This window comes from Bacteroides cellulosilyticus (assembly GCF_020091405.1).
Lineage (GTDB): Bacteria > Bacteroidota > Bacteroidia > Bacteroidales > Bacteroidaceae > Bacteroides.
Genome location: NZ_CP081903.1, coordinates 6,230,493 through 6,288,163 on the forward strand (window position 1 = coordinate 6,230,493; position 57,671 = coordinate 6,288,163).

Annotated in this window: 45 protein-coding genes (2 of these 45 cut by a window edge); 24 read left to right on the plus strand and 21 right to left on the minus strand. The window is 40.8% G+C overall.

Annotation, left to right across the window (positions count from 1 at the left end):
* The 3 genes in view from K6V21_RS23990 to K6V21_RS24000 are tightly spaced (at most 59 nt apart) and all read right to left on the minus strand, a layout consistent with a single transcriptional unit that may run on beyond the window.
* On the minus strand, positions 1–318 hold the start of the coding sequence (locus K6V21_RS23990) for a chloramphenicol acetyltransferase (protein ID WP_224320127.1). It extends 342 nt beyond the left edge of the window; 318 of the gene's 660 nt are visible here — the first part of the coding sequence; its start codon is at positions 316–318; its stop codon lies beyond the left edge, outside the window.
* 59 nt (positions 319–377) lie between these two features.
* Positions 378–2,435 carry a protein-disulfide reductase DsbD family protein gene (locus tag K6V21_RS23995; protein ID WP_224320128.1) on the minus strand — a complete coding sequence of 686 codons (2,058 nt, stop codon included), beginning with the start codon at positions 2,433–2,435 and terminating at the stop codon, positions 378–380.
* 44 nt (positions 2,436–2,479) lie between these two features.
* On the minus strand, positions 2,480–2,788 hold the full coding sequence (locus tag K6V21_RS24000) for a Dabb family protein (RefSeq protein WP_118294354.1): 309 nt from the start codon (positions 2,786–2,788) through the stop codon (positions 2,480–2,482).
* A 100-nt stretch (positions 2,789–2,888) separates the two neighbouring features.
* Here K6V21_RS24000 and udk point away from each other — a divergent pair, with 100 nt between their 5' ends.
* Positions 2,889–3,494, plus strand: a complete 606-nt coding sequence (gene udk, locus K6V21_RS24005; protein WP_007214587.1) for a uridine kinase — start codon at positions 2,889–2,891, stop codon at positions 3,492–3,494.
* Positions 3,495–3,535: 41 nt separating this feature from the next.
* A complete protein-coding gene (locus tag K6V21_RS24010) occupies positions 3,536–4,918 on the plus strand; it encodes a transglycosylase SLT domain-containing protein (protein ID WP_224320129.1) in 1,383 nt (460 codons plus the stop codon).
* Between the two features lie 124 nt (positions 4,919–5,042).
* Here K6V21_RS24010 and metH read toward each other — a convergent pair whose 3' ends face one another.
* The 9 genes from metH to K6V21_RS24055 form a co-directional block, all read right to left on the minus strand.
* On the minus strand, positions 5,043–7,793 hold the full coding sequence (metH, locus tag K6V21_RS24015; protein ID WP_224320130.1) for a methionine synthase: 2,751 nt from the start codon (positions 7,791–7,793) through the stop codon (positions 5,043–5,045).
* Positions 7,794–7,885: 92 nt separating this feature from the next.
* A complete protein-coding gene (gene smpB / locus K6V21_RS24020) occupies positions 7,886–8,338 on the minus strand; it encodes an SsrA-binding protein (protein WP_007214591.1) in 453 nt (150 codons plus the stop codon).
* Positions 8,339–8,349: 11 nt separating this feature from the next.
* Positions 8,350–8,895, minus strand: coding sequence for a Yip1 family protein (locus K6V21_RS24025; RefSeq protein WP_217715919.1), 546 nt, complete (start codon positions 8,893–8,895; stop codon positions 8,350–8,352).
* A gap of 31 nt (positions 8,896–8,926) precedes the next feature.
* Positions 8,927–9,727 (minus strand): hypothetical protein, encoded by an 801-nt coding sequence (locus tag K6V21_RS24030; protein WP_224320131.1) that lies wholly within the window; start codon positions 9,725–9,727, stop codon positions 8,927–8,929.
* A gap of 787 nt (positions 9,728–10,514) precedes the next feature.
* Positions 10,515–11,012 (minus strand): DMP19 family protein, encoded by a 498-nt coding sequence (locus tag K6V21_RS24035; protein WP_007214594.1) that lies wholly within the window; start codon positions 11,010–11,012, stop codon positions 10,515–10,517.
* A gap of 949 nt (positions 11,013–11,961) precedes the next feature.
* Positions 11,962–13,122 (minus strand): metallophosphoesterase, encoded by a 1,161-nt coding sequence (locus K6V21_RS24040; RefSeq protein ID WP_224320132.1) that lies wholly within the window; start codon positions 13,120–13,122, stop codon positions 11,962–11,964.
* Positions 13,123–13,138: 16 nt separating this feature from the next.
* Positions 13,139–14,590, minus strand: a complete 1,452-nt coding sequence (locus tag K6V21_RS24045; protein ID WP_217714735.1) for a RagB/SusD family nutrient uptake outer membrane protein — start codon at positions 14,588–14,590, stop codon at positions 13,139–13,141.
* Between the two features lie 20 nt (positions 14,591–14,610).
* Positions 14,611–17,967: a TonB-dependent receptor gene (locus K6V21_RS24050; protein ID WP_224320133.1), complete on the minus strand. Its 3,357-nt coding sequence runs from the start codon at positions 17,965–17,967 to the stop codon at positions 14,611–14,613.
* A 16-nt stretch (positions 17,968–17,983) separates the two neighbouring features.
* A complete protein-coding gene (locus K6V21_RS24055; RefSeq protein WP_224320134.1) occupies positions 17,984–19,156 on the minus strand; it encodes a FecR family protein in 1,173 nt (390 codons plus the stop codon).
* Between the two features lie 133 nt (positions 19,157–19,289).
* Here K6V21_RS24055 and K6V21_RS24060 point away from each other — a divergent pair, with 133 nt between their 5' ends.
* Positions 19,290–20,384, plus strand: coding sequence for a metallophosphoesterase (locus tag K6V21_RS24060; RefSeq protein ID WP_224320135.1), 1,095 nt, complete (start codon positions 19,290–19,292; stop codon positions 20,382–20,384).
* 218 nt (positions 20,385–20,602) lie between these two features.
* On the opposite strand, the gene K6V21_RS24065 is transcribed toward K6V21_RS24060, so the two are convergent.
* Positions 20,603–21,157 carry an RNA polymerase sigma-70 factor gene (locus tag K6V21_RS24065; protein ID WP_217714731.1) on the minus strand — a complete coding sequence of 185 codons (555 nt, stop codon included), beginning with the start codon at positions 21,155–21,157 and terminating at the stop codon, positions 20,603–20,605.
* Between the two features lie 157 nt (positions 21,158–21,314).
* Here K6V21_RS24065 and K6V21_RS24070 point away from each other — a divergent pair, with 157 nt between their 5' ends.
* The 7 genes from K6V21_RS24070 to K6V21_RS24100 all read left to right on the plus strand — a co-directional run bounded on the left by K6V21_RS24070 (position 21,315) and on the right by K6V21_RS24100 (position 30,949).
* Complete coding sequence (locus tag K6V21_RS24070) at positions 21,315–23,060, plus strand: polysaccharide lyase family 1 protein (RefSeq protein ID WP_224320136.1); 1,746 nt, start codon at positions 21,315–21,317, stop codon at positions 23,058–23,060.
* Positions 23,061–23,235: 175 nt separating this feature from the next.
* Positions 23,236–23,937: an iron-sulfur cluster assembly scaffold protein gene (locus K6V21_RS24075; RefSeq protein WP_007664170.1), complete on the plus strand. Its 702-nt coding sequence runs from the start codon at positions 23,236–23,238 to the stop codon at positions 23,935–23,937.
* A gap of 19 nt (positions 23,938–23,956) precedes the next feature.
* Entirely contained in the window at positions 23,957–24,967 is a 1,011-nt protein-coding gene (locus tag K6V21_RS24080; RefSeq protein WP_022392200.1) for a GGGtGRT protein, read from the plus strand.
* A 583-nt stretch (positions 24,968–25,550) separates the two neighbouring features.
* Positions 25,551–25,805 carry a type II toxin-antitoxin system Phd/YefM family antitoxin gene (locus K6V21_RS24085; RefSeq protein ID WP_224320137.1) on the plus strand — a complete coding sequence of 85 codons (255 nt, stop codon included), beginning with the start codon at positions 25,551–25,553 and terminating at the stop codon, positions 25,803–25,805.
* Positions 25,802–26,071, plus strand: a complete 270-nt coding sequence (locus K6V21_RS24090; protein ID WP_224320138.1) for a Txe/YoeB family addiction module toxin — start codon at positions 25,802–25,804, stop codon at positions 26,069–26,071. Before K6V21_RS24085 ends, K6V21_RS24090 begins: the two co-directional genes overlap by 4 nt.
* A 571-nt stretch (positions 26,072–26,642) precedes the next feature.
* Positions 26,643–28,241 (plus strand): leucine-rich repeat domain-containing protein, encoded by a 1,599-nt coding sequence (locus K6V21_RS24095; RefSeq protein WP_224320139.1) that lies wholly within the window; start codon positions 26,643–26,645, stop codon positions 28,239–28,241.
* Positions 28,242–28,990: 749 nt separating this feature from the next.
* Entirely contained in the window at positions 28,991–30,949 is a 1,959-nt protein-coding gene (locus tag K6V21_RS24100) for an LruC domain-containing protein (RefSeq protein WP_224320140.1), read from the plus strand.
* Between the two features lie 155 nt (positions 30,950–31,104).
* On the opposite strand, the gene creD is transcribed toward K6V21_RS24100, so the two are convergent.
* Genes creD through K6V21_RS24115 form a run of 3 tightly spaced genes read right to left on the minus strand, consistent with a single transcriptional unit; the run spans position 31,105 to position 33,434 of the window.
* Positions 31,105–32,490 (minus strand): cell envelope integrity protein CreD, encoded by a 1,386-nt coding sequence (gene creD, locus K6V21_RS24105; RefSeq protein ID WP_224320141.1) that lies wholly within the window; start codon positions 32,488–32,490, stop codon positions 31,105–31,107.
* A 59-nt stretch (positions 32,491–32,549) separates the two neighbouring features.
* Positions 32,550–32,846 (minus strand): winged helix-turn-helix domain-containing protein, encoded by a 297-nt coding sequence (locus tag K6V21_RS24110; protein ID WP_224320142.1) that lies wholly within the window; start codon positions 32,844–32,846, stop codon positions 32,550–32,552.
* A 3-nt stretch (positions 32,847–32,849) separates the two neighbouring features.
* Positions 32,850–33,434: a hypothetical protein gene (locus K6V21_RS24115; protein ID WP_217714727.1), complete on the minus strand. Its 585-nt coding sequence runs from the start codon at positions 33,432–33,434 to the stop codon at positions 32,850–32,852.
* A gap of 139 nt (positions 33,435–33,573) precedes the next feature.
* On the opposite strand from K6V21_RS24115, the gene K6V21_RS24120 reads away from it, so the two are divergent.
* On the plus strand, positions 33,574–33,909 hold the full coding sequence (locus K6V21_RS24120) for a DUF3795 domain-containing protein (protein ID WP_224320143.1): 336 nt from the start codon (positions 33,574–33,576) through the stop codon (positions 33,907–33,909).
* Between the two features lie 114 nt (positions 33,910–34,023).
* On the opposite strand, the gene K6V21_RS24125 is transcribed toward K6V21_RS24120, so the two are convergent.
* A complete protein-coding gene (locus K6V21_RS24125) occupies positions 34,024–35,097 on the minus strand; it encodes a sugar kinase (protein WP_224320144.1) in 1,074 nt (357 codons plus the stop codon).
* Between the two features lie 168 nt (positions 35,098–35,265).
* On the opposite strand from K6V21_RS24125, the gene nhaC reads away from it, so the two are divergent.
* From nhaC to K6V21_RS24140, 3 genes are all read left to right on the plus strand, one after another.
* Positions 35,266–36,693: a Na+/H+ antiporter NhaC gene (gene nhaC / locus K6V21_RS24130; RefSeq protein ID WP_224322091.1), complete on the plus strand. Its 1,428-nt coding sequence runs from the start codon at positions 35,266–35,268 to the stop codon at positions 36,691–36,693.
* A 54-nt stretch (positions 36,694–36,747) separates the two neighbouring features.
* On the plus strand, positions 36,748–37,338 hold the full coding sequence (locus K6V21_RS24135) for a DUF4251 domain-containing protein (RefSeq protein ID WP_007214615.1): 591 nt from the start codon (positions 36,748–36,750) through the stop codon (positions 37,336–37,338).
* A gap of 91 nt (positions 37,339–37,429) precedes the next feature.
* On the plus strand, positions 37,430–38,089 hold the full coding sequence (locus K6V21_RS24140; RefSeq protein ID WP_217714725.1) for a LuxR C-terminal-related transcriptional regulator: 660 nt from the start codon (positions 37,430–37,432) through the stop codon (positions 38,087–38,089).
* Positions 38,090–38,098: 9 nt separating this feature from the next.
* On the opposite strand, the gene mnmA is transcribed toward K6V21_RS24140, so the two are convergent.
* Together mnmA and K6V21_RS24150 are read right to left on the minus strand one after the other, a co-directional pair.
* On the minus strand, positions 38,099–39,160 hold the full coding sequence (mnmA, locus tag K6V21_RS24145) for a tRNA 2-thiouridine(34) synthase MnmA (RefSeq protein WP_224320145.1): 1,062 nt from the start codon (positions 39,158–39,160) through the stop codon (positions 38,099–38,101).
* A gap of 370 nt (positions 39,161–39,530) precedes the next feature.
* Positions 39,531–40,817, minus strand: coding sequence for an O-acetylhomoserine aminocarboxypropyltransferase/cysteine synthase family protein (locus tag K6V21_RS24150; RefSeq protein ID WP_224320146.1), 1,287 nt, complete (start codon positions 40,815–40,817; stop codon positions 39,531–39,533).
* Positions 40,818–40,973: 156 nt separating this feature from the next.
* Here K6V21_RS24150 and K6V21_RS24155 point away from each other — a divergent pair, with 156 nt between their 5' ends.
* Complete coding sequence (locus K6V21_RS24155; protein ID WP_224320147.1) at positions 40,974–42,320, plus strand: S41 family peptidase; 1,347 nt, start codon at positions 40,974–40,976, stop codon at positions 42,318–42,320.
* Positions 42,321–42,326: 6 nt separating this feature from the next.
* Positions 42,327–43,163, plus strand: coding sequence for a DUF4595 domain-containing protein (locus tag K6V21_RS24160; protein ID WP_217714721.1), 837 nt, complete (start codon positions 42,327–42,329; stop codon positions 43,161–43,163).
* A 9-nt stretch (positions 43,164–43,172) separates the two neighbouring features.
* Here K6V21_RS24160 and K6V21_RS24165 read toward each other — a convergent pair whose 3' ends face one another.
* Positions 43,173–43,991 carry an alpha/beta hydrolase gene (locus tag K6V21_RS24165; protein WP_217714720.1) on the minus strand — a complete coding sequence of 273 codons (819 nt, stop codon included), beginning with the start codon at positions 43,989–43,991 and terminating at the stop codon, positions 43,173–43,175.
* A 98-nt stretch (positions 43,992–44,089) separates the two neighbouring features.
* On the opposite strand from K6V21_RS24165, the gene K6V21_RS24170 reads away from it, so the two are divergent.
* Both K6V21_RS24170 and K6V21_RS24175 read left to right on the plus strand, forming a co-directional pair.
* On the plus strand, positions 44,090–45,382 hold the full coding sequence (locus K6V21_RS24170; protein ID WP_224320148.1) for a hemolysin family protein: 1,293 nt from the start codon (positions 44,090–44,092) through the stop codon (positions 45,380–45,382).
* 40 nt (positions 45,383–45,422) lie between these two features.
* Positions 45,423–45,902, plus strand: coding sequence for a copper resistance protein NlpE N-terminal domain-containing protein (locus K6V21_RS24175; RefSeq protein WP_007214623.1), 480 nt, complete (start codon positions 45,423–45,425; stop codon positions 45,900–45,902).
* A gap of 182 nt (positions 45,903–46,084) precedes the next feature.
* On the opposite strand, the gene galB is transcribed toward K6V21_RS24175, so the two are convergent.
* Positions 46,085–48,706 (minus strand): beta-galactosidase GalB, encoded by a 2,622-nt coding sequence (galB, locus tag K6V21_RS24180; protein WP_224320149.1) that lies wholly within the window; start codon positions 48,704–48,706, stop codon positions 46,085–46,087.
* Positions 48,707–48,901: 195 nt separating this feature from the next.
* On the opposite strand from galB, the gene K6V21_RS24185 reads away from it, so the two are divergent.
* The 6 genes from K6V21_RS24185 to K6V21_RS24210 form a co-directional block, all read left to right on the plus strand.
* Positions 48,902–50,134: a site-specific integrase gene (locus K6V21_RS24185; protein ID WP_217714716.1), complete on the plus strand. Its 1,233-nt coding sequence runs from the start codon at positions 48,902–48,904 to the stop codon at positions 50,132–50,134.
* Between the two features lie 217 nt (positions 50,135–50,351).
* On the plus strand, positions 50,352–53,522 hold the full coding sequence (locus tag K6V21_RS24190) for a SusC/RagA family TonB-linked outer membrane protein (RefSeq protein ID WP_224320150.1): 3,171 nt from the start codon (positions 50,352–50,354) through the stop codon (positions 53,520–53,522).
* Positions 53,523–53,538: 16 nt separating this feature from the next.
* Positions 53,539–55,086, plus strand: a complete 1,548-nt coding sequence (locus tag K6V21_RS24195; RefSeq protein ID WP_217714714.1) for a RagB/SusD family nutrient uptake outer membrane protein — start codon at positions 53,539–53,541, stop codon at positions 55,084–55,086.
* 27 nt (positions 55,087–55,113) lie between these two features.
* Complete coding sequence (locus tag K6V21_RS24200; protein WP_217714713.1) at positions 55,114–55,800, plus strand: fasciclin domain-containing protein; 687 nt, start codon at positions 55,114–55,116, stop codon at positions 55,798–55,800.
* 18 nt (positions 55,801–55,818) lie between these two features.
* The gene (locus K6V21_RS24205; protein ID WP_217714712.1) at positions 55,819–56,910 is read left to right on the plus strand and encodes a hypothetical protein; all 1,092 of its coding nucleotides are present in this window, start codon (positions 55,819–55,821) and stop codon (positions 56,908–56,910) included.
* A gap of 117 nt (positions 56,911–57,027) precedes the next feature.
* Positions 57,028–57,671, plus strand: the 5' portion of a protein-coding gene (locus K6V21_RS24210; protein ID WP_217714711.1) for a TonB-dependent receptor plug domain-containing protein. 22 nt of this gene lie beyond the right edge of the window; only the first 644 of its 666 coding nucleotides appear in the window; the start codon lies at positions 57,028–57,030; its stop codon lies beyond the right edge, outside the window.

The following is a 57,671-nucleotide window of genomic DNA, read 5'->3' on the forward strand; positions in this document are numbered from 1 at the left end:
ATCTTCGTGGTAAGGAATCCGAACCGTATAAAAGGTCTTTCCAGGAACAGCTATCGGAGAAATGATATCCACTTCATCATGAAAAATAACTTGTCCGTTCTTGTCGGTACGATAACGGAGTTCCGGAACTTCATTCGCCGAACGCACTACGGCATACAGATAATAGAGAAAAAAGGAATGGCCCGAGGCTCTCGCTGCGGCACTGGCTTCGGTACAATCAATCTCTGTGGTAATGGAGTACCAGGAATTTACAAAGCCCCGGAAGAAATTGTAATTGTCCCGGCGCTCCCATGTCTCGATGTCTACAATATGTCTCATAAAGTTATTGATTAATAAAAAATGCCCGGTCGCATGATATCAGCCGGGCATTCGTTCGTTTATTTTCCTTTCTTATAGTTTTCCAATCCTGTTTGCAGGAACTCGATATACTTAGGAATGTCCTCGTCATACGAATAAGATTTATTCAAAGGGCGACCTTCATTATCTATCAGCACATAGAAGGGCTGTGCATTAGCACCGAATTTAACGCGTTGGAGATAACTCCACTTATCGCCTACTGTACGCAATGTACGTTCCCGGCCGTTTTCTGTCACTTTAACAGGTGAGGTCAACGGGGTTTTATTATCTACATAAAGTGTAATAAGTACGTAGTCGTTGTTGATAATGTCACTTACCTTAGAGTCTGTCCATACGGCAAGCTCCATCTTACGGCAGTTTACACAACCATAACCGGTGAAGTCGAGCATTACAGGTTTGCCATGCTGACGGGCATATTCCATACCCAGGTCGTAATCATCGAACTTGGCATGCACTTCATTATTATAGAGGTTGAAGTCCTGAGTCTGCATAGGCGGTGCAAAAGCACTGACCGCCTTCAACGGAGCCCCCCACAAACCGGGAACCATATATACGGCAAATGCCAGTGAGAAAAGTGCCATAAAGAAGCGGCCCACTCCCACTTTCGTATTGTCATCATCGTGCGGGAATTTGATCTTGCCCAACAGGTAGAAGCCCAGTAAAGCAAACAGAACAATCCACAATGCCAGGAACGTTTCGCGGTCGAGAATGCGCCAGCCATAAGCCAAGTCGGCTACAGAGAGGAACTTTAGAGCGAAAGCCAGTTCCAGGAAACCGAGAGTAACCTTTATGACATTCATCCAACCGCCTGATTTCGGCATAGACTTCAACCAGGACGGGAACAGGGCGAACAGTGTGAACGGCAATGCCAAAGCAATAGCAAAACCAAGCATACCGATAGCCGGAGCTATCACGCTACCTGTTGTAGATACCTGTACCAGCAAAAAACCGATAATAGGACCTGTACAAGAGAAAGACACCAGTGAAAGCGTGAATGCCATCAGGAAGATACTGAGCAAACCGCCTGTTGCTTCTGCCTTACTATCTACTGCGTTGCTCCATTTAGAAGGTAACGTCAGTTCGAAAGCTCCGAAGAAAGAAGCTGCAAACACAACCAGCATCAGACAGAAAAGGATATTGAACACGGCATTCGTGGAAAGTGCATTCAGTGCACTGGCACCGAAGATCAACGTAATGGCCAAACCTAAAGTTACGTAAATCACCACGATAGAAGCGCCATACGTCCAGGCATCTCGAATACCTTTCTTTTTATCTTTGGAACGTTTCAGGAAGAAACTTACAGTCATAGGGATAATAGGCCACACACAAGGCGTGAACAATGCCAGCAGTCCACCGAGGAATCCGGTGATAAAGATATAAATCCATGACATGTCGTCCTGTGAAGTGGCTTCACCATAAGATTGCAGATCATTGATGACAGGTTTCCACAAGTCAATATTGCCTGCCACATTTATATCCGTCGGACCATCTGCACCACCTATTATACCAGTGGAAGCTGTATCAGCTGGTGTTTCAGTTTGAGAAGCAAGCTGAGTTTCCGGTTTCGTTTCCTCTGTCGGAGCTGTTACCTTTTCAGCAGGAGTTGCGGCTGCTGCACCTTTAGCGGCTTCTGCTTTACCTGAGAAATTAAACTCTACCTGCGTAGGAGGCAAACAGTTTTCATCATTACAAGCACCGAATTCCAGAAAACCTTCTATCTTATAATCTCCTCCTGTGAGCTTCAGTTTCTGAACAAATTGTGCCGTGGACTCAAAATAGCGTACGTTCATCTCGAACAACTTATCATAAGAAGCTATTTCTTTTCCTTTCGGCTGCAACTTTCCTACAACTGTAGCACCGGATATCTTCTCTACATTGAAGGTAGCCGAGATAGGACCACCGTCACCCAGGTCGGTAGAATATACGTGCCAACCCTTATCGATAGTAGCGGTAAATACAATTTCCGCCTCTCCCGCTGCAAGCGTCTTCAGTTCCGACTTAAACTTGACGGGCTCCTGTATCTGCGCTTGTGCCACGACAGCAATCAGCAACAGACAAATGGATAATATTTTCTTCATACAATGATTTTAATTACGAGTTACGAATTACAAATTACGAATTGTCAACTGTCAATTGTTTCGTAGTCAACACAAGCGCGATTCTCCTTTACATCAGCAATCAGCTTGCCTGCTGCCACATGCTCGGGATGAGTAGCATAAAATTTCACGTCGTCCAGCGTATCAAATTCGCTGTAGAGGGCAATGCTCCAAGTTTCGCCGGGATTCATATTGAGTCCAACTTCTATCTTACGTATAACAGATATTTTAGCTGGTAAAGCCTCGATAGCGGCCTTGAATTCTTTCATTGCTGTCAGCTTTTTGTCAGCCGGAGCTTCGTCTTTTAATTTAAATAATACAATGTGTTTGACCATAACTTTGCAATTTTAATGATTTATCTATATATTTGTCAACCGAAGCGATTAATATTAACCGCAAAAATACTCGTTTTGTTTTAAATATACACTTAAACGGATGTTAATAATAGGAATTGCAGGCGGAACTGGCTCGGGAAAAACCACCGTCGTACGTAAAATCATTGAAAGCCTGCCGGCAGGTGAAGTGGTACTGTTACCGCAAGACTCTTACTATAAGGACAGTAGCCATGTACCTGTAGAAGAACGACAGAACATCAACTTTGACCACCCGGATGCCTTCGAGTGGAGTCTTTTATCTAAACATGTAGCCATGCTGCGTGAAGGAAAAAGCATTGAACAACCCACCTACTCGTACCTTACTTGTACACGAGAGCCCGAAACGATTCATATCGAGCCACGGGAAGTAGTGATTATTGAAGGGATTCTTGCCCTGTGCGACAAGAAACTGCGCAGCATGATGGACCTCAAAATCTTTGTGGATGCTGATCCGGACGAACGTCTGATTCGTGTCATACAACGGGATGTAGTGGAGCGTGGACGTACGGCAGAAGCGGTTATGGAGCGGTATACCCGTATCTTGAAGCCTATGCACCTGCAATTCATCGAACCGTGCAAACGATATGCGGACCTGATTATACCCGAAGGAGGAAATAATCAGGTGGCAATCGATATTCTGACGATGTATATAAAGAAGCATCTCTGATAAATGAACAACTGAGGCGTCTCAGTTATTTATATAGTTGAATGAATAGAAGTATCTTAATATTCTTGCTATGTCTGTGCTGCCTGTCGGGGTGCGGAAATAAACGGCATGGTTCCATGCCCGATGAAGCTGTGGGCGATTTGCAACAGATAAAAGATAGCGGTGAACTCGTTGTACTGACGCTATACAGTTCTACTTCTTACTTCAACTATCGTGGCCAGGAAATGGGGTTCCAGTACGAGTTGAGTGAACAGTTTGCCAAAAGTCTCGGGGTGAAACTGCGCGTAGTGGTGGCAAGGAATGTACAGGGACTTATAAAAAAGTTACTGGCAGGCGAAGGAGACATCATTGCCTACAATGTCCCCATCACGAAGGAATTAAAAGATAGTCTGATCTATTGCGGTGAAGAGGTCATCACACACCAGGTTATTGTGCAACGCGCAGGTGGGAAGAGAAAACCGCTGACGGATGTAACAGAACTGATAGGTAAGGATGTATATGTAAAGCCCGGGAAATATTACGACCGTTTGGTAAATCTGGATAAAGAACTCGGTGGCGGCATCCATATCCACAAAGTGACTAATGACAGCATTTCAGTAGAAGATCTCATCACACAAGTATCCCAGGGCAAGATTCCTTATACGGTAGCCGATAATGACGTAGCCAGACTTAACACTACGTATTACCCCAACCTGAATATTAAATTATCCATCAGTTTCGACCAAAGGGCTTCCTGGGCAGTGCGCAAGGATAGTCCGGAACTGGCAGCAGCCGCTAATAAATGGCATGAAGAGAATATGACTTCTCCCGCCTACACTGCCAGTATGAAGAGATATTTTGAGATCAGCAAGGCAACTCCACACACTTCTATCCTTTCTCTTCGTGAGGGAAAGATTTCACATTTCGACGAATTATTCAAAAAGTATGCTTCGGAAATAGACTGGGACTGGCGATTACTTGCTTCTCTGGCGTATACGGAGTCGAACTTTGATACGACTGCCGTTTCATGGGCTGGTGCCAAAGGGCTAATGCAACTGATGCCTGCTACAGCACGTGCAATGGGAATGCCCGAAGGAAAAGAACAGAATCCGGAAGAGAGTGTGAAAGCTGCCATAAAATATATCAATGCTACCAGTAAAAGTTTCTCTTCAGTACCGAAAGAGGAGCGGCTCAACTTCGTACTTGCTTCCTACAATTCGGGTATCGGCCACGTACAGGATGCAATGGCACTGGCTGAGAAATATGGAAAGAACAAGTATGTCTGGAAAGACAATGTAGAAAACTTCATCTTATTGAAAAGCAATGAAGAATACTTCACCGACCCTGTCTGCAAAAACGGATACTTCCGTGGAATAGAGACATATAACTTTGTGAGGGATATTATGGGGAGGTATGAGACGTATAAGAAGAAGATAAAGAAGTGAATGAGCTACGGGCTACACGAGTTACGAGCTACAAGTTCCTTTCGGTATAATAGTTTAGAGCAAATTTGCCCCTTTCCTACATACATAGCGCAGCAACTCGTAGCTTGTAGCATGTAGCTCGTAACTAAAAAAGGTTCAGCTTATTCTTCTGCGCCTCCTCCAACGAAACAGTCTTCGGTGCTTGCGTAACGCTCTTTTCACGCAACCGTTGATATTCTGAACTTAATTTTTCTTTTAATTCTTCTTTGGCTTTCGGATTCATCAAGCGGGCGGCTATTGTTGCATTCTGCGAAGCATCTTTCAGATGAACTACAGGAGCATGATAGACAGGAGCTATTTTCAATGCTGTATGCAGTTGAGAGGTAGTAGCGCCACCTATCAATAAAGGAATATCGGCACCTACCTTTTCCAGTTCCATAGCCACGTGTACCATTTCTTCCAATGACGGGGTTATCAGACCACTGAGTCCAATCATATCCACCTTTTCTTCCAAGGCACGCTGAACAATCGTTTCGGCAGGTACCATCACACCAAGGTCTATAATCTCATAACCATTGCAGGCCATGACCACAGAAACGATATTTTTGCCTATATCATGCACATCACCTTTCACCGTGGCAAGCAGGACTTTTCCGGCGGAGGTGGAGCCTTCTTGTTTTTCCGCTTCAATTACAGGCTGAAGAATGGCAACGGCTTTCTTCATGGTACGGGCTGTTTTCACCACCTGGGGCAAAAACATTTTTCCGGCGCCAAAGAGCTCACCTACATAGTTCATACCTGACATTAAAGGACCTTCGATGATATCCACAGCTTTCGAATAAAGCTTCAGGGCTTCTGCCAAGTCTTCCTCCAGATAGTCACCAATTCCTTTTGTCAAAGCATGTTTCAAACGTTCTTCCACACTTGTTCCATTACGCCATGAAAGAGGAGCAACTTGTTTATCAGTGGCATTACCTTTCTGTTGTTCGGCAGCTGCTTTCAGTTGTTCAGCAGTTTCTATCAGGCGTTCGGCAGCATCGGGACGACGGTTTAAAACCACATCCTCTATACGTTCCAGTATATCGGCAGGGATGTCGGTATAAAGTACAGCCGTAGCCGGATTTACGATTCCCATATCCATTCCTTCACGGATGGCATGATAAAGGAACACCGCATGCATGGCTTCACGGATATAATTGTTGCCGCGGAAAGAGAATGAAAGATTGCTAACGCCACCACTGACATGCGCACCCGGCAGATTCTTACGTATCCAACCGGTAGCCCGGATGAAGTCTACAGCATAATTATTATGTTCGTCCATACCCGTAGCTACGGCAAGGACGTTAGGGTCAAAGATAATATCATGAGGATTAAAGCCCACTTTTTCAACCAAAAGCTGATAAGCACGGGCACACACTTCAATCTTACGCTCGTATGTATCCGCCTGTCCTTTTTCATCAAAAGCCATTACTACGGTAGCCGCACCATATTGCCTGATCGTGCGGGCATGTTCCAGAAACTTTTCTTCTCCCTCTTTCAGAGAGATTGAATTCACGATGGACTTTCCTTGCAGACATTTCAATCCGGCAACGATTACCTCCCATTTAGAGGAGTCAATCATCACAGGAACACGGGCAATCTCAGGCTCAGAAGCAATCAGATTGAGGAAAGTAGTCATTTCAGCCTGTGCATCCAGCAGGCCATCGTCCATATTTACATCCACCACCTGCGCCCCGTCTTCTACTTGCTGACGGGCAATGCTGAGGGCTTCATCGTATTTCTTTTCATTAACCAGACGCAGGAACTTGCGGGAACCGGCCACATTGCAGCGTTCTCCCACATTGATAAAGTTCTTCTCAGGAGTCACTTCCAGCAATTCCAGGCCGGAAAGCCAAAGACTTTCGGATTTCGGAGCAGGAACATGGGGAACAGCACCGGCTATCAAGGCAGGATATTCGGCGATGTATGCATCGGTCGTACCACAGCAACCGCCAATGATGTTTATCAGCCCTTCCTGAATATACTCTTTCACTTCATGCGCCATATCGGCAGGCGTCTGGTCATATTGTCCCAGGCTGTTGGGCAACCCCGCATTGGGATATGCACTGATATAATAAGGAGCACGGGCAGCAAGCTGTTCCAGGAAAGGTTTCAGCTGGCGGGCGCCAAACGAGCAGTTCAAGCCTACCGAAAAGATATTGGCATGCTGAACCGAGGCAAGAAAAGCCTCCAAAGTCTGTCCCGACAGAGTACGTCCTCCTGTATCGGATACGGTAACGGACAGCATAACAGGAACTTGAACGCCTGTAGCCTCCATCGCCTTTTCCGCAGCAAAGATAGCTGCTTTGGCATTCAATGTATCGAATACGGTTTCTATTAACAGAGCATCCACTCCACCTTCCAGCAAAGCTTCCATCTGTTCCCGATAGGCATCGGCAAGTTCATCGTAAGTCAGCGCACGCATAGCCGGATTATTCACATCGGGACTCATGGAGCAAGTCTTATTGGTAGGTCCGATAGAGCCGGCTACAAAACGTGGTTTATCAGGTGTAGAAAATTCATCAGCTACTTCACGTGCCAGTTTAACGGCAGCCAGATTCATCTCACGTACATATTCCTGCACATGATAATCGGCCATACTGACACTGGTAGAACTAAACGTATTGGTTTCAATGATATCGGCACCTGCCATAAGATATTTACGGTGTATATCCTGTATCACATCAGGGCGCGTCAGGCAAAGCAAATCATTGTTTCCTTTCATCTGCCCGGGGATGTCAGCAAAGCGCTCCCCCCTGAAGTCTTCCTCCGTCAAGTTGTACCGTTGTATCATGGTGCCCATAGCACCGTCTAAAATAAGGATGCGCTCACGCACCAACTTTTCAATAGAAACCATTTGTATTCAGTGATAGAATGGTAATGTGATAAAGTGGTAAAGTGATATTACTCTATCACATTATCACTTTATCACATTACCACGTTAAACAATCATCTCTTAAACATCCGCGCCATATCGCGTTTATCATCTTTCTCTTTCAACGCTTCGCGCTTGTCGTACTGCTTTTTACCTTTAGCAAGGGCTACCACCACTTTGGCAAGCCCTTTTTCATTAATAAACATACGAATGGGAACCATTGTAAAACCGGGATCTTTTGCTCCACGCGCCAGTTTATCAAGTTCTTTTTTAGTAAGTAAGAGTTTGCGCTCCCTGCGTGCCGAATGGTTATTATACGAACCGTAGAAGTATTCGGAAATATGCATATTCTTCACCCACAACTCGCCATTGGCAAAGTAACAGAAGGTATCCACAAGGCTTGCTTTACCCATGCGGATCGATTTAATTTCCGTACCCGTGAGCACAATGCCCGCGGTATAAGTGTCTACCAATTCGTAATCGAATGTAGCGCGCTTATTTTTTATATTAACAGGAGCTTGTTTCATGATTTCAAACGTTAATTAAGCACCATCGTCAGCTTGTTGAATATCAACTGGATGAGCATAGGACAGGCAATCAGTAGGATGGAAGAAATGATTGTAAACCGTAACCGGTCTTTTTCTTCTACTTTCATCAACGTGGAAGCCCCCTCCCACACCACATACACAATATAGAACTGCAACAGCAATCCGATGATATTAAAGTCCGGCAATATGCCGATAATAATCTGGAGCAAGAAAAGAACAACCAGCGCATAGCCCGCAAACTGTTGCGTCAACGGCATGTCACTGTCCATCATAAACATTTTAACGCGCATCCCATTTATGAGATACGCAGCCAGAAAATATCCTCCAAAGAGGGATACTGCCACCGCGCAACATTGCGTCATGGCATATTGAAAACTCTCGGGACCGCCCCATCCCTTCGCCAGCAAAGAACCGATGAAGACGGACAATCCACATAAACCAATCATAGGATAGACAAAAGCAGTAAATACTTTTCGCCTATCCTCTTCCAAACGAATTTCCTCCCAGGCCTTGGCCGGAGAGGAAATCAGTAACATTGCTATATGGAATAATGCTTTATAATCCAAATTATTTAACTGTATATTCCCACACTTGTTCAGTAGCTCCTTCCAAAGAATTCTTCGAAGTATTGACCTGACCTACCAACTTAATCTTAGTCGGCTTCTGTCCCGCTTTAGATTGAAATGCATACAGTGCAGAAGTTAATGGATATGCCTTAATCGTGGAAGTATATGCTTCGCGTTTAACCTCCTCCTCACTTGTTTCTGTAATTACATGATTAAGAGTCAAAACAAGTTCTTCATCTCCCTGCTTAATACTTTCTAAATCATAAGTAAGTACAAAAGCATGTTTTGCTAACTCTTCTTTTTGCTTTTCATCGCCAGTTTCCTGTTTTACCCAATATACAGGGGTTACATACAAATATTCATTATCAAAGATAACAGCCGGATCTATATTCCGGCTCCCTGTCGAGGAAGATACAATGCCAGAAAAAGCGTATAGAGCCGAGTTTGCTTTGGTAGATTCAGAAATACCGGTTGGTCCTTCAGAATTCTTTGCATTTAAGGCAATCGGTTCAATGCCATTCCAAACTGTTACATTTATAGAAGGTGCATCAACTGATTGTTCTTCCGTATTAAATTGGAAATATAGCATATAAAGTTCTCCCATATTAAAAGATGCTGTAGAGGAACCTGATAAAACTAATTTTTGTCCATTAATAGTCTGAAAAGTGGGAGGATAGAAATTCACACACTTAACAGGAAAAGCATCACTATATATAGGATCACTTTCGCTATTTAAGCATGAAGATAAAGAAACACCCATTATTAAGGTAAGGGCAACCATCCAGATTTTTAATTTAGCCATTTTCATTGTTCTATAAATATTAGAGTTTGCAAATTTAGATAAAAGAATCGAGTTGCATAGCACTCTCCTCGTTTTTTCATTGTTTTTAAGAGTAAATGAAATATGAATCTAAATACTGCACCCCTTGCCTCCTATTTAACATCAATTCACAAACAACGTAATATCAGAGAAAAGAAAAGTGTAACAACCAAACAGTGTACTTGTGGCGAACATCTTCCCAACAGCAGATAAATAGCAATAAAGTTAAAGTAAAACATTACTTTACTTTAACCTTTTTATCACTATGCCTTATTCTAATCTTTGTTTTCCAATTGCGGGCTATTCAGCCCACAATTAAAAAACGGATAGCCCACAGATGGAAACCAACGGGTCCACAATTGGGGGATAGAGTTTTAGTTTAGACCTAACCACATTTTAAATTAAGGGTATGTACTTTTAGAAGTAAAGGAAAAGAGATCTTTCTTTAGTCATTTACGGATAAATCCTAAGGAAGAAAGAGGGAAAATACGATTTTGAGAGGAAGAAAGCCCTACATTAGAGATAATAAGACCCAAAAACGCTGCTTTTTCACACAAAATACCTCTATTCAGCATTTATCGAATTATCAACTGTCAGACAAGAAGATAAGTCTTTTTTTTTGTAAATATTCTACAAAAAGTGGTGTAGATAAACTGTTTATCTACACCACTTTTTCAGCTTACCTACACATACCTCCCCCTCCTATCAGCAAAGGGTTTCAGGCACATGGATGTAGGTGTGCAGACAAGATTGCCCAAAAACTCTCTTGTCAGACGATTTTAGCAAACAGCTCCAGATGTTCATCTACATAACTGGCTACCATAGCTGTGATTCCTTCCTCTTTTTCCAAAAATTCTTCTTCCAGTTCATCGAAAGCTTCATATTGCTCGTACATAGCCATGAATTCATCATCAGTGCGTTCCCGTTCCAGATCTTCACGATGGGCATCATAAATCTTTTTAGCTCTATATACCAGTTTACCGAAATCTTCTGCTCCCCACAGACGCATCACTTTAGCAAATGGATTGGCAAAAATATAACCACCATACCCATTCTGTATCAACTGGCAGAAGCCACCATCCATTACTTCATCACGAAAGATCTGGTATGCAAGTAAAGTGTGCTGCTCACCTGTCAGTAATGGCATGGATTCAGCGGTTAGTTCACCACCTATCACTTCTTTATATCTGTCGGTAAATACCTGAATAAAAGTATCCATCCCCTCGCCTGCTGCTTTGCGCAAGGCGGCATCAGTAATTTCTATCATAATCTTCTTATATGTTAAAGCGACTTTTTAAGTAATCTTCCTTTCTCTATCCAATACTCTGGTCAGTTATCTCACTTGCGGGGTGACTTGCGGGGTACTTTTTTATGCAATAGAAGTTCCATTTTTATAAATACCAATATATAATCCCACACAAGATAATTTTAAAAAGCTATAACCTCTCTTTCCAAATCATCGGCAAGATGCCGCTTATATTCCGCACGATTAGTTCCTGATGTCATATCACTTTCATCTTAATCATTACTATCTTTGCGATCTTGGCGCCCACAAAGATAATGCTTACTTACCAGATTTACCCCAATTCTGTTGAATAAAAAATAATTGCCTTCTACAATTCCCAGGAAACAGCACTCCATCTGGCTCAACTGGCAGGTGTACACTTCGACAAGAAACTTGCCAGTTTTAGTATAAGTCACCCTATTTCGTTCCCATTAGGAGAAACTGCCGTTTCCATTAAGGGGAACGCTCGTTCCCACGAAGGGAAACTGTCGTTCCCATGAAGAGGGAACTGCTATTTCACCATAGGGGACAGACTTCATGTGTATAGAACTGGTAACAGTGAACTCATTCCGGAGCAATGAAATCCCATAGTATACAGACAAAAATAGAGTATTCGTACCAATATCAGCCACAAATGCAAAAAACAGCATTACAGTCTGACAACAAGTCTATTAGCTGGCTATTTTGTAAACAAACAGAACGAAAAGAGTGACGGTAAAACAGTTGCCAACACTTACCGTCACTGTTATCAGCACAGATAACATACTATATATCTGCCTCTTACTCCAAAAGTGACGGTGTGCTGGTAAATATATAAAAAACTCCCGTGAGAAAAGAAGCCATTTTATGGCAGGACATCCGCGCAATAAATAGGACGTACGGCTTTTGACTCAAAACCGAAAAGTAATGAACTAAACGATAATTTAAATCGCTACAATTTCCGCAGAATTCCTTTATCTCCCACAACGAAGTAAGTATTCTTATCAATCAGCAATGCACGACCACGTTTCTTCTTCTGATTTTCTTTATTGTCTACATTGACACCGATAACCTTGCCATCATAAAAAGTAGAAATATCCTTGAAGATGGTATGTCCTACGATAATGTGTTTGGCTTTATAGCGTTCCATCACCATTTGCAGGCTGTCCTGTGCCATTGGATGATACTTGGCATCTGTACGTACAAGGCCACGATACCAGATAGGACCATCATTACCATACAGAAATGCTGTCAATGGAGAAAGAGCCCTGCGTTCTTTCTTATTCATGAAAAGGGCTTTACCCATTTCTTCGTTCACGGTAGGAATGCTTAAATTACGGTCATAAAAATTCTTGCCTAATCCGGCATGAACATAAAGGTCGCTGCCAATGGTCTGCATCGTATTGCGAGTTCCTAACCATTTACCCAATTCCGTATCGGGTCCAAAAAGTTTAGGGTAATCCATATTCAATTTCTGTGCCAGCACTTTATATTTATCTTTCGTATAGCGCAAGTCATTGGCCAATACCAACGGCTCATGATTCCCTAACAGGAAAGAAACAGTTCCACCTGCTTTTGCAGCCTCATCTTCCAACTTATAAAACAGCCAGAATATTTGCGGTACATCTTTTCCACGATCGAAAATATCACCGATAACCATCAGGTGATTATTACCATAGTTCCAATTATAGTTTTTATCGATAACCCCATTGCCCTGCAACAAGCTAATAACACAATCCAACCTACCGTGCGGGTCGGACATAACAAACACTTTCTCCGGTTGCCGATATTGCCAATCGGGACGTTTCACAGGATGCAATTTCACATCAAACGGAAACCGCCCTTTATGATCTACCACATGCAGAGTAAAATCTTCGGGTAGTGCAGCATAAGTCGTGTCGGTAATTTTCCCTTTCTTATCGACACTGATGACACGCGTTTTACCATCAGGCTGATAAAGCACATACGGTCCGTCAGCCGATAACTCTTCCTTTTTCTCTTTGTCTTTCTTCTTATCGTCTGAACCAAAAGTTCCGGCGTTTAGGCCGGAACTAATGAACATTAGAGTAAATGCGATAAGAAAGTACTTCATGAAACTTGTCTTACTCGTCATATATCATTTATTAAAATTATCTTCCACCATATTCAGGATTCTGTTCCATATTAGGATTGGCATCCATTTCCTTCTTGGGAATAGGAAGTACAATCATATAGAAATTCCAGTCATAGGTCATATACTTCGTATCATGCTTGGTCTTACTCAGATTACTATCCTTTACATCCTTACGCTCCACCGTTAACCCATTTCTGATAACATCATACATGCGGTGTCCTTCGGCAACCAGTTCTTTACGGCGTTCGTTCAGCACTCTCTCCAAAGTAATAGTCTGTCCCACCACTGTATTATCCGGGTTAGCACGCTTCACAATCGGATCGAGATACTTAACAGCAGCATCATTATCATTCACCTTCACAGCAGCTTCGGCTGCATTCAGATAAGCCTCGGAAAGACGAATCAGCGGGATATTGGCATCTTCAATATTCTCTTCACTCTGCGGCTGGTACTTATTTACATAAGCATAATATTTTTTATCGAAGCTCAGCAACTTAAGACGTATATCCTTCGGGTCTTCCTTCAGGAACTGATAGAAAGAGCAGGTGATGCACATATCATCGTAACCGTCATAAGAATTGAGATAACCCATACTTTCTTTACCCGGACTGTCAGTAGTGAGATTTACGATTTCGAACAATACTTCACCCGGTTTGGAGGCCGAAGCATCTTCTCCCCAAGCTGTGGGGTAATCTTCATTGGTCCACAAAGCGTATTTATTCTTTTCTGCACCTGTAATGGCATCACCCGCCATTTTCAATGCATTGGCATTCTCACCCTTGTAAAGATAAACACGACTGAGAAGCACCATTGCACCCCATTTGTTTATTTTACCCTTATTGAATTTCTCGCCCAATAAAGAAATACTTTGGGTAAGATCATCGATTATCTTCGTATAGCATTGAGCTACAGTGTTGCGTGTCGGCTTGCTATCAATCGTGGACAGACCTTCTATAATAGGCACACCCAGCGATGCCCCGTTATCTTTCAGATACGGATAACCGAAGATACGGGTCAGATCGAACAATGCCAGACCACGAATGGCCAGTGCCTCTCCTTTCAAATCATCACGGTATGCTTTGTCTTCTTCATCAATAGCCAGTTTATCAATATTCATCAAAATCAGATTACAATTCTGGATAATAGAATAAAGATAAGACCAATGGCTGGAAGGGTTATCATCCTTGGTAAAATTAAAACGGTAATAGTTGGCCACACGCTTAGTAGAACTAACAGCCTGCATGTCATCACCGGTCACATCTCCGTAATATACCAGACGTCCGGAGTAAGCATCCGAACTCTGCATCGTGCTGTAGATGCCGTTCAGAGTAAACTCAACATCCGACAATATCTTAATACTGGTTTCAGTATCTACCGAAGTGGAAGGTTCCAAATCCAACCAGCTGTTCCCGCAAGAAGTAGCGACGAACAACATGGAACTGATAAATAAATATTTTAATGGTTTCATAATATATCGTTTTTATCGGGTTAGAAATTTACATTAATACCAAAAGTTACAGTCTTCAAAGGAGGAGTTCCCCAGATGGCAGTACCGCCACTCACCGCTTCCGGATCGTAATAGTCGTATGCCGCCCATGTCCAGAGGTTATTGGCCGATGCATACAAACGTACGTTCTCGATACCGATTTTCTGTGTCCAGTCCTTCGGAACGGTGAAACCGAATGTCAGCGTCTTCAAGCGGATAAAGTCCGTGCTGTGCAGACGGCGGGTAGTCGTTACTTTATTCATTGCTACAGAGGGTTTCTCGTAGAACAACTCATATTTTGTGACATCTCCCGGTTTCTTCCAACTGTCTTTATAGTAGGACGGAATGTTAGCTTCCAGGTCATTACCACCATGCTCGGTTTTTTGTGCCCAGTTGTCATAAGAGTAACCACCAAACTGGTAAGAGAACATAAAGTTCAGATCAAACCATTTATAGCGCAACGTATTTGATAAACCGCCTATAGCATTCGGTTCTGCATGTTTATCAAGAACAATGGCATGAGCTTTATTGATTTCTTCGGTGATGTCTTTAATGTAGTTTCCATTTTCGTCCACATCATTCGTATAGAATTGGGGAGCACCGGTTTCCGGATTGATACCTGCAAATTCAATCATATAGAAAGTACGGTACGACTTTCCTACTTTACGAATCTGAGAACCACTCTTTATTTCCGTCTGCATGCCATCCAGGGTTACAATTTTATTCTTGTTATGTGAAATATTGAATGTTGTATTCCATGAGAAATCTTTAGTCTGGATGTTGGTTGAGCTGATTTCCAACTCCACACCTTTATTCTTTACTTCACCGATATTCATCAGGTAACTGCCAAAGCCGGTGGTCATGGAGATAGGACGGTCCATCAACAGGTTCTTGGTGGTACGGGTGTAATACTCCAAAGTAACGTTGATACGATTCCACAAGGCAAAATCCAAACCCAGATTCAGATTATAGTTTGTCTCCCACTGCAAGTCGTCATTCCGCAGCTGCGACTGAATGATACCCGGTTGCTCCAGATAACCGTTAGTCAGGCTGCTCAATCCCATGTATCCAAAATAATCAGACGGAAGAGTACCGTTCACACCATACGACGCGCGTATTTTTAAATCGGTCAGCCAATTCTTGGTCGGAGACATGAATTCTTCCTCAATAATACGCCAAGCACCGGATAATGACCAGAAATTACCCCAACGGTTATCTCTTTGGAAACGGGAACTACCATCCGTACGGAAACTGCCGCCTAAATAGTATTTGTTCTTATAATCATAGTTCAAACGCATCAAGTAAGAAACCATACGTGTCCGGGTATCATTACCACCGACCGATTCCGTCTTCATACCGTTACTGATTTGATTTCTATCGTGAGTTGCAAAGTTAGTGGCATATCCTGACAGATAATCGCGGTATTGATCGTCTATTTCGTAACCTACCAGTGCATCAATATGATGATCCTTAGCAATTGTAGTTTTATAACTCAACTGATTGGCCCATACCATTTTATTGTATTCATAATACTTCTTGCTCATGCCACCGTTGATATCATCACCGTTGGAAGTACGCGGATCACTCCAGTCTTTACCTTTCGTAATTACATAGTCATAACTGAAAGTAGACTTAAACTTCAGGTCCTTGATAAATTCATATTCACCATAGATGGTGTTGAACGTACGGGTCACATATTCGCGTTGATAATCGTAAGTTGCCGACAACAACGGGTTACGGTCACCAATACGGATCAAGTCACGATTCCAACTACCGTCTTCATTATATATAGGATCAGAAGGTACCACAGCATTACGTGAGGTGTAGAAAGGGGAAGAATAAGAAGTACCTTCACTATATACGTCCTGGTTAACCGTAGCAAACAAGACATTGGCTCCCAATTTCAGTTTGCTGGTAGCTTGAAAATCCACATTCAAGCGTCCGCTGATACGTTCCAGACCTGAGTTGATGGCAATACCGTCTTGCTTCAGATAAGAAAGTGAAGAGTAATACTTGAACCGATCCGTTCCTCCTGAAAGAGAAGCTTCATAAGACTGGTGATTTCCTTTCTTGAACAGAACATCATCCCAATCCGTATATCCACACCAGGGAACCGGAGCATAGTCATCAATTTTCCCATCGGCATAAGCCATTGCATCAACTTCACTCTTACCTTTCTTTATCTGTCCGGCTACCAAACCGTCATAGATATACTGACGACGCTCTTCTCCACCCATAATCGGACGATAATCCATGGCAAAATCAGAACTACCCCAATCGGCCTTCAATGAAATGGATGGCTTTCCCGCCTTACCTTTCTTCGTCGTAATCAGCACGACACCATTTGCGGCACGCGAACCGTAAAGTGAAGCGGCAGCAGCATCTTTTATCACCGTAACGCTTTCAATATCGGAACTATTAATGGTAGACATAATATCAAGACCGGCATCCGAACTCATCGTATTGATGGTGCCCGAACGCATCGGTACTCCGTCTATTACATAAAGAGGTGAGTTACTGGCATTGAAAGACCCCATACCACGGATTCTCAATGAAGAAGACGCACCCGGCTGACCAGAGGAAGAAGTGAACTGCACGCCCGGCGCATTGCCTTGAAGCAGGTCTTTAAAAGAAATAGCCGGAACGTCTTTCAACGTTTCTCCCTTTACACTGGCAGCAGAACCGGCATAAGCCGACTTCTTGAAAGTACCGTAACCAGTGACCACCACTTCTTCCATCAGGTTATTATCCGGCACCATCTCCACTTTAATCGTCCTTGCAGAAGTAACCTTGATTTCCTGACGGATATAGCCGATATACGAGACAACCAAAGTAACCGGAAGGTGATCTACATCAAGAGAAAAATGACCATCCAGGTCGGTGGTGCAACCGTTAGTAGTGCCTTTCACTATCACATTGGCTCCAATTACAGCCTCACCCGTTTCATCTACAACGGTTCCATTTACTTTAGTCTTTTGCTGGGGAGCAGCTACAGCTTCAACTTTAGAAACCGATTTGATAGCAATGACTCCATCATGAACCGTATAAGTCAGTCCACTGCCTTTCAGGCATTTTTCCAGTACATCAGCTATTTTTTCATGGTTTACAATCAAGTTTGCTACTTTCACCTTTTTCACATCTTCAGTGCTATACACAAACGTGAAATCTGTTTGTCGCTGAACTTCCCACAATACTTCGCCAAGAGTGGCATTCTTAAAGGTTGCAGTGACAGTGGTTTGTGCAAATACGGTATTGGCAGCCTGCATAAAACCGGTAACTGTGAAACAAAAAAACAGCAACGTTATCCATAAACGTCTACTACTTCTTTCAGCTTGATTCTTGTGTCCTTTCTTGCTCATAGTAATCATTTTTTGGTTAATTATAGAATGTTATTGTATTACCTTCGATTTTCACATGCACTTCTTCCGTCTTTTCCAGCAACTTGACGAAAGGAGTTATCTCTTCATAACGGTTCAGGTTACAACCGAAACGTATATTCTTAAGTCCTTCATTTTCATAAATCACATTCATGTCATACCAACGGGAAAGTATCTTCATGATATCTTCCAGACGCTGGTCCTTAAAATTGATCTTTCCCTTTACCCATGAAGTATAGAACGAAGTATCCACCGTTCGCACCTGTATGGAATTGCCACCCGAAACAATGGTGGCCTGTTGAGACGGTTTCAGAACAAGGCTTTCACCTTTTTCGGCACTGACCCTTACCGAACCGTTGACCAAAGTTGTCTGATATTCTTCATTGAGATAAGCGGAGATATTGAAGGTTGTGCCCAATACTTCAACTTGCATACCATTGACGTTTACAATAAAAGGCTGCCCGGTTTTGCTCACTTCAAAATATGCTTCGCCTTGCAGTTCTACTTCTCTTTTACCCGCAGTAAAAGCAACCGGAAAACGGAGGCTACTCATTGAATTCAAATGAACCTTTGTTCCGTCACTCAGCACCAACGCATACTCGCCGCCACGCGGAATTTCCACCTTATTATATACAGGTTTTACCTGAACGGATGCGGTTTGTGCCAACTGATAATTCAAAGTGGTTGAATCTACCTGAATATGTGTTCCTTCTATCTGCTGTAAAGCATCTGCCGTTCCTTTATTCAGACTGATAGTTTCCCCATTATCCAAAGTCAATATCGCTTTGGCAGCTCCCGGTAATATGGGCTGGGCAATCAGTACGGACTTATCAGAAGAATGGCCATGATCAGTATACTTCAGTGTAATACCTACAAAAAAGACGGGTACTAAAACAGCGGCGGCATAACGGAGTATTCTCATCATCCGTTCCCGGCTATTGCTTTTCCTGATACGCTTTTGTACTTCCAACCAACCGGTTGCAGTATCAAATGACACACCTTTTTCCACATGTTTCTTAAGATTCTCTTTACTGCATATTTTCCGGAAGAGGGCTTCGTGAGCAGAATCTTCCTTTCGCCAATTCTCCAATTGAGCACTCTCTTCAGGAGTGATTTCACCGGATAGGTGCCTGGCAATAATATTAGCTATATAAAAATCCTGTTTTATCATAAATTGAACTTTTTTCGTTGTCTTTTATAATAAAACAGGTGTAATTGAAATCATGGTGAATCAAAAAGCACTTTTTTTTTAATAAACCGGAATTTAGCTTATTTTTGCCACTTAAATTCAATACATAAATTTTATGCCGATATTCTTCATCATTCTTATTACTGTATACCTTGGCGGAAACACCTACATATTTTACAGAGGTGCGCAAGCGTTATCCGGTCTTCCCGGTGGAATTAAAATTTCATTGGCCGTCTTGTTCTGGCTCGCAGCTTTATCCATCATAGGGACTATGCTAACCCGCAATATAAAAATGCCGGTTTTCTTATCCCATGCCATGTATGAAGTAGGGACCGGCTGGCTGATATTCACTCTATACATGGTTTTGTTCCTGCTCGCGTTTGATCTGCTGAAGCTCTGCCGTGTCCCCTTCAACTACGGCTTCATCCTCTCTTTGATATTTACCGTCGTCTTATTAGGATATGGATACTATAATTACCGTCATCCTAAGACAAATATAATCAACATCGCCCTTGACAAACCTTTAGCGGACGACGCGAAACCGGTTAAGATAGTTGCCGTCAGCGATCTGCATCTGGGTAATGGAACCGGGAAAACAGCCTTGAAACGGTATGTGAAAATGATTAATGAACAAAATCCCGATTTGATATTAATTGCAGGAGATTTAATTGATAACAGCGTAGTACCCCTTTACACTGAAAACATGATGGAGGAACTGTCAGAATTAAAAGCTCCGCTGGGTATTTATATGGTTCCCGGCAATCACGAATATATCAGTGGCATTAAGGCAAGCGCTCGATTCATACAAGACACCCCCATACAGTTGCTACGCGATTCAGTAGTCACGCTCCCCAACGGCATGCAACTGATAGGACGTGACGACCGGTCGAACACGGCCCGCCGCTCCTTGCAAGAGTTGATGGCAGGGATAGATAAGAGTAACCCCATCATCTTATTGGATCATCAGCCGTATAAACTGACCGAAAGCGAGGCAGCCGGTGTAGATTTACAATTCAGCGGACATACACACCGTGGACAAGTATGGCCCATGAATTGGGTGACAGACCATATCTACGAACAAAGCCACGGTTATCGGCAGTGGGGAAACAGCCACATATACGTCTCCAGCGGATTATCTCTTTGGGGACCGCCTTTCAGAATAGGAACGGAAAGTGACATGGCCGTATTCCATTTATCGACGAAAAAATAAAAGCTTCTCATAACCCGAACCGTATCTGCTCCGTATTATCTCCGTATCATCTCCGTATCATCTCCGTATCTGCTCCGTATCTGCTCCGTATCTATACGAACGGACTTAGTACGGACTTGGTACGGAGATGACACGGAGATGGTATGGAGATAATACGGAGATACTACGGACCGACTACGGAAAGAACCCTGAAACTGCGTTTATTTCTAACCTACCGTTTACAAATAGAAGAGAATAAGAAAATAGTAATAGTCCTTCAGATATGTACGAAGCTTTTTATAGGCAATCTTCTTAAGGGTATGTACCGTTTCAACGGATACATTTAGACACTCAGCTATTTCTCCATTCTTTTTTCCTTCCATGGCCAATCGCATGATAGCCCGCATCTGATCGGGAAGCTTATCAATTGCATCCGTCAGCATCCGATAAATTTCTTCTTCGACTACTGCATCATGGAAAAAAGAATCTTTCTTTTTCTCAATTACTTTCTGAGCATATTCAAATACCACTTTAGAATGTTCCAGTTCATTGAGAGCCTTATTACGTACGGCAGTATAAAGGAAGGCTTTGACCTGGTGCAAATAGAAAAAATCTTCTCTGATCTGCCACAACTTAGCAAAAGAATCCTGCACGATATCCGCAGAGACTTCCTCATTCTCGGTATATTGATTTGCAAACAAACAAAGCGCCACATAATATTTATCAAAAACATTATGGAACTCCCGTTCATCAAGCCTAATACTAATAAATGTATAAGAAGTTTCTGTAACCACCAGCTTTTTATTTTCTCTATTCTAATGCGAAAATAGGAAAAATTTATTAAAAAATGACACAGTAAGACCTAAACTTCCACATAGAAAAAGAATTTATCGACATTCATTACTCAGAAAACGCATACTTTTGTCCCATCAGAATATAAATCATAAAACCATGAAAAGAAACTACGCACTTCTATTTATCATCCTTTTATGTGCAGTCTTTGCACAAGCCCAAACTATTCCCGCCTTTCCCGGCGCCGAGGGATTTGCCCGTTACACCACTACCGGAGGACGCGGCGGAGACGTTTATCACGTCACAAACCTAAATGACAATGGAAGCGGCTCACTACGCGAAGGTCTCAAAAAAGGCAACCGCACGATTGTGTTCGATGTATCCGGCACTATCAGCCTGCTCGGCACACTTGAAATTAAGAATGCTAATATCACTATTGCCGGACAAACAGCACCCGGTGATGGCATCTGTCTGAAGAATTACTCAGTGGCTGTGAAGGCCGATAATGTTATCATCCGTTTTATCCGCTGCCGCATGGGCGACGAGAAAAAGACGGAAGATGATGCTTTGTGGGGACGTAACCACCAGAACATCATCATCGACCATTGCACGATGAGCTGGAGTACCGACGAATGTTCTTCCTTCTATGACAACAAGAACTTTACCATGCAATGGTGCATTCTCAGCGAAAGTCTGACCAACTCCGTACACGGTAAAGGCGGCCACGGCTATGGTGGTATCTGGGGTGGTGAAGGTGCCAGTTTCCATCATAATTTATTGGCACATCATAGCAGCCGGACTCCCCGTCTTTGTGGTAGCCGCTACACCGGTACTCCCGATGCGGAACTGGTTGACCTGAGAAATAATGTATTCTATAATTGGGGGCCTACCAATAGTGGTTACGCCGGAGAGGGTGGCAGCTATAACTTTATTAATAACTACTATAAGCCCGGTCCTTCCACTTCTACCAAAGACCAGCTTGTGAACCGTATTTTCCAACCGAATGCAGACGACGGTACACAAAAGAATGCCAAAGGTGTCTGGGGAATATTCTATGTAGATGGCAATTATTTCGATAATACCTGTCCTCAGATACAAAACCACAAAAAGAAAGATAAGTTGCTTGACCTGATAGCCGATGTCAACGCCGATAACTGGGAAGGCATTCATCCCAATACCAAAAATGCAGACTTACCGGACGGGAGTAAAGAAAGTATCAAAAGTAACGCCGAGTTCACTGTATCACCCGTAAGCACCCATACGGCCCCCCAAGCATATGAAAAAGTACTGGCTTACGCAGGTGCCAGCCTGAAACGGGATGCCATAGACCAGCGTATTGTTTCTGAAACCAAACAGGGGAATTATACCTACGAAGGAAGCAACGGCAGCAGCAACGGATTAATTGACTCGCAAGCCGATACCGAAGGCTATCTCCTATATAGCAGCGAAGAAAAGCCAGCTGATTCTAATAATGACGGCATTCCTGATAGCTGGGCTGCTCAATATCTTCCCGTCGGAAAAAGCTATCGGGATATAGAACCGGCAACCGGATACTCTTATCTGGAGCTTTACATCAATAGCCTCGTAGATCATTTGATGAAGGCTTGCTATGAAAATAGTAATAACTCCCCAAGTAGCAATGATTTCAATTTATATGGTACTACTACTAGCATCTCTTTTCCCTCCGCCAATGCAACGGATGCAGTGAAATGTATCCGGCAAGAAAAACGAATTATCCTTAAAGGCCTTTCCGCCGGAGCACGTATCGACATTTATGATTTATCGGGACGAATTATAGCCTCACATCAAAGTCATGACGAACAGGCCGAATATGCTCTTACCGAACCTGCCGTCATCAAGGTTCATTCCGGAGGGAAAAAGTACAGTTTCAAAAATCCCCGTTAATTTTATTGTAATGTGGAGATTGCAATACACAGAAACGCTGTCTCTTATTATTTATTTTTATAAAAAAAGTCAGATAGCTCGATTTGCATAAATAAAGAAAAGGAGTAACTTTGCGAACGATTTTAGAAAGTGGATTACGTTTTTTAATTTATATAACTTAAAAAAAGAGCTAATTATGACTTATTCACACGAAGTGGAACACATGTGTGTTGTAAAGAAGGGTCCTAACCACGGACCGGCTCCCATACCCGAAGAAGGCAAATGGGTAAAATCAAAAGAAATAGTTGATATTTCAGGTTTAACACATGGTGTAGGTTGGTGTGCTCCTCAACAAGGTGCTTGTAAACTGACTTTGAACGTAAAAGAAGGTATCATTCAGGAAGCATTGGTTGAAACAATCGGTTGCTCTGGTATGACTCACTCAGCTGCTATGGCTGCCGAAATCCTTCCGGGCAAGACAGTACTCGAAGCATTGAATACTGACCTTGTTTGCGACGCTATCAATACAGCGATGCGTGAACTTTTCCTGCAAATCGTTTACGGACGTACTCAGTCTGCTTTCTCAGAAGGTGGTTTGATCATCGGTGCAGGTTTGGAAGACTTGGGTAAAGGTCTGCGTAGCCAGGTAGGTACACTGTACGGTACTTTGGCAAAAGGTCCTCGTTACCTGGAAATGGCCGAAGGTTACATCAAGAATATCTTCTTGGATAAGAATGACGAGATCTGCGGATACGAATTCGTTCACATGGGTAAATTCATGGATGAAATCAAGAAGGGTACAGATGCTAACGAAGCATTGAAGAAAGTTACCGGTACTTACGGTCGCGTAACACCTGAGCAGGGAGCAGTTAAACATATTGATCCACGTCACGAATAATATAAGGAGGAAAGAAATTATGATTAGAGAAGTAAAATTTGAAAGTCAAGACCGTCGTATCAAAGGTATCATTGCTGCCTTGAACGCTAACGGCATCAAAGACATCGAGGAAGCTAACGCCATCTGCGACGCTGCCGGACTTGATCCTTATAAAACGTGTGAAGAAACTCAGCCGATCTGTTTCGAAAATGCAAAGTGGGCTTACGTAGTAGGTGCAGCTATCGCTATCAAGAAAGGTTGTAAGAATGCTGCTGACGCTGCCGAAGCTATCGGTATCGGTCTGCAAGCTTTCTGTATCCCGGGTTCTGTAGCCGATGACCGTAAGGTTGGTATCGGTCATGGTAACCTGGCAGCTATGTTGCTGCGCGAAGAGACTAAGTGTTTTGCTTTCTTGGCAGGTCACGAGTCATTTGCTGCCGCAGAAGGCGCTATCAAAATTGCTGCTAAAGCAGACAAGGTACGTAAAGAACCTCTGCGTTGTATCCTGAACGGTTTGGGTAAGGATGCTGCACAGATCATCTCTCGTATCAACGGCTTTACTTATGTACAAACTCAATTCGACTACTATACTTCTGAACTGAAAGTTGTTCGCGAAATCGCTTACTCTGAAGGTGACCGTGCCAAAGTAAAATGCTACGGTTGCGACGACGTTCGTGAAGGTGTAGCTGTTATGTGGAAAGAAGGCGTAGACGTTTCTATCACTGGTAACTCTACTAACCCGACTCGTTTCCAACACCCGGTTGCAGGTACTTACAAGAAAGAGCGTATGCTTGCTGGTAAACCTTATTTCTCAGTTGCTTCCGGTGGTGGTACAGGTCGTACTCTTCACCCGGATAACATGGCAGCCGGTCCGGCTTCTTATGGCATGACAGATACTATGGGCCGTATGCACTCAGACGCTCAGTTCGCTGGTTCTTCATCAGTTCCTGCTCACGTAGAAATGATGGGATTCCTGGGTATCGGTAACAACCCGATGGTAGGTTGTACAGTGGCTTGTGCGGTAGACGTGGCTCAGGCTTTGAGCAAGTAATTCAAGTTACTTCATATAGATAAGATAAACTCCTGTAATTTTTGTGGTTGCAGGAGTTTTTTCTTTATGGAAACTTGACTTGGATAACTGACTGAATCACCTTGCGTCACTTATCATTTAGAGTTAATGAACGGTGAATCAGTAAGGGGGTAACAGGCTAAATTCTACCTTATTCAAGTCAGCACACCCCATGTAAAGAGTAGCCAATTACCTCTCAAATCACGCCATAAGCAGGTTACTTTCACAGCCGATTTGCAGCCGAATTTGCCATTCTTAAAAAGCGGCTGTAAGAATTAGCATAATCAACTATAATACAATGCGATACACTCCATGTAACATTTAATTTAAAATGGAGAAACATTGTACAATGGTATACTTCTCATTAAGAGTTTGTACAAGGCATCTAATGCGTTAAATTGGGAGATAGTGAATACGCTTGGTTCATGAGCTGAGTGGATTATTGATTAAGAGAGGAAAGGGCATCATATACTTAGTGTCCTTTCTTTATATCTAATAATTAACTAATTAAATTTGCAAGTACGCGAATAAGTACATATTTTTGTAGCAAACAAAAGGAGGAATTATGAGAACAGCCAATTACACCGATTTAAGAGCGAATCTTAAAGGTTACATTGATTCAGTGATTGATGACTATGATACTGTAATCGTCAATCGCGGTAATGGTAAAGGAGTAGTGATGATTTCCCTTGATGAATACAATTCACTGAAAGAGACTGAATATATCATGTCCTCACCTGCAACAATGGAAGCTATACGTCAAGGCGAAGAAGATATAAAGAATGGCAAGGGAATAGAGGTAGACTTAGATGAATTATGAAAGTAATATTTTCACCTCTTGCTATGGAGCAATGGGAGTACTGGAAGAAAAACAATCCTAATATTGCCAAACGCATCAAGAAGATTCTTCTCGACATTAGAGAGCATCCTTATACAGGAATCGCAAAGCCAGAACCTCTTAAATATGATTTAGCGGGTAAATGGTCAAGACGCATCAATGAGGAACATAGGATTATTTACTCTGTAAATGATGACAGAATAGAGATTGATATACTATCAATGAGATACCATTACTCCAAGAAGTAACCATACTATCCCATACTATTAACTGCAAGGACATCTATTAAATTAGGTGTCCTTTTTTTATTTTACACACCATTAAAAGATTATACATTAATACTAAAGATATTGAGATTTGATATTTGAGACTAAATAAATTAGAGCTTACTTATTAATACTCTGAATTGTTTGTCTCGAATCACTAATTATCTTAGTAGAAATACTTCTCTACTTTTAATACATAAGTTTAGTTGCAAATACAAACATCTTTCGTAACTTTGCACCAGTTTCAGCCTTAAGCGTTAAGGTTGACTTGTATTTAACGAAAGGTGTTATTGATATTATCTTCTATTGACAAATTCTCGCAAAATTTGAAAGTAGTATGAAGATGATAGCAATAGCACCCATATCTGTTTGATTATGTTTTCCTCTATGGGACTTCATAGTTGTAAATGGGTGTGGGGTTGCTATTGCTTTATCCATACTACAGGTAATGCGAGAAGCCAGTCAATAGGATAAAGTTAATAGTTCCCTGCACCTTCTTTATTTAGTAACTGCCTACCATAGGGAACAGGTAAGCACAAATAGATTATGGAATATGAGTAAATTTAGATTATTGGTAACTGTATTATTAGTTGCATTGTGTACAGGATTCTATTCTTGTGGTGAGGATGATGACAACAATAATACAAGTAATGAAGGTGGGAATAGTTCTATCACAGGAACTACAGCGAAAGTCGATTTGAAGAAAGCTGGTTCACTATCAACTTTAATTTCTGACGATGTTAAGTTTAATATTACAGACCTAACTATTACTGGAGATATTAATGGTGATGATATTATATTAATTCGTGAAATGGCAGGTGCAGACATGAATGGAGATGAAACGAAAGGACGCCTATCTGTATTAAACCTCAAAGACGCTAATATAGTTGCAGGTGGAAATCCATACTACGTTAAATCAACAACAGAAGCGTGCTACTCTAAGAAAAATATTGTAGGTTCGTATATGTTTGCTAATTGCAAATTGTCAAATGTAACACTTCCTAGTAATGCGACAGAAATTGGAAGCTACATATTTAATAAAAAAGATATAGAAGGTAATCCAACAGACAATACTATTTTGACATCTATTATAATTGGAGATAAAGTTACTATTATTGGCTATAGCGCATTTAGTGGGTGTACAAGCCTAACAGAAGTTATTATTCCCGCCAGTGTGGTTCAAATAAGTGATGGAGCTTTTAGTGGATATACAACGAAGGAATTTATAGTATCAGAAGATAATCACTATTATTCGTCTTTAGATGGAGTACTCTTTAATAAAGATAAATCCCAATTACTTATATACCCTATAGCTAAACCTAATTCAAGCTATGTCATACCAAATAGTGTTACATCTATTAAAAAATATACTTTTAGTAGTTGCAAATTAACCTCTATCACTATTGGCGATAAGATAACCGACATAACTGATATAGGATTCAATGAGTACATAGCAGAATACAAAGTGTCAGAAGGTAATAACAATTATTCTTCTTTAGAAGGAGTACTATTCAATAAGGATAGAACTAAACTTGTAGCGTATCCCAAAGCTAAAACAAATTCAAGTTATACAATACCTAGTAGCGTTAATGAAATTGGAAACGAGGTATTTAGTGGCTGCTCCAATTTAACCACACTAAATTTAAACAATGTTACTAGAATTGGAAGATATATAACTAGCTATATTAGAAGTTTTACTGTACCAGATAGTAATACTGCATACTCTGCGATAGATGGCGTTCTATTCAATAAAGACCAAACATCATTAATAGTATATCCAATGGCGTTAATGAAAGATTACGAACCCAATGGAAAAGGTAGTAGTTATACTATACCTGATGGAGTAGAAACTATAGCCTCCTATGCTTTTTTCCCTTTGGGAGAGTTTATTCATATTGATGATATTACTCATTTCCAATATTACCTATTAGAAAACCTTACAATTCCGGCCAGTGTAAATCACATTAATAATGGCGAAGCTCTTTTGGGAGTATTAAACATTCACTGTAAAGGTGAAATTCCACCTAACATATATATTAGTAACTTTTCGCAAAATCCATTTACTAACAGAAATGTATATGTTCCTATGAGTGCGGTAAACGCATATAAGCAAGCTATTGGATGGAAGGATAATAACATTATAGGTGAATAAAACATATTACTAACTAAAGTTTCCCACCCTCAAAAGGAGGTGGGAATATAACAGATTTTCAGAAATTATTCGTAAACTAGAGAGTGCTAACAAGCTGGTTTACAATAATTGAAAGAATTAATATTATGTATGAAAAATGCGCCCAATGCTGCAAGATGTATTGAATGATAAAAAGAATGCACAGCAAATTATAGTAATGGCAGAAGCTTTCTATAGATACAATTTTAAGGATGCTACTACGGTTTAGAATACACCAATAGTAGCTCCTTTTGATATACCACCTAACATTAAGTGGACTTATATTTTGATTGGAATTGCAACCAATTTTTGAGAATACAAATGTGAAGTGTTATCCTTTGATGGAACTAAAAGAGACTTTACATTTAAAATCAATATAGAAATGGTATGATTGTTACTGACGAAATTAAACAGTATTTGAAAGCCGTTTAAAGACTACAGAATGATCTAGTTACTTTCTTATTAAAACTGTCACAAGTTATTTTTTGAGTATAACATAGATATTTTTCACACATTATAGTAATATTGTAGATTTTGACTAATAAACAAGAATTATTGACCAACAAAGTTAGAATTTAGTTGTATATTTAATAATTATACAATACCTTTGCAGTTGTTTATTATGATCATTTTCTACGAACGTCAACCGAACACTGATTTCTCTTGCATTTGTAAGGATCACACATAGACCGGAAAAAGAAAACGCGAATTATCTCTAAACACTAAATAATATGTGGAAAAAATTATTAGGAACTACTCTAATTGCTGCATTTGCATTAAGCAGCTGCACGGACAAAGATGTTTATCAAGGCCCTAAGGAAGATGAAAAAGAATTCAACACCTTCCCCTTCTCTACTGTACAAAAGGACGTAAACTTAAATGTGAATTACGTAAATGGTGCTGTACAATCAAATGTTTATTTTGAAGTATATGATGAAATGCCTGTCGCCGAAAGCGAATATGGTACTTATACCAAACGTCAGGATGTAAATTACCTGTTTGCTGCCTATACCAAAGAAGACGGTACTTACCAAGGTAAACTGGAATTGCCTTCATACCTGACAAAGGTATATATCTATTCTCCTGCTTTCTTTGCACAAACTCTGATGGAGGCAAATGTTGTGGATGGAAGTATCGAAGCAACAGATAACACCAGTACTGATACTCGTACAATTACTACCACCCAGTATCCATACGACAGCTATCTGGTAAGTAATAAATACGGAAATGAGGTATGGAAAACCTGGTTAGGTACATACAATCTGTATAAAAACGGGGATATTAATTATAAGTACAAGGGAAAATTGGCAGCAACTAAAGAGGATGGTTTATATACTGCGCACACTCGTATTATAAACACTCATATAACTTGCCCACAAGAATATCGCGGTTATTCGGATATGTACGTCAACAAGGATGCTGAAGTAGTAGTTACATTTCTGGGACAAAATACTTGTTGGACCTGTTCATTGGGATATTATTATTATAAAGACGGGGAACAACCAAAAGACTTAAATGACGCCCATGTTATCATGTTGTTTCCTAATACCCAAGATGGCAGCTGGTCTAATAACCCCAATCTGGCAGAGCAAAGTGCCGGTATTGATCCGCTGACTGCAGTACAGCTGATGTATTATCCTAACATTGCAACCGGAAGTAAAGAAGGAGCAACAACAGCCTTCCCCGCAGGTTACAGAATAGGTTTTGTTCTGGCAACCAATGGTTGGAGCAATCATGTTGGCGGCTTTAAGGGATACAAAAAATATCGCGCCGCCACCTCAAGTGGTTTGAGTTTAAACGACAAAGGTGTGAACTTTGAAGAACCGCGTACTGCTGTTTATAGATATGGTGACTGGATATTGACTTCTTTTGAAGATTATATGACTGACGAGAATTTCAGCGATGTGGTCATTACTTTAAAATCTAATCCGGTAGATGCCATCACCGATATTCCTGTAACTAATCCTGATGAGGATAAGACAAGTATTGATTTCCTGAAAGGTACATACGCATTCGAAGACCTTTGGCCCAGTCAGGGAGATTATGATATGAATGATGTAGTTGTAAGATATAATTATGGCAGCACTTTCGATGAAAAGAATCTGATATATTCCGAATCATTTACTTTCAAGACTTTCCAAAATATAGCCAGTAATCAGAACGGTTTAGCATTCCGTCTCAAAACGGAAGGAAATATAGAATCTACCTCCTACTCTATTCGCCAACAAGGTGAAAAGGAATTTACAGAAACCACATTTGAATACGAGCCTCAGGATAATGTATACCTTTTGACCACCAATGTGAAAGAAAATATGGGAGCAGAATACAAGGTTACCGTTAATTACAGTAAACCCATTTCTAAGCAATCTGAAGCCCAAGCTTTTATTTTCAAAAATGATGCGGACGGTTTGCGATGGGAAGTGCATGTTCCTCAGGAAATACCGACATCCAAAATAAACACGAAGTATTTTGGTCAGGGAGACGATGCATCTAAGCCCAATCAGAGTATATACTATGTACGTAAAGGTAATTACCCATTTGCATTTTTCCTGAGCCGGGCAACAGAAAGCGATTTAAGCAAATTGCTGGACGGTGCTAATGAAAAAAAAGCTATCAATCTGTTATATAGTGGATATGACGGCTGGGTAAGCAGTAATGGCGAAAAGAACAAAGACTGGTATAAGAAATAAAAAAATCTAAAGAGGAATTGCTCAGTATGTCTCAAAGAAAAAACTGAGAACGTATTAGAAAGTATAAAGAGAGTGTCAGCTAGCAAGCAGACACTCTCTTTTTATTTATACAGATCATGAATTTCCCCAAAGGACATTCTTTGTTTCAGCCTGGCTTATTCATTGAACCAATCAATTTTTTTAGAGAAATACATCACCATAGCCAATATCACAAACAATCCGAGACTACCGGCAAGCAGTGCAAAAGTCTCCAACTGTATAAGAATGAAAACATAAATATAGAGCACACTGAGCAGACCTGCCATAATAAACGCCGGTTTCTTTCTTTTAATAATCCCCAGCATATAGCCTCCTACCAGCACAATCGTAAGCACTGATGCCACCAGATATGCCATGCTGAAACCGATATGCTCGGACATGGATAACAACAAACTATAGAACAGACAAAGCGCCAAACCAACTAACAGATATTGCAAAGCATGAATACGGGTTTTCTCCATTATTTCCGTAAAGAATATCACTGTAAAGGTCAACAGAATAATCAGGATAGCATATTTAGTGGAACGCATGGACTGCTGGTACTGTTCTACCGGCATTTTCAGATTAACTCCGAAGTTAGAGTTCTGAATATCTTTGATACTGGCATTCTGATAATTTATAAACACTTGCGGATAATTTCTGTTCAAGTTCAGCACTTGCCATTGCGCAGAGAAGTCTTTCTCAGTAATCTCCCGCTTCTCCGGCAGGTAATTACCATCAAAACTTGGAGTATTCCAGTTTGCTTTCAGGGCAACTTTCGTAGTTTTACCCAAGGGAGTAAAATAAATGGATTGAGATCCTTTCAGCTTTATCTTCATTTCATAGGGTAACTTCCGGTCGTCTTTCAGAGCGGAAAGGTCGACAATGGCATGAACACCCATGCTTTCAATGCCGCGTCCATCCATTCCCGGCTCAAACATATAAACGGAATCGTTCAAAGTTATGCTAACCTGTTCGCTGAGACCACGCATATCAGTCAGGTTCAAGCATATTGCCGCTCTTTGATATTGAAGTGCATCCATGTCCACATTACTCTTGCGAAGTTCTTCCGAACTAAAAAATCCCTTGATTACCAACTCCGACTGATATACATTCACCTTATAAATTCCTCGCTGAAGAATCTCCGTACTCAACTGTCCGTCTATTGACAATTCGTCAGGAAGCAATGTAACATTTCCCATAGTCACCTTCTTCGTACCATTATCTTCCTGTGTGATAGGATACTTCAGATTGATGTAAGGTCCTGTAATTGTCTGCGCCAGACTCCACTTCTGACCGACTTCGGCAATAGCATCCGTCTGTGTCCGCCCGCGTTCCGAGATCATGTCTTCGATCATAAACATCGGAATTAGTAGCAACAGAATAAGGAAAGCAATGACCACTACCTTGATAGATTTAGAGAAACGACGCAGACAGCCACTTGCCTGTTTTCTCGTTTCATTCAGATTCTCTGCAAGATCTCCATTGAAATCTTCGTTCAAATTGTCATTCAAATTGTCCATAATAAAATAGTATTAAGTAAGATATTTAGTATTGTCCGGTTTTGTGTGAAGCCAAACATCTATGTTGATTTCAGAAAATTCTCCAATGCTTCTATGTGAGTTTTGAAAGCTTTCTTTCCTTCGGAAGTAGCCTGGAAAGATGTTTTCGGTTTCCTCCCCACAAAGCTCTTCTGACAAACGATATAACCCAGTTCCTCCAAAGCCCTTGTATGACTTGCCAGGTTACCGTCCGTCAGTGAAAGTAATTCCTTAAGAGTATTGAAATCGGCATCTTCATTTACCATGAGAACTGCCATAATACCCAAACGGACTTTACTTTCAAATGCCTTATTTATATTTTGAAATGCTTCTATCATCTATTATTTCCTTCTTTCGTACTGTAAATAAAACAACATGCCATATAAAATATGAAATCCACCAAAACCAATTGTCCAAAACATTAAACCATGCCCCTCAAAGAAACAATCTGCAATGCCCAAGCAAAGAAAAGCATATCCTAACCATGCTACATTGGAGTAAGTGAACTTAGACACATTGACCAAAGAAAGTCCATAAAAAAGTAACATCACAGAAGATACCAGTCCGTAATGTTCATGTAGCAGTAAAGCTATACAGAACAACCCTCCCGTCAACAACGGCAATGAAAAATTCCATGCAATACGATAGGTTAGTTTACTGAATAGCTTTTGTTGCATCTTCTTGGCCTTATACCAGGACAAGATACAGGCGGTAATAACTGAAACAGTCAAAACCAGTGAAGCAACCATTATCAGTCCTTCCCTATTATCTTCTGATCTTAATAACTGACCGGCCACATAAGCACCGGCTAATGCATACACTCCGGCCAAGACAGCCGTCATTCCACTGAGAGATACGAACTTAGAAGATCTTTCCATCAATTCTTTTATCTCATTTACTGATTCTATTGCTTTATTTCTATCCATATAAAAAGTACTTTGTGTCGCAAAGTAAAATATAAAAAATGAAAGAAACAAAGAATATCGAGGAAAAATGTATTCAATGAGATTAAGCCGCATAAGAATCACTATATTTGCAATCAACTAAATATCAACAGATATCCTAATGATGAAACAATTAATTGCTTGTTGCGGATTAGATTGCGAAAGTTGCAATGCCCGCATAGCTACTGTCAGAGATGACAATGAGTTAAGAGAAAAAACAGCCCAACTGTGGAGTAAGCTGAACAATATACCGGAGATTACGGCAGATACCATTAATTGTATGGGCTGTCGTGTGGATGGAGTGAAAACGATGTATTGCAGCGATATGTGCGCAATCCGCAAATGCGTAAACGAAAAAGGATTTAACACTTGTGGTGACTGTAAAGAATTGGATAACTGCCAGATAGTGGGTCCTATTTTTCAGCATACTCCCAGTGCTAAAGAAAATCTTCTATAACATTCGCCAGCTTTACGACCTGTACATTATTGTTCCCTTATCTTTAAAATAAAGAAACAGCATTTGAGACTCTCTTATGCTGTTTCTTTTCCCTTATTTCAATCAGATACTATCTTATCGTGATACCCTCCCTGATGTATTTCCTTGCATCAGGCTCTCTACTTCTTCCACCATCACATGATTAAAATCACCGTATACGGTATTCTTTAATGCAGAAGCAGCCAAAGCATATTCCAACGCTTTTTGATCATTATCCGGATATGTTATGAGACCATAAATCATACCGCCGACAAAAGCATCGCCGGCACCTACGCGATCCACCTCACACTCGATATCATAAATACCTGTATGCTTCAATGTGTTATCAGAATAGAGGACGGCAGCCAGTAGATTATGATTGGAAGTAATAGAATTACGAAGTTCCAGAAAAGCCTTCTGGCAACGAGGGACAAGCTCCACCACCCGACGACCAAAGTCTTCAAAAGCAGGAAGACTTGCTTCAAACGTAGTATCCTCAGTATCTACGGCTTTAAAACCGACAGGTTGTATGCCAAGTATCTCTTTATATTCCGGTTCGGCACCGAAAATGACATCACTGTATTGCACCAAAGGCTGCATGACTTCGGCAGCGGAACTCCCATAGTTCCAAAGTTTCTTACGGAAATTCAAATCACAAGAGATAGTCAATCCCATACGGTCAGCTATTTCAAGAGCCTCACGGCATGCATCAGCACCATCTTGTGACAAAGCAGCAGCAATGCCCGACCAATGAAACCAGCCAGCATCGGAGAATATCTTTTCCCAATCAATCATACCTGGACGCAATGTGGCAAAAGAAGAACCCTCACGGTCATAGACCACATTGGAATTACGGAATGCCGCACCACTTTCCAGAAAATAAAGTCCCATGCGCTTACCACCAAAAACAATGCCTTCCGTACCTAAACCGTTAGCACGGAGCGAAGCTATGCAGGCACGTGCCACAGCATTGTCCGGCAGGCGGGTTACGAATTCTGTAGGAATACCAAAGTTAGCCAACGAAACGGCCACATTAGCTTCACTGCCACCGTAAGTGGCTATCATTTGATTGGTTTGTGAAAAACGAAGGAAATCAGGAGCGGTAAGCCTCAGCATTACTTCACCAAAAGTGATTACTTTCTTATCAGTGGCAATTTGTTTCTTGTACATACGTTGTCAATAATAAAGTTTAACTAAACACCAAAGTTGTATTTTTATTCCAAGTAAACGCAAAGATATAATAATATTTATTGGCGGAAAAGCAGGGATAAAACATAATCATCAGATTTGTTGTAACTTTGCAAAGTTTTAACTGATATAACAAACAGAATGAGTTCATTGAAAAAAATTCCCTCTCCTTTAGTTTCCCTCCTGCCTATCGTGTTGTTGGTAGGAATGTTATTTGCCACCATACATACATTCGGAAGTGACGCACTGGAAGGAGGTAGCCAGATTTCCCTACTGACCACTACTGCTTTTTGCGTATTCATAGGCATAGCATTCTACCGTGTCCCCTGGAAAGATTACGAGCTCGCTATTACAAATAATATTTCAGGAGTTGCTACAGCAATTATTATCTTGCTGATAATAGGTGCACTGAGCGGTGCATGGATGATAAGCGGCATTGTCCCTACCCTTATATATTATGGTATGCAAATTATTCATCCTGACTTTTTTCTGGCATCAACCTGTATCATCTGCGCACTAATCTCTGTCATGACGGGGAGCTCGTGGACAACAATCGCCACTATCGGTATCGCACTGATGGGTATTGGCAAAGCGCAAGGGTTCAACGAAGGATGGATAGCAGGAGCCATTATCTCCGGAGCATATTTTGGTGATAAAATCTCCCCGCTGTCGGAAACTACGATACTTGCTTCCTCCATAACAGACGTGCCCTTGTTCCGGCATATACGCTATATGTTAATTACAACCACTCCATCGTTGATTATCACACTGATCATCTTTACAGTAATGGGATTCGTCATCGAAACATACTCTACAGCGCACATGGAGGACTTTGCCACATCGCTGAAAGATACCTTCACAATCACTCCCTGGTTACTGATCGTTCCCTTAGTAACCGGAATACTTATTGCTCGAAAAATTCCGTCCATCATTACCTTGTTCATATCCACTATGCTGGCAGGTATTTGCGCCATCATCTTCCAACCGGATTTGCTACGTGAAATAGCAGGAGAAAATAACATCTTCAAAGGGGCAATGATGACATTCTACGGAAGCACCGGTCTGGATACCGGCAACAGTATGCTGACCGACCTTGTTTCTACACGTGGCATGGCTGGCATGATGGACACGGTCTGGTTGATTCTTTGTGCCATGTGTTTCGGAGGTGCCATGACAGCAAGCGGTATGCTGGGTAGTATAACTTCAGTCTTTGTACGTTTCATGAAAGGAAGAGTCAGCGTTGTAGCATCCACTGTTTGTTCCGGACTGTTTCTCAATCTGACTACCGCCGACCAATACATCAGTATTATTCTCACCGGAAACATGTTTCGCAATATTTATGAGAAAAAAGGATATGAGAACCGATTATTAAGCCGTACTACGGAAGATGCTGTTACCGTGACCTCCCCTCTGATACCATGGAATACCTGCGGAATGACGCAGGCAACGATATTGAACGTATCTACGCTGACCTATCTTCCTTATTGCTTTTTCAACATTATCAGTCCATTAATGAGCATCCTCGTCGCGGCCATCGGATATAAAATTGTGAAGCGTCCCGTGAACAATCCCGAATAAAGGTTGTTTTGCAATAAACGAACAAGAATCGTAAAACCTAAACATTAAAGAATTATGAAAAAGTTTATTGCATTAGTAGCATTAGTGATGATGAGTGCGGCAACAACCGCCATGTATGCACAAGAAAGTAGAGCGGAACGCCGCGCAGACCGTAAGGCTCAAAGAGACGCTGAACGCGCCCGCCTGAAAGCTGAAGAACAAGTAGCCGACGCAGTATCGTATGATGACGCTGTAGCCGCATTGAAAGCCCACCAATTCGTACTGGAAGCCGACCAGGTAATGTTCCGTAACGGACAGACAGCTTTCGTTAACTCCAACACCAACTTCGTACTGGTAAATCAAGGACGTGGTACCGTACAAGTAGCATTCAACACGGTATATCCCGGTCCTAACGGTATCGGTGGTGTAACTGTAGATGGTTCTACCTCGGATATGCAGATTACAACTGACAAGAAAGGTAACGTTAACTGCCAGTTCAGTATTCAGGGTATCGGTATCTCTGCACAGATTTTCATTTCGCTGACTAACGGTGGAAACAATGCTACCGTAACCATCAGCCCGAATTTCAACTCCAATACGATGACGCTGACTGGTAATCTCGTTCCATTAAGCCAATCCAGCATCTTTAAAGGACGCTCTTGGTAAAGCCCTTTACAATATATATATTTCCACTCCGCTGCAAATTGCCAGAAATGTGTACATTTGCAGCGGAGTTTTTATATTTTTGCATCCAAATATGAGAGAATTTATCATCGCAGACAATCAGGACATCACCAAAGCAGGTATGATGTTTCTACTCAGTAGTCAGAAAGACACAGCCTTGTTACTGGAAGCAGATAACAAAACCGAATTAGTTCAGCAACTGCGTCTGCATCCGCAGGCAGTAGTGATACTGGACTATACGTTATTTGATTTTTCTGGTGCAGATGAGTTAATTGTACTGCATGAGCGTTTTAAAGAAGCCGACTGGCTCCTGTTCTCTGATGAATTGAGCATGGAATTTCTCCGACAGGTATTGTTCAGCAGTATGGCTTTCGGAGTAGTGTTGAAGGATAATTCAAAAGAAGAAATACTGTCTGCATTGCAATGCGCTTCGCGAAAGGAGCGTTTTATCTGTAATCATGTCAGTAATCTATTGCTGTCCGGCAACAATGCATCTCCCGTACGCCACACACTGAAAGATGATTTACTGACGCCGGCGGAACGGAGTGTACTGAAAGAAATTGCTCTGGGAAAGACTACGAAAGAAATTGCGGCGGAGAAGAACCTTAGCTTTCATACGGTAAACAGCCACCGCAAAAACATATTCCGTAAATTAGGAGTGAATAATGTGCACGAAGCTACAAAATATGCTATGAAGGCAGGAATTGTGGATTTAGTGGAATACTATATATAAAAAGACTATTCAAATACCAATCTCTCCACTGCCGATACATATCCGGGAAGCTTTATCATATACGACACCGAATTGTCCGGGAGCAATGCCCTGCAAATTTTCAGAAGATACAATATGATAGATCTCCCCTTCCCGTATCAGTTTTCCTTTCATAAATTCCGGTGTATGGCGGATTTTAAAAGTCACATCGACTTCCTGATTATGTAACCAGGGATTTTCTGTAATAAAATGAAAATCATGAATCTTAAATTCACGCCCGTACTGCCATTGGGTATCATATCCCCGTGAGACATAAAGAACATTTGCCTCAACGTCTTTCCGAATGACAAACCAAGGACCACCACTTAAGCCCAATCCTTTGCGCTGCCCGATGGTATGAAACCAGTACCCCCGGTGTGTACCGATTTTCTTTCCAGTCTCCCATTCTACAATATCTCCTTGCCGTTCACCAAGGAAACGACGTACAAAGTCATTGTAGTTGATCTTTCCCAGAAAACAAATGCCCTGACTGTCACGGCGACGGGCGGTAGGCAGTCCTGCATTGCGGGCAATGTCTCGTACTTCCTGTTTCATCAATCCACCAAGGGGGAACATCAGTTTGGAGACTTGCAAGTAATCAATCTGTGCAAGAAAATCTGTCTGGTCCTTTACAGGATCGACAGCTGTACCCAACCATACCTTACCATCTTTATGGACCGTAGTGGCATAATGACCGGTAGCAGTAAAATCAAACTCTTTGCCTACCTTCTGTTCAAAGCAACCGAACTTAATGAAGCGGTTACACATCACATCCGGATTAGGAGTCAATCCACGACGAATTTTATCAATGGCATAAGCAGCAACTTGTTCCCAATATTCTTTCTGCAAATCTACCATTTCCAAAGGCAATCCGTAGCGATGTGCAATAGCCGTAGCCATCTCCCAATCTTCTTCAGCAGAACAATCCATATAGTCGGTGCCATCCATTCCTATCTTAATATAAAACAGAGACGGCCGATACCCTTGCTCACAAAGAAGGTGTACGACAACTGAACTATCAACACCTCCTGATAATAAAACAGATATATTCATTCAAATGATTTAAAATATTACTTACAATAAATATTAGAAGCACGGTTGCATATTTAGCCTATCTCAGTCGTATACTTAGGCTACCTCAGTCCCATACTTAGGGTATCTCAGTCCTATACTGAGATAGGAACATTACAACGGCACTGATAGCCAAGTAATTACAGATTCCCTTTTCAATATTAATAAATCAGAACAAACAATCGACAAAAAAGGAGAAATAGGCTCATTACTTTGCGGTTTTGAATCTTTTCACCACAGAGTAACACAGAGTATCACAGAGTTTAATCAATTTGAAATCAAAAAAATAGAACTCCGTGATACTCTGTGTTACTCTGTGGTGAAAACTCATGTCTGCACTGGTATGAACCAATTATATTGTATCCAACGCCTGAGCCAAGTCCTCCAGCAAATCAGCAATATGCTCCGTACCGATAGACAGACGCACCGTTCCCGGCTTAATGCCTTGTTCTTCCAACTCCTGTTCATTCAACTGCGAATGTGTAGTGGTAGCCGGATGGATAACGAGCGACTTAACATCCGCTACATTTGCCAGAAGTGAGAATATTTGCAGGTTATCAATAAATGTCTGTGCCTCTTTCACCCCACCCTTTACTTCAAAAGTAAAGATAGAACTTGCACCATTGGGAAAATATCTTTGATACAATGCATGATCCGGATGTTCCGGCAATGACGGGTGATTCACCGCTGCCACTTTAGGATGTTTCTTCAAGAAATCAACCACCTTCAATGCATTCTCTACATGACGTTCCACACGGAGGGAAAGAGTTTCCAGTCCCTGCAATAAAATAAAAGCATTGAATGGACTGATGGTAGCGCCCGTATCACGAAGCAGGATAGCACGAATACGAGTAACGTAAGCCGCAGCACCCGCAGCTTCAGTAAAACGTATGCCATGGTAGCAAGGCTCCGGTTCCGTCAGTTGAGGGAATTTGCCCGAAGCTGCCCAATCGAACTTACCGCCGTCCACAATCACGCCCCCCAAGGAACTGCCATGGCCACCGATAAACTTCGTAGCGGAGTGCACCACGATGTCTGCTCCATGCTCAATAGGCCGTATCAGGTAAGGTGTGCCAAATGTATTATCAATGATCAATGGAATCTTATGACGATGTGCTATCTCAGCAACAGCTTCAATATCAATAATATTGGAGTTTGGGTTACCCAGAGTTTCAATATATACAGCCTTTGTATTCTCCTGTATAGCCTTCTCAAAGTTCGAGAGATCAGCAGGGTCTACAAAAGTAGTAGTCACTCCGTAGGCAGGCAGAGTATGCTCCAACAGATTATACGTACCCCCATAGATGGTTTTAGCCGATACGATATGATCTCCGGCACGAGTAATATTCTCTAAAGCGTAAGTCACGGCAGCAGCACCCGAAGCAACCGCCAATCCGGCAACGCCACCTTCTAAAGCAGCTACACGTGCTTCGAATACACCTTGTGTAGAGTTAGTCAAACGGCCATAGATATTGCCCGGATCTTGCAAACCAAAGCGTGCGGCAGCATGGGCAGAGTTGCGGAATACATACGAAGTAGTCTGATAAATGGGCACGGCACGTGCATCAGTAGCCGGGTCGGGTTGTTCTTGTCCCACATGGAGTTGAAGCGTCTCGAAATGCAATTTCTTTGTTTCCATTGTCTTTGTATTTTTTAGGATTAATTGATTGAGTGCAAAGATAATGGGATGTTATGACATGGGCAATGACACAAGATAGGGAATTTTATACCACATTTATGGTAGATAAACAAACTATTCGCTAAATTTGCAACGAAAACCAAACGATAGATACAGATGAGAAGAAGGAATATACAGCTTTTCCTACTATTTGGAGTCCTTGCATTGACAAGCTTATTCTCTTGTGGAGTAGACCGTTGGCCGGAATATTACAAATGGACCGGACGCGATCTATGGATAGACAGCGTCATGAGAGAAGAATATCTGTGGTTTGAAGACATACCTGACTCAAAAAACGTGAATTATTTCCTTGCCCCGGAGGCTTTTTTAAAATCAATAAGATCATCACTTGATAAAGACTACTCCAGTGTCGATACATTGTATGCCACTCCTACACCGAGCTATGGCTTCGACTATTCTCTATATCGGATAAGCGGTAATGATACCGCCTATAATGCACTTATCACATACGTCATTCCCGGATCTCCAGCTTCCGAAGTCGGATTAAAGCGAGGCGAATGGATCATGCAAATCAACGATGATTATATCACCAAAAAAACGGAGAAACTACTGACTGAAGGTGAAAATCAGAAACTATTGTTAGGAAAATATGTTTCAGCTGTCAATGATGAAGGAGAAGATGAAAGTAAGATTGAATCCTACCGTGACGCAGTTCTTCCTGCCGCCCGCCCCGTAGAGGACGTCGCCATACCTGCTTACGATGTTTACTCTAGGGGAAGTATAAATGTAGGTTATTTGGCATATAACAGCTTCAACAAAGAAGATAATAGTGAGCTGCTCCAACTATCGCAGTTCTTTAAAGATAAGGATATAACAGATTTGGTTCTTGACTTGCGCTACAATGCCGGTGGAGAAATAGAGTGCGTACAACTTCTGGCAGATATTTTGGTACCTGCCGACAAATTGAACAGCCCCTTCGCCTCACTGGAATATAGCCAGAAGCGAAAATATAAAGACCACGAACTCACACTCGACAGCAAGCTTTTGCAAGGAGGTGTGAACCTAAATCTATCGAAAGTGTATGTTCTGACAAGCAGTACAACTGCCGCTGCTTCGGAAATGCTCATTAATTGTTTGAGACCTTACATGACAGTAATAACTATAGGCACCACAACCAAGGGAGAAACCGTAGCAACAGAAAGTTTCCCCAGCAATCAATTCTTATGGGTGCTTCGCCCTGTTGTATGCCAAGTATTCAATTCAGAAGGTGAGGCGGACTACACCAAAGGTTTCACACCGAATTATGCAGTCAGTGAACTGAGTGATTTTGCAAAAGTACTGCCATTAGGAGATCCTAAAGAGGCTTTATTCAGTGCAGCAATAGGTATCATCGATGGTAGTATCGTGCTCCCTGAACCTAAACCAGAACCCGAAACTCAAATGACAGTAGTGAAAAGTGTGAAAGTAAAGCGCAATTTCCGCAATGGTCTTATCATTAAATAAAACAGAATGAAGAAGAATGTTTTCATAGCTTTACTATTCATAGGAGGATTGACAGCTTGTAGTGATAATAACGATAATCCGGGATATCCTGTAACTCATTTCTCTAAAATAGAATTAAAGGAAGTCAAGGAAGAGCCAGGTGCACCTGCTGTTACTGTAACTCAGACTTACGATTATAGTGCCGGCCGATTGATTAACTTTACATCTACACAAAGTTTCGTAGCCGGAGGAGAATTGTTTAAGATAGAAAATGCAACAAATGTTGTTTATGGAGATCATCAGGCTGTAGTAACAGATGAAATTAATAATATCTCGACCTACACGTTGGATGATAATGGCTATGCTATAAGTTGCGTGCGCCAAGAAATGGATGGTAAAATACGCTCTTATACTTTCGATTATCTTATCAATACAGAGGGAAAATACTTCCTGAAAAATATAACAGAAATATTAGACGGAAATAAGTCCTATTCTTCTATCAACATAGATTATAGTAGCTATAGAACACTACGCATCACCCAGCAGGTTGACAAGTCCGAACAAACTTACATAGCCAGCACATCTACCGGCAATGAAATAGCCAATACTTCAGAGATTCCGTACCTATTCCTGACAGATCTATATCCCCTTTCATTCCACTCGGTTGCTATTTATGGTAAGTTTTTGGGAGATGCATACGATACTCTGATTACTAACCTCATGCCTGAGGACAACAGCGGAAGTAACGAAACCACCACTTATAAATATGTATTCGACGGACGAGGTATCGTTACTTCCTGTGATGAGGTGACCAAGAGCTACGGTCACGACTACATGCGTACTGTATATTATACAATCGAATAAATTGAAATATTATTTCTTGAAGAATTTATCAAAGAAAAGAATTTGGTAATCGATAGAGTTATTCCAATATTGCCCGTTATGTGCACCAGGACGAGTAATAAAGTCATGACTAATATTCTTCTCCAATAAAGCTTTATGCAATGCTTTATTTACTTCCAAGAAGAAATCTTTTTCGCCACAATCGATAATTAATGCCAAATCACCATCTGTAATCTTATCAATCTGGGTAATAACAGTATGCTGGTCCCATAAAGCGCTGTCGGCTTCATAATCACCGAGTTGTTTGCTCATCTCCCAATTCTTCGGAAAAGGGCGAATATCCACTCCACCACTGGTACTTCCTCCTGCACCAAATATCTCTTTATGACGGATTGCAAGCCACAAAGCACCATGTCCACCCATGCTCAATCCGGTAATGGCTCGCCCTTTTTTCTCCGGAATAGTAGCATAGTTTTTATCTGTATATTTCACCAGTTCCGAAGCTACAAAAGTTTCATAACGATAAGCCTGATTTTTAGGGCTATCCCAATACCAACTGTTTTTACCATCAGGACATACAAAGATAATTCCTTTTTCATCTGCAATCTTAGGTAACTCCGGTTTCAATCCTACCCAACTACGTGCATTACCACCATAGCCGTGCAACAAATAAACTACCGGACAAGCCTCAGCTTCCTCACCCAATGCTTTATCAGGGAGTACATATACCACTTGTACTTCTTTATTCATGGATGGGCTTTTTACCATAATGGTATCTACTCGTGCAGCCTGTGTGGCAATAGCCGAAAACAGCAATAGAACACTGAATAAAATTTGTTTTCTTTTCATGTCTTTCATTCTTTAATAATCTCTATAAATAGGCAGCAATATTAGTAATAAAATTCAAAAAATTAGTAATTTTGCAATATAAACTATTCATAACCTATATGGAATTTATTATTATTCTATTTTTATTAGTGCTGAACGGTGTCTTTGCCATGTATGAAATAGCGTTGGTGTCATCCAGCAAAGCACGACTCGAAACCCTTGCAGGAAAGGGAAACAAAAGAGCCAAAGGAGTACTGAAACAATTGGAAGAGCCCGAGAAATTTCTTTCTACCATTCAAATTGGTATCACGCTTATCGGTATTGTATCCGGTGCTTTCGGTGGTGTAGCCATTGCCGACAATGTAGCACCGTTATTTGCCTCCATTCCAGGAGTTGCTCCCTACGCTAAAGACCTTGCCATGATTACAACAGTGGCAATCATTACGTACCTTTCACTCATCATCGGTGAATTGGTACCCAAGTCCATAGCACTGAGTAATCCGGAACGATATGCAACTCTGCTTAGTCCGGTCATGATTTTACTGACCAAAGTGTCTTATCCATTCGTCTGCCTACTCAGTTTCTCAACCAAGATAGTGAATAAACTAATCGGCCTGAACAATGGAGAAGAGCGCCCCATGACACAGGAAGAATTAAAAATGATTCTGCATCAAAGTTCAGAACAGGGCGTTATTGATAAGGAGGAAACGGAAATGTTACGGGATGTATTTCGCTTTTCAGATAAGCGGGCCAATGAATTGATGACTTACCGCCGCGATCTTGTCGTGCTATATCCCACATACACACGCGACGAGGTTCTGCACATTATCCGCGAACAGCATTTCAGTAAATACCTGTTGGTAGAGAAAGGAAAAGATGATATTATTGGAGTAGTGTCCGTCAAAGATATTATTCTGATGTTGGGTAATGACCACCCCTTCGATTTGCGTAGTATTGCCCGTCCTCCGCTGTTTATTCCGGAAAGTTTATATGCCAAGAAAGTTTTAGAGCTATTTAAGAAGAACAAAAATAAGTTCGGAGTTGTTGTAGACGAGTATGGTAACACAGCAGGCATTATCACCTTGCACGATCTGACAGAAAGTATCTTCGGAGACATCCTTGAAGAAAATGAAATGGAAGAAGAAGATATCGTCACCCGGCAAGATGGCTCGATGCTCGTTGAGGCTTCTATGAATGTAGATGATTTTATGGAAGAGATGGGTATCCTGAGCTATGATGACCTGAAAGAAGAAGACTTTACCACACTAAGCGGTCTCGCCATGTTCCTCATCGGGCGGGTACCTAAAGCAGGAGACTTGTTCAGCTACAAGAACCTACAGTTTGAAGTTGTGGACATGGATCGTGGACGAGTGGATAAACTGCTCGTTATCAAAAAAGAAGAGGAAGAATAGTGTGAATTTGCATTATATATTAACTTAAACCATTAAAGCAATGAAAAAAGTAATGATGATTGCAGCCATCGCTGCTGCATTGGTATCCTGCCAATCAAAAGGAACCCAGAACAATGATTCCGCCGTAGGTGAAGGAGTGTTGACAGTTGCCGGGAATGATTCTTCTGCCGTAGCCGTATACGAAGGTCTTCTTCCTGCTGCCGACGGTCCGGGTATCCAATACGTATTGAGCGTGGACAGTGTAGGTCCTGACGGAGAAAGCGGTTATACTTTGGTTACTACTTACTTGGATGCGGAAGGTCAAGGAAAGAACAAGAGCTTCACTTCCAAAGGTAAGAAACAAGTCATCAAGAAGACAGTGAACAACAAACAAAAGACAGCCTACAAACTAACACCGAGTGATGGTGACGCTCCCGTCTACTTCGTAGTAGTGAACGATACCACTTTACGTTTGGTTAACGATAGTCTGCAAGAAGCTGTCAGCGACCTGAACTACGATATTATTCAAGTGAAGAAATAATCAGCAAAACATTTCATGTGAGGGGAGCCAACTTTTGTTTGGCTCCCCTTTTTTTATCCCTTTCCAATCACACCAACCCAAGAATGTTCTATCGCTTTTCTTCAATCCACCTGACACCTGGTATTCCCGGTCGTCAGTCTATATTTATATACTAGTAGTAACTACAATTTATACTCATAACATCATTCTACCTTTAATACAACCCTTTGTCTTGGAAGCCCCTTAGATTCTACTGTAAGTACTACTTTTCCCTGCTTCATATACTGGCTACGTAAAATGACTAATGCCAAACCGTTATAAGCATCTCTTTCTGATAACTGGAATGATAATAGACTGGTTGCATCTCCATTATCCGTAGCTATAATCTCAGCAGGTCCTGTTACAGAAAACTTCAAATGATTCTTAGAACGAGGAACAACACGACCTTGAGAGTCCACAACAGCTACACGGATAAATGATAAATCAGTACCATCATTTTTAAGCTCTGTTTTCTCTGCTGTCACTTGTAAAGCGGCTGGTTTTCCAGTAGTTTCTACAAGTTCTTCCGCCCATTTCTGACCGTTCTTATAAGCTATGGCTTTCAAACTTCCCGGCTCGTAACGCACATCATCCCAGGTCAAACGATCATACGAATGAGCTTTTTCTCTACGTCCCAGTGATTTACCATTCAAAAACAGTTCAACAGCATCTCCCGAAGTATAAATATGAACGGGAGTTATTTCACCAATCCGCTCTTCCCAGTTCCAATGAGGCAATATATGCACAGTGGGCACATCAGGGCGCCAGTAACTTTTATAGTTGTAATAACGATCCTTCGGAAAACCACATAAATCGACAATACCAAAATAAGAACTACGGGAAGGCGCCTTTATCTTACCCAATTCTTCCAACTCTTTCCGAGCTTTCTCTAATTCCTTCGGATCACTGAAGTTTAACAAATTAGTAAGATCTTTATTATAAGGAGTAGGTTCACCCAGATAATCGAATCCGGTCCATACAAACTCGCCACTCATAAACGGATACTCTTCATTCATCTTAAACTGGGCTTCAGGACTACATCCCCACCCCACAGTTGTCATATCATACGATGAAAGCTGGAAGCTTGAGCGACTATCGTTAGCATCAGTAGTTACCGGGAAGAAATACTCTCCACGAGAACTCGTCGCAGACGAAGTTTCACTAGCATAATAACGGCGAGTCGGATTCTGCTCTTTGAAAACCGGATAGGTTTTATGGAAATAGTTCAGACCAAATATATCCACCTGATTCACAATATCCCGGAAAACGGCATCCCGCTTATTACATCCTAAAGAAGTAGGACGTGTAGGGTCTTCATCATGACAGTAAGCCGTCAGATTACGAGCTATTATAATTCCCTGATCAGTCGTCTGATCAGGCATTTCATTACCTATACTCCACATTATGACAGAAGGATGATTACGATAATGACGTACCAACGAACGCATATCTGCTTCACTCCAATCATCAAAAAGAAGATTATAATCATTTTTACGTTTCCCTTTTTGCCAAGTATCAGCTAATTCAAGCTGCATCATCAAGCCCATACGGTCACAGAGAGTAACCAACTCCGGTGACGGCGGATTATGTGAAGTACGAATGGCGTTTGCACCCATTTCTTTCATGATACGTAACTGCCTTTCGGCAGCCACTTCATTAAAAGCAGCACCCAAAGCACCTAAGTCATGATGCATGCACACACCTTTAATATCTACTTTTTGTCCATTTAGCATGAAACCTCGGTCATGAGTAAATTCAATTGTACGAATGCCAAAAGGAGTTTCATAATTATCCATTTCTTTTCCATCCATGAATATCCGGCTGACCGCTACATAGCAATTCGGAGTATCAATATCCCACAACTTCGGTTTATCTACTTTAAATTGAAAGCGGGCACTCGACCAGCTATCTTTTTTAATCGCAATATCCTTAGTCGTACTTTGAGTTACTTCTTCACCTATAGGACGCCCATCCTTTCCCTGCAGATATACACTTGTCTGCAACTTTACCTGAACATCTTTTCCTGCATGATTCTCAATATTCACTCCCATTTCCATAACAGCACTTTCTGAATCAACCTGCCGGTTTCGCACAAAAGTTCCCCATTGCTCCACATGAACAGGAGACGTTTTCACTAACCATACATTCCGATAAATACCACTACCCGGATACCAACGTGAAGTATCGTCCGGATTATCCAATCGAATAGCTAATACATTTTTTTGTCCTGGCTTTATATAAGGTGTTAAGTCAAGGCGAAAAGAAGCATAGCCATAAGGCCACCCACCCACATATTGCCCGTTACACCACACGGAAGCGTATGACATCGCTCCATCAATATCGAGATAGATTTGTTTCCCGGCATCATCCTGCGATAACTCCAGTGTTTTACGATACCAGCGTATCCCCCAATAAGGTAATTTTCCAGTCGAACCGTTATAGTCAATATTGAAAGGGCCTTCAATGGCCCAATCATGAGGTAAATTCAGATGTCTCCATCCACTATCATCAAAATCAGATTTTACATAGGCTATATTTTCTCCCGGATTACCTTCCGGTCTCTGATACTGCTTCCCGAATATAATAAAATCGTTGGCACAAGGTAATAAATAAGGCTTTAGTTGAGAGTAATGTAATGCAGCATCCACCCCATCCGGATCATCTATCTGATAACACCAATCACGATTAATGTTTAGGCGCTCACGCACCGTTGAGGTATTTGCATAAATAACACCTCGTCCGATAATGAGTGCTAAACTCAATGAAATAAGAAATCTGTTTTTCATATTATTCTGTTAAATTGTTAGCACTACAAAAGTAAGGAATAGAAAGATAGACGATTATCAATATTATCTATGTTTCTGTTAATACTGTCTCAAATATCTTTTAATATGGACCTTATTTATCAACTTTGTATGCAAATAGCATGTTGCTAAATACAATTTCAATTCATAGTTAATAACCAACAAATTTAAAAAGCCATGTATAAATATTCTAAAGATGGGGTTTCCGTACTCACTGTATTAGATAAAAGGAAACAAAAGATGAATGGATTATTCCCCATAAAAGTACAAGTTATCTACAACAGAAGGCAGAAATATTATTCTACCGGACAAGAAGTTTCCATTAAAGACTGGGAAGCATTACCACACACCAAAAGCCGGCACCTATCCGAAATACGACGTAACATCGAAAACAGTTTTTCTCTAATCAGACAGCAAGTTGAATTTCTGTCTTTTCAGGGTGAATTTCATTTTGACATCTTAAATGCACGCTTAGGTAGATATTCTGATTTTTCAGTGAATGCTTTATTTCATAAGAAGTTAGAGGAGTTAAAAGAAAATGGACAAGCCAATACTTATCTATCTTATAAAGGTTCATTAAACAAAATAGAACAGTTTGCAGGAAAGCACATTTCTTTTCATGAAATTACCATCAACTGGTTAAACCGTTTTGAACATCACTTATCCGCGTTAGGAATCAGCTACTCCAGCATGGGATTTTATTTCAGGAATCTCAAATGTATTCTCAATATAGCACGTAAAGATGGTATCATCAAAGAAAGTCAGTATCCTTTTGGAAAAGGAAAGTATGAAGTACCCACTGGATGTGGACGCAAATTGGCATTAAACCTGAAAGAAATAAAGAAAATTATTACTTATAATGATGGAACCCAAAAGACTGAAATTTATCGTGATCTGTGGTTCTTCTCTTATTTATGTAATGGCATTAATTTTCGTGATTTATTATACTTACAGTACTCCAATATCATCAATGGAGAAATCTGCTTCATACGTGCAAAAACAGCCCGAAACACCAAACACAGTAAGATTATCCATGCAGTCATCACGCCCGAAATGCAAAAGATAATAGAGAAATGGGGGAATCCACCTAAGTCACCTGAAACTTATATCTTTCCTTTCGCTACCGGAAAAGAAAATCCGTTTGAAAGAGTAAAACTGGTAAGGGAGGTTGTCACCGAATGTAATCAGATACTTTACAAAATTTCCCATAAGACAGGCATTCCACGCGTCACGACCTATTCAGCGCGTCATTCATTTGCAACAGTATTAAAGCGCAGTGGTGTCAACATTTCCTACATATCTGAAAGCCTTGGGCATTCCAATTTAGCTATTACCGAAAACTATCTCGCAAGTTTTGAAGCTGAAGAAAGGAAAAAGAATTCAATACTCTTAACAAGGTTCGATCTATAAAACAAATATGTATATGTAAATAGCATGTTCCGTAGTGACGGGCAAAAACTATTTCCATCTCTTTCTTTTCACAAGATCAAAATAATAACTGCTTTTCATAGACAGAGTTTAAAATGATGTATTGATATTATGTAAAAACAATCAAATCATGAACAACTCAAAAAGAATCTTAGGTGAAATCCCTTGTTAATTTAAGTCTAATTTAAAAAGTAGTTTAATGAAAAAGAAAGAACACAAATCGAAATCGCTGTTATGGCGGTTATTTTTAGTTCTATTAGCATTGGTCTTGAGTATTAATCTTATGGCTCAAACAATTACACAGACAGGTGTTGTTGTTGACCAAAACAATGAACCAATGATTGGCGTAACTGTACAGGCGAAAGGTACAGCAACTGGTGGTATTACAGATTTAGATGGTAACTTTACCATTAAATGCAATAAAGGTGCCACATTAGTTTTCTCTTTTATGGGATACAAAACAGTTGAGCACAAAGCAAGCGGTCAAAGAATGAAGATTGAAATGGCTGAAGATGCTCAGGCTCTGGATGAAGTTGTAATTGTCGGTTTTGGTTCAATGAACAAAAAACATATTACAGGTTCAATGACTTCGGTTGATTCTAAAATCTTGGAAGAAAAGAATTCAGTGAATGTTTTTGATGCATTACAAGGAGCTGCTCCTGGTATGCAAATCGTATCAAACTCCGGAGCCCCCGGTTCTTCTTCATTTGTATCTATCCGTGGTGCCTCTACTTTTAGTGATGAAGGTGTATCTCCACTGTATGTTGTAGACGGAGTAGTTGTTGATAACATTGACGATATTTCTGCCAATGATATTAAGCAAATTGACGTTATGAAAGATGCAGCTTCTTCGGCTATTTATGGTGCTCGTTCTGCAAATGGTGTAATATTGATTACCACAAAATCCGGTGAATCTGGCAAGCCGCGCATTGATGCTCGTTATCAACATTCTTTCTACACTGTTGCGCGTAAATTACCTCAGGTTAATGCGTTTGAAAGCCGTTTAAGTATGGCAGCTTCCGATTTAGATAATCCATCTAAAACTTTGGAGAAATTTTCTGCACGTACAGACTCTGTAGGTATGCAATATAGTACAAACTATTATTATCAGGATTTATTGTTCCGCACAGGCGGACGCGATGATGCCAGTGTACAAATTAGTGGTGGTTCCAAAGGATTCAAGTATCGTGCATCTTTGAACTACATTGGTGAAAAAGGTGTGATTTTAGAATCAGGAAATGATAAGTATACCGCTAACGTCAATGTCGATTATGAACCTTGGAAAAACATAAAGTTTACTACACGTGTTCGTCTGAGTTATAATAAGACTAACAATATTAAAGAAAGTGTTTTGCAGGATGCTATGCGCCGTGACCCTGATATGATTATCTGGTATCCGGATGGTGAATTGATTCCTTATTATTCCTCTGGCGGACGTCGAAATCCGATCGCTGAATTGAAACAAAAGTTAGATGAACGTTCGACTTATAGAGGCAACTTCTATCAGGGTATAACATGGACTTTCGCTCCTTGGTTAAGATTAGATGCTGACATTTCTGCTGATTATACATCTTATAGAAATCTGACATTCTCATCAAAATATCTCGAAGGAAGTGATAATGGAAAGAACACTGGTGCAGATAAAAGTCAACAAACCTGGAAATATGCAGGTGAAGCTTATTTAAACTTTAATAAGACAATTGCTAAAGATCATTCTTTGAGTGCTATGGTCGGTAGTAGTTTTGAAGTTAGTAATCAATTGGCATATAATATAGCCGGTTCGTTTTTCCTCTCCGAAGATATTCATTATATGAATCTGGCGACTGTAAAAGATGTGAAGAACATCTATACAAGTGGTTGGGATGAAGCTATGGTCGGTGTTTTCGGACGTGTTGTGTACAGTTGGAAAAGTCGTTATACAATAACTGGTAATCTTCGTTTTGACGGTTCTTCCCGTTTCGGTAAGAATAACCGTTGGGGATCTTTCCCTTCTGTTTCTGCTGCATGGCGTATTTCAGATGAGCCATTTATGCGTTGGTCGAACAATATTCTTACGGATGCCAAAATCCGTGCCAGTTATGGTATTACTGGTAATGACAAGATTGGTCGTTATGAATCACAAACTGTTTATACAGCCGGTTCTCAATATTATAATACGGTTGGTGGTATTGTACCAGCATCTAAATATGGTAATCCCGATTTAAAATGGGAACAGACCAAACAAACCAATATTGGTGTGGATTTGAGTTTCCTGAATGGACGAATCATGTTTGTTGCTGATTATTACATAAAGAAAACAAGTGATCTGCTTTCTGACTATAATCTCCCGAGTACTACTGGTTATGATAAGATGCGTGTTAACTTAGCTAGTATTGAAAATAAAGGTGTTGAATTATCTCTTACCGCCACTCCGCTCAGAACACGCGATTTTAGCTGGAGTACAACCATTAACTGGTGGAAAAATGATAACAAAATTCTTGATTTGGCACGTGAGGACTATATTAGCAGCGCTTGGCTGATTGCAGCTGGAAAGCCCGCCGGTTTGTTCTATGGCTACAAAAACTTAGGTGTGTATGAATATGATGCGAGCAATGCCTGGAGTCAGGATTTTAAGACTCGTCTGACGCCAGTTTTCAAACGTGATAATGAAGGTAATGTTGTTATAGGTTTGAACGGTCAACCGACATTGCTGAAATATCTGAATTCCGATGGTACTGAATATACAGGTAAAATTGCCCAAATGAAAGTGAATGGTGTAATTGCCGGTGGTGGTGATGTGATATGGTATAATAAACCTAACGAGAATGGAGAATTAGATGATGTGATTAACTCTAATGACCAAACAGAATTAGGTAAAGCTAATCCAGACTGGTTTGGTTCTTGGGGCAATACTCTTACATATAAAGACTTCTCTCTTTCATTTAACTTTTATGTTAGCTGGGGTGGACAAGTTTGGAATGACTTGAAGCGTTATTATAGTTCATGGGGTGGCAACACTCATAAACAGACTCCCGAATATATTATGCAAGGATGGAAATATCCGGGTGAAATTACGAGTTGGTATGCTTTGAATTCCAAACAACGTAAAACCAATAACCACTCTATGAGTTTGAGTGATCAATTCTTGGAAGATGCTACATTTATTCGTTTGCAATCTGTTCGCCTTAGCTATAGTGTGGATCCAAAATTCTTGGCTAAAACTCCGCTTCGTTCAGTACAAGCATATATTTATGGTAACAATTTGCTGACTTGGACTAATTATACAGGTTATGATCCAGAATTGAGTGGTGGTGTTTTAACTCCCGGTAAAGATAGCTCTAAATATCCTCGTAAACGTGAGTTTGGTATCGGATTCAATGTTGGATTTTAATTAAAAAGATAAGAAAATGAAGAAATATATAATTTTAGCTTTTGCAAGTCTTTTAGCTTTATCAAGTTGTGAGAGTTTTCTGGATCGGTCTCCTTTGTCAGACCTGTCTCCATCGAGTTACTTTAAAGATAAAGCTGAAATGAAGAACTGGAATGCAGGTATTTATGATGCATTTCAGAGTGCCCTTTCCAAGCGTCAGGTACTTTTTGGTGATGTTCGCTCGGATAATGTAACCGGTACATCTTACGAAGATTCAAAGATTTATATGAATGCTTTGATGCCCAATATTTCAGAAGCCAGTTGGGAACCTTTTTTCACTTGTATCTCCAGATGTAATATCGGTATTCAGATGTATCCGACAATTCCAAACATCTTAGAATCCGAATATGCCCCTTATATCGGACAATGCTATGCCATGCGTGCTTACCTCTATTTCTGGGGAACTCGAACTTGGGGAAAAATGCCGATAGTAACAGAACCATGGGATGGGGCTTTAAATACGATATCCGTTCCTCGTTCCTCTTTAGAACAGGTAAAAGAACAGATATTATCTGACATTGAAAAGGCTATCGGTTACTTTAATCAATCTGATACAAGTGATAAACTCTACTTAGGAAAGGACGCTATGTACGCTTTGTTGACTGAGGTTTATATGTGGTACAACGATTATCAGAACGCCCTGACTGCATCAGAACATTTTATCAATCACAAGACCCTTTCATTATCCAACGGAGAAATTGAATGGAAAAACATCTTCACTAATCCTACCGGTTCAAAAGAAGTAATTTTTGCTATGGCATGGGATTATGAAACAGATGGCGCTTTGGCTGGTTGGCCGCAACTCTTAGGTGCAAGCAACACCAATAATGGTTATAGAATGGCAGAACCTATTTTTAATGAATTCATTGATCGGTTACGTTCCGAAGAAGGTACTGACGCACGTTTTTGGAACACAATTGATACAGTGAAGGTATACTACAAGGCATCTCGTGTTCCTTTGACGTATGCAAGTTATACAGCCGGTGTAGAAAGTGTAAATAAATGCATCAAGTATAGTAATATAGATCCTGAACGCGAATACGATTCTTCTAATCAGGTGTATAAATCATACTTTGCTGTGATGAATACAACAGACAGTGAATTTTCTCTGGTAATGATGCGTATGGCAAACATCATGTTACTTCGTGCAGAAGCTTTAAATAAATTGAACAGAGGAGATGAAGCTCTGAATATTGTCAACGAAATTCGTAGCCGCGTTGGCTATTTAAAAGATGCTAAAGAAGAAGTATCCAGTGTCAATAACGTAAATGAAGTAGAAAGCATTATTTTACAAGAAAGACAGTTGGAGCTTTATGGCGAAGGGTATCGCTGGTTTGATTTGATGCGAACCGGACACTTAATAGAAGTTATGGATCCGATCTATTCCGCACGTCAGGAAGCTGCAAACGTGACAGTTACCGGTTTCGGTGATGAAGGGACTAAATATTGGCCGATTTATTATGGCGAATTTGAGTCAAATAAAGCGCTTGTCGGGGATCAAAATCCGCCTTATACTGAACGTTAATAATGAACTATTTAAATAGAGTGAATAATGAAACTAGAATATTATAAAAAAGCATTAGTCTTGATGGTAGTTCCTTTCCTTTTCGCGAGTTGTGAATTGCTGGGATTGGATTATCAAGATTCATATGATTATGATTACGATGCTGGCATGCCTAGTAATAAAATAGATATGTCTGCTTTTGAATTCATCAAATCCCGTACAGATATATTTTCTTTATTAGAGGAGGCGATTCTATATGCTGGAGTTGAAAATGAATTCAAACAAAGTGGAATGAGTTATTTATTACCGACGAATACAGCATTCAACTCAGAGACAAGTACTGATTTAAGTTACTTCCAAACTCATCAATTAACTTATATAGATGATGAGACAGGAGAGGTGGTATCGTACGCACCGATTAGTATGACAGCTTATCCGAAGGAACAAGTTAAAGAGTTTTTGCTTTATCACATTGTAAAGGGTAAGTACACCTTTACCAATCTTCCGGCAGAACCAACTTGGTTTGAAACGGTAGCTACAGCTGATACCGCTAAAATAAACATGTACTTATTGAAAGACCGTAATCCTAACATTGTATTTAACAATTTTGATGGTCATTACAAGTCTTCCATCAAGCCGCGTACTTCCAATCTTTACAACTCTGACGGATCATATATGCATGTGTTGGATAGTTGGTTGGATCGCCCTACAAAAGAACAACTGAATATGAAATAACCTAAAAAGATTACGATTATGAAATATATTTATCAATTTTTTCTTGTTCTACTTTGTGCTTTCTCTTTTGCAAGCTGTGGCGATGATGATTTCATCGAGATAGACTCGCTGAGCGCAGATGGAGATGAATTCTACTGTAATCAGAAAGTGAAAGTATGGATGTGTGTACGTTCCAGTGATTTGTGGCACACGGACTATGAATGGAGCTGCGATGCAGGTTCACTAACCCAGCCGCAAGGTTTAAATGAAATGACTTGGAAGGCACCAAGTAGTCCAGGAACATATACGATTACTTGTCGTGCCAGCATTGGTGGTGAGTCGCAAGTTCGTTCTCATAAAATGTATGTTTCCAGTTACTATTTTGACAAATTTGAGAAAACGCCCCATTCCCTATCTTTGCAAAGTAGTACAACCGGAACACTGAAAAAGGAGTCTGATGGTAATCAATATCTACAGGCAAAAGTGAACTCTGCTGCAGAGGTTACGCGTTATATTCGTCGTGCTTTCGGTGACAATACATTATATACCCCGTTTAGTACCCGTATGAAACTTGGTTTTGAATCTAATGTTCCTAATATGCAAGAAATTAAGGTCGGCACTAAAACAGGAAAACCGACGTTGGAATATCGTTGGAATTTACGTTCAGACGATTCCAATAATGGCTCTTATATAAACCAGATTCGTTTATTATGGTATCCGGGAAAACTAAAAAGTGGAGAAGTATACCCGGTTGTACCTAATGAGGGTGTTACGCCTGAAGGTACTACCGATTATAATGTACAGTTAATTGTGCAATACACATCTGCTGCAGGTAAAAAAACGACGTATAATGAATACCATAACCTGAATACGATGAATACATTCACTGCTAAACTTTATCAGACAGTATCTATGTCTGTAGATGAAAGTGAAGCAATAATAGTACATGTAGCTGGTCAGGAAGTATTAAAGAGTACCATCTTAAGTGACGCCCGTATTCAGAACGCTTGTGAAGGCCGTATGTCTATCAATAACTGGGAACTTTATATACCTAATGGTAATGGAGGTACAAATATTCCGCTAGTGTATATAGACGATGCTTATGCTTCAAATACAGGTATTCTAGAATAATATTCATTCATTAGAAGAGGTTGTGTTAAAAATGCTGTGCTATGTGCGGGCGAATGATTATTCGCCCGGAATATACTAAGTGACTTTTGACACACCTCTTTTTTAATTCTTGTAATTATGAAAAAACGATTATTTCTTGTTTTGTACACATCACTTTTTGTTGTAACGATCTTTGGTCAAGACTTTAAGGGAGTTATTGTTAATGCCAAGCAACGTCCTTTAAAAGGAATGAAAGTTTGGAAAAAGAATACCACTGAAAGTGTAAAGACAGACAATATGGGAGTATTCTCTTTTTCCGGTTTACAGCCCACAGATACATTGGTAGTATCTATATCTAAAAAAGAAGAAGCAATTATCCCTATTGGTAAGCTATCTCAAGCTTCTCTTAAATTGGAAAAGAAATTTTTCATCTTATTCGATGGACAGAAAGAAGAAAAAAGAGAATACACGAGGATTCTCCGTACAAGTTATAACTCAAATGTATTGACCCGTGAGCAAATTCAGAAGTTATCAGCCAATAGTATTTACGATCTATTTAAAGGTGGAGCTATTCCGGGGGTAACAGTGAACGGAGACAAAATTACAATTCGCGGAGGAAGTTCATTTGATTTGGATAATGAACCTTTATTTGTTGTCGACGGTACTTTATACGAAAGTAGCAGTGAAGTAGATGGTGTTGTATCAATCAATGATATAGACAAGGTAGAAATACAAAAAGATGGTGCAGCTTATGGTATGAAAGGAGCTAACGGTGTTATAAT

Excerpts from the sequence above, each read along its gene's own strand:
- K6V21_RS23995 (WP_224320128.1), bottom strand. The coding sequence starts at position 2,435 with ATGAAGAAAATATTATCCATTTGTCTGTTGCTGATTGCTGTCGTGGCA.
- K6V21_RS24000 (WP_118294354.1), bottom strand. The coding sequence starts at position 2,788 with ATGGTCAAACACATTGTATTATTTAAATTAAAAGACGAAGCTCCGGCT.
- udk (WP_007214587.1), top strand. The coding sequence starts at position 2,889 with ATGTTAATAATAGGAATTGCAGGCGGAACTGGCTCGGGAAAAACCACC.
- K6V21_RS24010 (WP_224320129.1), top strand. The coding sequence starts at position 3,536 with ATGAATAGAAGTATCTTAATATTCTTGCTATGTCTGTGCTGCCTGTCG.
- metH (WP_224320130.1), bottom strand. The coding sequence starts at position 7,793 with ATGGTTTCTATTGAAAAGTTGGTGCGTGAGCGCATCCTTATTTTAGAC.
- smpB (WP_007214591.1), bottom strand. The coding sequence starts at position 8,338 with ATGAAACAAGCTCCTGTTAATATAAAAAATAAGCGCGCTACATTCGAT.
- K6V21_RS24025 (WP_217715919.1), bottom strand. The coding sequence starts at position 8,895 with ATGTTACTGATTTCCTCTCCGGCCAAGGCCTGGGAGGAAATTCGTTTG.
- K6V21_RS24030 (WP_224320131.1), bottom strand. The coding sequence starts at position 9,727 with ATGGCTAAATTAAAAATCTGGATGGTTGCCCTTACCTTAATAATGGGT.
- K6V21_RS24035 (WP_007214594.1), bottom strand. The coding sequence starts at position 11,012 with ATGATAGAAATTACTGATGCCGCCTTGCGCAAAGCAGCAGGCGAGGGG.
- K6V21_RS24040 (WP_224320132.1), bottom strand. The coding sequence starts at position 13,122 with ATGACGAGTAAGACAAGTTTCATGAAGTACTTTCTTATCGCATTTACT.
- K6V21_RS24045 (WP_217714735.1), bottom strand. The coding sequence starts at position 14,590 with ATGAAACCATTAAAATATTTATTTATCAGTTCCATGTTGTTCGTCGCT.
- K6V21_RS24050 (WP_224320133.1), bottom strand. The coding sequence starts at position 17,967 with ATGAGCAAGAAAGGACACAAGAATCAAGCTGAAAGAAGTAGTAGACGT.
- K6V21_RS24055 (WP_224320134.1), bottom strand. The coding sequence starts at position 19,156 with ATGATAAAACAGGATTTTTATATAGCTAATATTATTGCCAGGCACCTA.
- K6V21_RS24060 (WP_224320135.1), top strand. The coding sequence starts at position 19,290 with ATGCCGATATTCTTCATCATTCTTATTACTGTATACCTTGGCGGAAAC.
- K6V21_RS24070 (WP_224320136.1), top strand. The coding sequence starts at position 21,315 with ATGAAAAGAAACTACGCACTTCTATTTATCATCCTTTTATGTGCAGTC.
- K6V21_RS24075 (WP_007664170.1), top strand. The coding sequence starts at position 23,236 with ATGACTTATTCACACGAAGTGGAACACATGTGTGTTGTAAAGAAGGGT.
- K6V21_RS24080 (WP_022392200.1), top strand. The coding sequence starts at position 23,957 with ATGATTAGAGAAGTAAAATTTGAAAGTCAAGACCGTCGTATCAAAGGT.
- K6V21_RS24085 (WP_224320137.1), top strand. The coding sequence starts at position 25,551 with ATGAGAACAGCCAATTACACCGATTTAAGAGCGAATCTTAAAGGTTAC.
- K6V21_RS24090 (WP_224320138.1), top strand. The coding sequence starts at position 25,802 with ATGAAAGTAATATTTTCACCTCTTGCTATGGAGCAATGGGAGTACTGG.
- K6V21_RS24095 (WP_224320139.1), top strand. The coding sequence starts at position 26,643 with ATGAGTAAATTTAGATTATTGGTAACTGTATTATTAGTTGCATTGTGT.
- K6V21_RS24100 (WP_224320140.1), top strand. The coding sequence starts at position 28,991 with ATGTGGAAAAAATTATTAGGAACTACTCTAATTGCTGCATTTGCATTA.
- creD (WP_224320141.1), bottom strand. The coding sequence starts at position 32,490 with ATGGACAATTTGAATGACAATTTGAACGAAGATTTCAATGGAGATCTT.
- K6V21_RS24110 (WP_224320142.1), bottom strand. The coding sequence starts at position 32,846 with ATGATAGAAGCATTTCAAAATATAAATAAGGCATTTGAAAGTAAAGTC.
- K6V21_RS24115 (WP_217714727.1), bottom strand. The coding sequence starts at position 33,434 with ATGGATAGAAATAAAGCAATAGAATCAGTAAATGAGATAAAAGAATTG.
- K6V21_RS24120 (WP_224320143.1), top strand. The coding sequence starts at position 33,574 with ATGATGAAACAATTAATTGCTTGTTGCGGATTAGATTGCGAAAGTTGC.
- K6V21_RS24125 (WP_224320144.1), bottom strand. The coding sequence starts at position 35,097 with ATGTACAAGAAACAAATTGCCACTGATAAGAAAGTAATCACTTTTGGT.
- K6V21_RS24135 (WP_007214615.1), top strand. The coding sequence starts at position 36,748 with ATGAAAAAGTTTATTGCATTAGTAGCATTAGTGATGATGAGTGCGGCA.
- K6V21_RS24140 (WP_217714725.1), top strand. The coding sequence starts at position 37,430 with ATGAGAGAATTTATCATCGCAGACAATCAGGACATCACCAAAGCAGGT.
- mnmA (WP_224320145.1), bottom strand. The coding sequence starts at position 39,160 with ATGAATATATCTGTTTTATTATCAGGAGGTGTTGATAGTTCAGTTGTC.
- K6V21_RS24150 (WP_224320146.1), bottom strand. The coding sequence starts at position 40,817 with ATGGAAACAAAGAAATTGCATTTCGAGACGCTTCAACTCCATGTGGGA.
- K6V21_RS24155 (WP_224320147.1), top strand. The coding sequence starts at position 40,974 with ATGAGAAGAAGGAATATACAGCTTTTCCTACTATTTGGAGTCCTTGCA.
- K6V21_RS24160 (WP_217714721.1), top strand. The coding sequence starts at position 42,327 with ATGAAGAAGAATGTTTTCATAGCTTTACTATTCATAGGAGGATTGACA.
- K6V21_RS24165 (WP_217714720.1), bottom strand. The coding sequence starts at position 43,991 with ATGAAAAGAAAACAAATTTTATTCAGTGTTCTATTGCTGTTTTCGGCT.
- K6V21_RS24170 (WP_224320148.1), top strand. The coding sequence starts at position 44,090 with ATGGAATTTATTATTATTCTATTTTTATTAGTGCTGAACGGTGTCTTT.
- K6V21_RS24175 (WP_007214623.1), top strand. The coding sequence starts at position 45,423 with ATGAAAAAAGTAATGATGATTGCAGCCATCGCTGCTGCATTGGTATCC.
- galB (WP_224320149.1), bottom strand. The coding sequence starts at position 48,706 with ATGAAAAACAGATTTCTTATTTCATTGAGTTTAGCACTCATTATCGGA.
- K6V21_RS24185 (WP_217714716.1), top strand. The coding sequence starts at position 48,902 with ATGTATAAATATTCTAAAGATGGGGTTTCCGTACTCACTGTATTAGAT.
- K6V21_RS24190 (WP_224320150.1), top strand. The coding sequence starts at position 50,352 with ATGAAAAAGAAAGAACACAAATCGAAATCGCTGTTATGGCGGTTATTT.
- K6V21_RS24195 (WP_217714714.1), top strand. The coding sequence starts at position 53,539 with ATGAAGAAATATATAATTTTAGCTTTTGCAAGTCTTTTAGCTTTATCA.
- K6V21_RS24200 (WP_217714713.1), top strand. The coding sequence starts at position 55,114 with ATGAAACTAGAATATTATAAAAAAGCATTAGTCTTGATGGTAGTTCCT.
- K6V21_RS24205 (WP_217714712.1), top strand. The coding sequence starts at position 55,819 with ATGAAATATATTTATCAATTTTTTCTTGTTCTACTTTGTGCTTTCTCT.